Source organism: Pseudomonas sp. NPDC099000 (genome assembly GCF_044759925.1).
GTDB lineage: Bacteria > Pseudomonadota > Gammaproteobacteria > Pseudomonadales > Pseudomonadaceae > Aquipseudomonas.
Genome location: NZ_JBIWAF010000001.1, coordinates 339253 through 396923, shown reverse-complemented (window position 1 = coordinate 396923; position 57671 = coordinate 339253). Strand labels below are relative to the sequence as shown.

The following is a 57671-nucleotide window of genomic DNA, read 5'->3' as shown; positions in this document are numbered from 1 at the left end:
GGTCACGGTTATTCGACTAGACAGTGAATCACCCACCCTCCAGCGGAGATAAAACCATGCGATTCATGATCATTGTAAAAGCCAGCCCGGACTCCGAGGCCGGTGTCCTGCCCACCGAGGAGCTGATGACCGCGATGGGCAATTACAACGAGGAACTGACCAAGGCCGGCATCCTCATCGACTGCGACGGCTTGCAACCGAGCAGCAAAGGCGCCCGGGTGCGATTCTCGGGCGAAAAACGCACGGTCATCGACGGCCCGTTCGCCGAAACCAAGGAGCTGATCGCCGGTTATTGGATTTGGGAGGTGAAGTCGAAAGAGGAAGCGATCGAGTGGGTCAAACGCTGCCCAAATCCGATGCCGGGCACAGAAGCGGAGATTGAGATTCGTCCGATCTATGGGGCGGAAGATTTCGGCGAGGAGTTCACCCCGCAACTGCGCGAGCAGGAAGAACGGATACGCGAGCAGATGAAAAAGCGCTGAACATTTCAGGGCAGTAAACGGCACCACAACCGCATCATCGTTCTTCGCGGGCAAGCCACGCTCCTACCGACGCGAGCTTGTCCGCGCCCCCCCCCCGCCCCGAGAACTTGTACAAAAATCCAATATCCCGCGTACCAACTGGCTAACCCGAAGTTAGCTGCTAACTTCAACAGACGTGTCCTACAGGCTTGAAAGGAAAGAGATTCGCCGTAACGCTGAAGAACGACACCCATTGCATCCCGCTCGGTTTGGGTGGCGGAAAAGTCTGGAAATCCCGGTCCAATATTCTCAACGCCTTCAACGAACAGCAGAGTAATGTGGAGCGCAAAGGCGATGGCCTGCCGCAGTAAACGCGGCTCGCCGGGCTCAATGTCACGTTCGGTAAATGAGGACATTTCTATGCACGGTGCAATTCGCTTGGCCGGCTACAGCCTGATGACCATGTTCGTCAGTTGCGGCGTCGGTGCCCAGGACCTCGATACCCGAATCGGCAAGATTGCGTTGGAAAACAGTCTGCCAACCCATGAAACGATCCCTTTGCTCTACGCCCCGTGGGTGATCGATCTGCCATCTCGTCCGGCACTCGACGACATCACGGCCGTGGAATGACGCCCAAGGGTTCAATCAGGAAGCTCTATGAAAAACCGCCTGCTGCTCATCGCGCTGTCGCTCGCCCTGAGCACCAGCGCCTGGGCCGACTTCACCGCCACCCCCGAAGAAGCCCGCGGCATCGCCAAGGAAGCCTATCTGTACGGCTTCCCGGTGGTGGAGATGTACAAAACCCTCTACACCCAGGCCATGGACAAAAACAGCGCGAGCTTCAAGGCGCCGTTCAACCGGATCGGCAACACCGCGAAGGCGTTCACCGCCAAGGACACTGCGTTCGTCACACCCAACGCGGACACGCCCTACTCGTTCGTGTGGATGGACCTGCGCGCCGAACCGGTGGTGCTGACCTTGCCGCCCATCGACGAGCACCGTTACTACTCCGTGCAATTGATCGACGCCTACACGCAGAACTTTGCGTACCTGGGCACCCGCAGCACCGGCAACAACGGCGGGCACTTCATGGTCGCAGGCCCAAACTGGCAAGGTCAGCAACCGGTAAAAATGGATCGACTGCTGCGCAGTGAAACCACCATCGCCTACGCCCTGTATCGCACGCAGCTGTTCGATGAAAAGGACCTGGCCAAGGTCAAGAAAATCCAGAAAGGCTACAAGGTCGAAACGCTGAGCCACTACGTCAAGAAGAAGGCCCCACCCGCCGCACCGAAGATTGCCTGGCCGAAACCCACGCCGACCATGAGCGACACCCCGGACCTGTTCCGCTACCTGAATTTCATGCTGGCCTTCGCCCCGGCGCAAGACGCGGAAAAGGACCTGCTCGCGCGCTTCAACACCATCGGTATCGAGGCTGGCAAGCCGTTCCAGTTGCACGACTTCACACCCGAACAACGCCAGGCCCTGGAAGACGGCATCAGCGACGCCAAGGCCGAATTCGCCCGGTTCAAGAAAGACAAAGTCGATACTCACCAGATCACCAGCGGCGATTTCTACGGCACCCGCGATCACCTCAAGGGCAATTACCTGTACCGCTACGCCGGCGCGGATATGGGGATTTTCGGCAACTCGGCCGAAGAGGCGAATTACATCGGTTATTTCGTCGACAAGGACGGCCAGCCTGTCGATGCCTCGAAACACGATTACACCCTGCATTTCGACAAGGGCACCCTGCCCCCGACCGATGCGTTCTGGTCGCTGACGATGTACGACAGCAAGAACAAACTGCTGGTGGCCAACCCGCTCGATCACTACCTGATCAACTCGCTGATGTTGCCCGAACTCAAGCTCGATGCCGACGGTGGCCTGACCCTTTATCTGCAAAACGAGGCACCGTCCAAGGAGTTGCAAAGCAACTGGCTGCCAGCGCCAGAAGGCCCGTTCTTCGCGGTGCTGCGCCTGTACCTGCCGAAACCGGAAGTCACCAGTGGGCAGTGGGAAATGCCCCTGTTGACCCCCGTGATCGGCGACTGAAGGCAAGACCCGAGGACTTTTCGACGCGAAACAGGTAGGGTGCGCAAAATCAAACTGCCATCATCCCCCGGTTTCAGGGAAGCTGTCGCGTCGCGGGTTTTCATGGAGTTGCACACGCAATGAGTTGCTGGACCCTCCTCGGCCTCCCGGCCGATGCCGATACACGCCGTATCAAACGCCAATACGCAATGCTGCTCAAACAGACGCGCCCGGATGAAGACCCCGAAGGGTTTCAGCGGCTGCGTGAGGCGTATGAACACGCGCTAAGCATCAAGGAATGGGAGCAATTGCGTGAGGATGACTCCGGCGACGATGCCCCGTGGGACCTGACCGGGCTGTCGGCGGTTGAAGTCGACACGCTACAACGGATCACCCGTTCACTCGACGGTGTCAGCCGCGTCGAGCTCGAACGACGTCATGCCATCGCCGTCGAGCATGGCGCGGTCGATGTCATGGAAGATGCGGTGCTCAGGCATTGCGTCGACCACTTCGAGACATCCGAAACACTGCTCGACTGGGCGATGGAAACCTTTCACTGGTTCAGTCTCTGGCAGCGGCTGGAGCTGAACGAAGAGCTAATCGTAGAGTTGTCGCAACAGCGCAAGCGCTTGGCGGAGCGTCGTGAAGCGCCGATATTTCTGGCCCGGCAACAACGCCTCGCCGCAGAACCCGCCGCCACGCCGGAGCATCGCGCCGCCCACTTGCTGCTGGCGCCGCGCACGTTCAGTCAACGCCGCGCCCTGGCCCGACGTTTGCGCGAAGACGATTGGGTGCACTGTCGCAAGCTGAGCTCTGCGTTGTACGCCAACCACCCGGACATCTGCGCCGACCTGCCCGGTGGCACGCCGTTCTTCTGGCGTGACTGGGAATACAGCTACGACAGTTGGCCGATGTACCTCGGTATTGTCCTCGCCTGTCTGGTCGGCTCCTTTGTTCAATTCGCGCCATTGGGCACGCGCCTGGGCGGATTGATCGGCGTCGCGGTGTTCTGGTCGGTGATATTCGCGGTCGCCGGTTGGGTACTCAACTGGCTGACGGCGCACGTTGCCCATCGCTTTTGGTTACTGGACGATCGATTGAGTGTGCGCCTTTCGCCCTCGCTCATGCCCCTGCCGTTTGGAGTGCTGCGCGACTTGATTCCCTGCATTGCGATGGCGGCGGGCATTGGCAAAGTGTATGGCGTGGTCGGCAGCATCGTTTACGTCACTACACTGACAGGGGTCGGACTTATACGCCGGCGGGAGGTCAACCCGCACGTTTCCTGGCAACACGCCAGCCCCTTGCTCAAACGAAGCCTGATGGGCGCGGGCATTTTGGTGCTGGTTTTAATACTCGGTGTGTTCAAAGTGATCTCAAGCCAAAGTACGGTCAACCGCAACCAGGGCCTGCAACAGTGGACCGAACGCTTGTGCAGCCGGATGCCGGTCACCGCCAGTGAATGCAACGCACCGGCCACCGTTGAGCAGTGGTACGGCCAGGAGATACAACCATGAACCCGAAATGGCTGTTCCCGGTGGCGACCATTGTGATGCTGATCCTGATGGGGCTGGCCGGCTCTTCGAAATTCGTCGCCCGCATCGATTTGTGGCTGGATCAACACGACGCTCCGCTCACCGCGCAGGCCAATGCCCTGAGCCCGGTGATCGATTGCATCAACCGGGTCGACGTGCATTGGCGGGTCGCCTACGAACTGTACAAATCGCCGAAGCAACCTGCGGAACCGGTGCGAGACTGGATCGCCAACCAGCATGATTTCGACGACAACGGTGCCAGTGATGCGCCCGGCATTCAAAGGGATATCTGTTCGCCGAAAATCAGCGAAAAGCTCAAGCTGCTGAAATACGACTCACTGCTGGCGTTGAAAGCCGATGCCTACGCGCAGGCATTACAGCAAGTAATGCCCCTTACGCAGCAAATCACCTTTTACCGACAGGCGCGTTTTTCGACCGTCATCAGTGAGGTGCAGCCCGCCTTTGCCGATCAATTCAGGCCCTGGGCCGAGGACTACCTCACGGCGTCAACGGTACTGAGACAACACGTTGAAAACCTGGACCTTGAACAACGGCGCGAGCAACTCAATCTGATCGAAGCACGTTTTGGCAAGGACATTCACTGGTATTTGCTGGCTTACATGATCCAGGCCAGAGACACGCTGAACCTTGTCACCGAGGGCGTGAACAATCGGACCCTGACGCCGCAGGCACTGGCTAAAACCATCGCTGAACTGCAATTGGCCTGGGATTACCGGCAGCAGTTCAGCCAACGCCACTTGCCGGAAACGCAAAAACGTAACGAAGTACCCGGTTATCTCTGGTCGCACATTGCCAGGCCGACACAGAAGTATCTGGATGCCTTGAATGCTCTGCACAAGGACTGGAAGAACAAGGCTGAACCACAGCGATTGAGCGATGATTTTTATGCGGTGACGCGCGGGTATGATTCGCTGATCAGCCATTACAACCGGTTGGCTCGTGCTGAGTATTGAAAGATGCGGTGTTTGTCAGGCCGCCATCGCGGGCAAGCCTCGCTCCCACAGGGGGATGCGTAAACCTGTGGGAGCCTGGCTTGCCCCGGGCGGCGTTCCGACGCAGAGGCCATCAATGAATACCGCTTCAGTGGCCGGTGCCGTCTCCTGGTGATGAATGCCGCCGGCCTTGTTGACCGTCGCGTCCACCCGTGCAATCGGGATCACTTCATAGGGTTAACCGCCGCGCCATTTGACAGACGTAGAGCATCCGGCAAAGCTGCATCGAGATTGAACGCGCGCCTGACGGCAAACGCACCTGGACTACGGAAGTCGCAATGCCGAACCCTAAAAATAAGGCAGCACAGCCAAGCCCTGATTCGCCACCGACCCTGATTAACCGTTACCTGTTTCCCGTCACTATCGGCGTCTTGCTGGTGGCTGTGGCGGCGATCGGCTGGTTTCTGCTGAGCAGCACGCCAGCGCCAATCAAAACCGTGCCCGTCAGCACCCCGCCCGTTCAGCCGGCCAAACTGCAACCCGTTGTCGTGACACCGGCGAAGATGGTCGATGAGCAACAATGCCAGGGCTGCCACAGCGAACAGATGAAGGATTGGCAAGGCTCCCATCACCAGTTGGCGATGCAGGAGGCCAATGCCCAGACGATGCTGGGCGACTTCAATAACGTCACGTTCAAAGCGCAAAACGAAACCACTCGTTTCTCGCGCAAGGACAACGGGTTCTGGGTCAACACGCCCGGCATTGACGGCAAGAATGCCGACTTCAAAGTGGCCTACACCTTCGGCATCGCGCCGTTGCAGCAATACCTGATCGAGGTCGGCGAAGGTCGCTTGCAAGCGCTGGGCGTGGCCTGGGATACCGAGAAAAACCGCTGGTTCCACCTCTATCCGGGCCAGGGCGTGAACTTCAAGAACCCGCTGCACTGGAGCAAACCGAGCCAGAACGCCAACTTCATGTGCGTCGAGTGCCATACCACTGGCTACAAGCGCAATTTCGACGCGGACAAAAACATCTTCGACAGTCAGTGGAACAGCCTCGGTGTCGGTTGTCAGGCGTGCCACGGACCCGCGTCCAACCACCTGGAATGGACGGCGAAAAAAGGCGATCTGATCCACGCCGGCTTTGCGGTCGACCTCAAGGACAAGGACGCCACGGTCGAAATCGAAGCGTGTGCCCGCTGCCATTCGCGCCGTGCACCGCTGGGCGATGGCTACACCGTTGGCAAGCGCTTGATGGACGACTACCTGCCGAGTCCCCTGACCCGCGAGCTGTACGCGCTGGACGGCAAGATCAAGGATGAAGTGTTCGAGCACGGCTCCTTCGCCCAAAGCAAAATGCTCGACAAGGGCGTGCGTTGCAGCAACTGCCACAACCCCCACAGCACTGAACTCAAGGCGACGGGCAACGGTGTTTGCCTGCAATGCCACAACACCGCCGGCAAGACTTCGGTGTCGGGCGTCGACGGCAAGGGTTTGCAAGCCAAGCACTACGACTCCATCGAACACACCCGCCACACCCCGGGCCAGCCAGGTTCTCAGTGCGTGGATTGCCACATGCCAGGCAAGTTCTACATGGGCAACGACTTCCGGCACGACCACAGCTTCAGCATTCCCAACCCGGAGCGGGCGAAAAAACTCGGCACGCCGGACGCCTGCCTGACCTGTCACCAGGGCAAGGCCGGGGACAAGGTCACCGAGCAATTCAAGCTCTGGAACACCACCACCACGGCGCAGGCACCACGTTACGACGAAAGCCTGTGGCTGATTCGCAACGGTCAACCCGGCGCCGCGCAAGCCTTGTACGAGCAGTTGCAGCGCAGCAACCTTCCGGCGATTCAGCGTGCGACCTTGCTCGCAGAACTGCCGCTGTACCCGAGTGAACAGGCGTTGAAACTCGCGACCAAGGACTTGAGTCACCCCGCACCGCAAGTGCGTGACAGCGCAGTGCGGGCGATCAGCGCGTTCCTGCCGCCACCAGAGCGTGCGTCGCTGCTGACGCCGTTGCTGGGCGATCCAGTGAAGGCGGTGCGGATCGTCGCGGCCCGGGACCTGCTGAGCGTCGCGCGCAACGGATTGGGCAGCGCCCAGGCCAACTGGAACGCGGCCATTGCCGAATACGAAGCGGTGCAAAAAAGCCTGGCTGAACGCGCCGAGGCCAACCTCAACCTCGCGATGCTCTACCAGGCCAGCGGTCGCAACGGCGAAGTCGAATCGCTGCTGCGTACGGCGCTCAAGCGTGATCCGGACTTCTACCCGGCCCTGGTCACGCTGGTGCAATGGCTGGAGGCCAATGGACGCGGTCAAGAGGCGCAGACGCTGTTGGCGCAAAGCCTGAAGGAACACCCGAACGCCGCCCTGCTGCAACACACCCAGGGCTTGGCGCTGGTGCGTGCGGGCCAATCAGCCCAGGCCATGCCAGCCTTGCGCAAAGCCGCGCAACTGGAACCGCAGAACGCTCAATACGGCTACGTGCTGGCCGTGGCGTTGCACGACAGCGGCAAGATTGATGAAGCTTGCGAAGAGCTGGAGCGGTTGTTGAAAGTGCAGCCGGCCAATCGCAATGCGCGGTTGTCGCTGATCCAGTACTACCTGGATAACGGACAGGAACCGAAGGCGCAGGTGCTGTTGCAAGGCTGGAAGAAAATGAACATGGGGGATCCGGCGTTGAAATGACCCTTTGTAGCAGCTGCCTTGTGGCGAGGGGATTTATCCCCGTTCGGCGACGAAGTCGTCGTGAAATCAGACAACTCGGTGCGCCAGATAGACCGCGTTCAGGTTTTACGACTGCTTCGCAGCCGAACGGGGATAAATCCCCTCGCCACAAGGCAGCTGCTACATGGATCGAGGAATTACCACGAAGACCCACTCTTCAACGCCAACTCACGCCGGCTGTTCGCTCGCATCGCCTTGATCAGCGACACCGTGCCCACCAGGATAATCACCCCGGCGAACAGGAAGTCGATGCTATACAACTGGAAGTCTTTCATCGGCCCCACCAGCAACACCCGAATCGCGCCGATACTCACCAGCGTGGCGAGAAAATCGATCCCCGGTTCATCGCGGTAGAACACGTGCAGCAGCGGCAGGCACAGCACCAGCAACAAGAGCAGCACGATCACCTTGAACGAGCCTTTGCGCTCGACGCTGAACGCGCACTCGTGGGCGCCGTAGGCCTTGTAGTCTTCATCGCGGATCATTGAGTTGCGTTCGTTGATGTAGTCGACGCGGTTGTACTTCTGGACCGGCGTGAAGGTGTTCGACATCTCCATCTGCGTGGTGATGTTTTTGAACCTCAGGTCGATGCGTTCGTTGCCCTTGAGGTAATACAGCACCGGTTTGTAGCCATAACGGTAGGTATCGAAGGGAAAATCCGTGGCCCGGCCCTGCACCCCGATGGGCCTTGGTTCTAGTTCGGCGTAGGCGCTTTTGTTGGCCGAAGCGAGGTTGCGGCTCAGCGGCTGGACCTTGACCTGTTCAAGGAAAATCGGCGTGACGCCGAACGACCACTGCAAGGGTTCCAGACGCAGGCGCAGTTCGTTGCGGCCCAGGTCGTAGCGGTTGAAGGTGCGTTCGGACACCACCACGGCACCACTGAGCATGAACTCGCCGCGCAGCGTGTTGGTGATGCGCAGCGTCAGTTGATCCTTGCCAAGCGCCGCAGCATCGCTGGCCGGAGGCGTTCCGCACCAGGCCGTACTGTCGAAGGCTGTGCCCAACTGGCCGTCACGGTTTTCCTTGAACACATAAAAATAACTGGCCCAGAGCGCCAACATCAGCAACAGCGCAATCAGCCCCAAAATCTTTTTGCCCACACTCAAACCAGACTCCTTTCTTTGCCAACTCCCTGATAAGGCGCGGACTCTACCAAAATGCCATCAGCGCCCCAAGCAAAAAAACAAGGGCGCGCCTGTAGCAGCTGTCGAGCTTGCGAGGCTGCGTTCGGCTGCGCAGCAGTCGTAAAACCTGCCGATGCGGTCTGACTGATGCAATTGAGGCGAATGGTTTTGGGGCCGCTTCGCAGCCCGACGGGGGCAAACCCCCTCGCCACAGGTCGACAGCTGCTACAGGGGTGGCGGTGCTTGTGGCAGTGACTATGAACCTGCGGCGCAGGTCGTTACAGATTCACCTGAATGCTAAAAAACCGTATCAGACTGCGTCAGATCACCGCAGGCAGGCCTCGTATCTGATCCGCATAAACTCGGTTTTTCTGAGTCTGTTTTGTTTACTGCAGGGTTTCTACAGTTGACGGCATGCCAGTCCGGGTGGCCTGGCAAGACTTTGCAACCGTGGAAGCATTGACCATGAGCACAGCAACAATCGGACAGGCCTACAACTACAAGGTCGTCCGCCAATTCGTCGTGGCAACCATCGTCTGGGGCGTCGTGGGGATGGCGATGGGGGTGTGGATCGCCTCGCAACTGGTGTGGCCCGAGATGAACCTCGACCTGCCATGGACCACCTTCGGCCGCTTGCGCCCGCTGCACACCAGCCTGGTGATTTTCGGCTTTGCCGGCAGCGCGCAATTTGCCGCGAGCTACTACGCGGTACAGCGCACGTGTCAGGTGCGGCTGTACTGCGACAAACTGGCCGCGTTCACTTTCTGGGGCTGGCAATCGGTGATTGTGGTGATGCTGATCACCTTGCCGCTGGGCTACACCACCACCAAGGAATACGCCGAGATCGAATTCTCCGGCGCGGTGTGGATGACCGTGGTGTGGGTGGCTTACGCCATTGTCTTCTTCACCACCGTGGTGCAACGCAAGACCAGACACATCTACGTCGGCAATTGGTTCTTCGGCGCGTTCATCGTCGTGATCGCGATGCTGCACGTGGTCAATCACCTGTCGATTCCGGTGGACTGGTTCAAATCCTATCCGGTGTATTCCGGGGCCACCGACGCCATGGTGCAGTGGTGGTACGGGCACAACGCGGTGGGGTTCTTCCTGACCACCGGGTTCCTCGGGATGATGTACTACTTCGTGCCGAAACAGGTCGGGCGGCCGGTGTATTCGTATCGGTTGTCGATCGTGCATTTCTGGGCGCTGATCACCCTGTACATCTGGGCCGGTCCGCACCACTTGCACTACACCGCGTTGCCGGACTGGGCGCAGTCACTGGGCATGGCGATGTCGCTGATCCTGCTGGCACCGAGCTGGGGCGGGATGATCAACGGCATGATGACGCTCTCGGGCGCCTGGCACAAATTGCGCACCGACCCGATCCTGCGCTTTTTGGTGCTGTCGCTGGCCTTCTACGGGATGTCGACGTTCGAAGGGCCGATGATGGCGATCAAGACAGTGAATGCCCTCTCCCACTACACCGACTGGACCATCGGCCACGTCCACGCCGGTGCCCTCGGTTGGGTGGCAATGATCACGTTTGGCGCCATCTACCACATGGTCCCGAAAGTCTTCGGCCGCGATCAGATGTTCAGCACGCCGCTGATCAACCTGCACTTCTGGCTCGCGACCATCGGCACGGTGTTGTACATCGCCTCGATGTGGGTCAACGGCATCACCCAAGGGTTGATGTGGCGTGCGATCAACGACGACGGCACGTTGACCTATTCGTTCGTGGAGGCGTTACAGGCCAGCCATCCAGGGTTCGTGGTGCGCTTTGCCGGCGGGATTTTCTTCCTCAGCGGCATGTTGCTGATGGCCTACAACACGTGGCGCACCGTGCGGGTGGCGGACGTGGCGATGGCCGAACGTGATGCGCAGTTTGCGTGAGGTTTGAGATGACCGAGATTGTGCTGAATCTGTTCGGGGTCGTGGGGTTTTGGCTGGCTGTCGAGTACTGCCTGAAACATCAAACGACCGAGAGTCTTGAGGACGCCAGCCTGATGCCATTTGCCGATGATCCGGAGGTGGCGCGACGGGTGGAGTTGGCGACGGGGAAGACTGTTAAAGCAGTGGCCCCGGAAGAAGCTAAACCAGGCTGGGGCAACCTGGAAATCTGACACCCCACCTGACTAATGTTGGAGGCAGCCTTTGTGGCGAGGGGATTTATCCCCGTTGGGTCGCGAAGCGGCCCCAAAAAGGGGACTGCTGCGCAGTCCAACGGGGATAAATCCCCTCACCACAAAAGCCCGGCACCACAATGGATTGGTGGATTCAACCGCGTTCGCGGGGAATAAGGCTCTGCAACTGCTGCGCCAAAAAGTTCGCATCGAACGCAAACGTATCCGGGTCCTTCAGCCCATTGGTCTTGCGCCATTGCCAGTTGGTCGACGGCGGCAGGCACACCAGCGAAATGCTGCCATACCGCGCGGCCGTCAATCCCATCACCGCCAACGAAATCTGACCACCCAAACCCATCACATCCGGCACGAACTCCACCGGTTTACCAGCAATGACAATGCTCAGTTTCTCGGTCTTGAACGTCGACGACTCGACCGGAACGCTCGGCCCTGAGGCGACATACACCTCGCGACTCACCTCCAGCAGATTCGGCACCTGGACCGGCTCCAGCCACAGCTGGATCTGGTCGAACAGTTCACCGATGCGCGTCGCCCACACGGCCGATTGCGACTCAAACACTTGCTTCTTGTGCGCTTCGCTTTCTGCGTAGTGGCGAAGCATCTCGCCCAGTTGCTGTACGTCGTCCATTGCGGTGTTCCTTTGGTTGAAGCGGTGCTGCGGACTCTGAGCATGGCAGATGCGCGGGGCCGGCGTACGACTAAAAGCGTGAACGGTATTGGCTGGGCGTCATGGCCAGGTATTTGCGAAAAGCGCTGCCCATGTGCGACTGATGGGCGAACCCCGCGTCCAGGGCGATGCTGGCCAAGCTCAGGTCCGTGTGTTCGATCATCCGTCGTGCCGCCTGAAGCCGCACTTCCACCAGATAAGCGTGGGGCGTCAGGCCCACAGCCCGGGTAAAATCGCGCAGAAAACGCAGCGGGTTCTGCCCGAAGGTTTCGGCCAGTTGCGAAAGCGTCAGAGGCTGGTGGAACTGCTCGGCAATTTGTTCCAGTACCCGGACGAAGGACGTGGGCGTGATCCGCTGTGTGGTGTCGATTTTCTGCTGGGTCAAGTCAATGAGCCCCAGCGCACACTGCTCAAACGCCAGTAGATCGGGCGGCGGCGCGAGCAACAGACGCCGCAGCGCTCGTGCCAGGGTCAGCGCACGTCGATTGCCTGAAGACTGCACACGGTGCGTGACGTTGGGTAACTGTTCACCGGCAAACTGCTCGTCCAGACGCATCAGCAGGTATTCACCACCGGTGGCGGACTCGGAGAACACCTCGACGCCGATCGGTGTATAAGCCAAAACACCCGGCAAGGTATCGAAATCCACCCGGCGGTCGGAATCGATGGCGTGAACGCCCTGCTGACGCTCCAGCGTCACCCCAAGCGTTTGCGACTGCGCCGCATCACGCGCGCTGTAGGCCGCACGGGGAAAGAGTTGCAGGCAGACTTTGCCGTCGAACAAACGCTGGCTCATGACGTCAGGCATGTGAAATTTCCTGATAGATCGAAAGCGGGATCCACTGGACACTCTCTCGCAAAGGGTTGCCAACAACAGGAGTACGCCATGCGCACCATCGGCCTTATCGGCGGCATGAGCTGGGAGTCCAGCGCCGAGTATTACCGCCTCATCAACCAACAGGTTCGCGATCGGCTCGGGCCGTTGCGTTCGGCGAAATTGCTAATGTACAGCGTCGACTTCGGCCCTGTCGAACAGGCCCAGCATGCCGGGCGCTGGGACGACGCGGCGGCGATTCTGGTTGATGCGGCGCGGCGACTGGAAGCTGGCGGTGCCGAGTGCGTGGTGCTGTGTACCAACACCATGCACAAGGTGGCCGGGCAGATTCAGGCGGCGATCAGTATTCCGTTTTTGCACATCGCCGACCCGACTGGCCAGGCCGCTGTGGAGGCGGATGCGCTGAAGGTCGGATTGCTCGGAACTGCGTTCACCATGGAACAGGACTTTCTCAAGGATCGCCTGAGCGCGATGGGGTTGACGGTGCTGGTGCCGGACGCCGAGGAGCGCAACGCCGTGCACCGGATCATCTATGACGAGTTGTGCGTCGGGGTGATCAGCGAGGCGTCGCGCAAGGTGTATCAGCAGGTCATCGAGTCGCTGACCCGGCGTGGCGCCCAGGCGATCATTCTCGGCTGCACCGAAATCGGCCTGCTGATCAAACCCGAGCACAGCGCCCTGCCCTTGCTCGACACCACCGAACTGCATGCGCAGGCGGCGGTGGCGTTCGCGCTGGGCGACTGAGTCAGTCGAATCTGGGCGTGCGGCGCAGGCGCGCCATGCTCAAGGTGTCGACCAGCCGGCCGTCCCGCACGGCATAGTCGCGGAACAGGCCTTCGGTCTCGAAACCGAACTTGCGGTAGAGGCCGATGGCCGCTTCGTTGTCGGCGTACACCGAAAGCTCGACCCGTTGCAGGTTCATCCAGTTGTCGGCGACGTCCAGCGCCGCCGCCAGCAGTTTTGATCCCACGCCTTTGCCCTGCCAATCCACCGCGACCGCCATGCCGAAATTGCCGGCATGGCTGCGGCGGATCCGCGAGAACTGCTCCAGGCCAATGTTGCCGATGACCGCGCCCTGGTGCAGCGCCACCAGTTTCACCAGCCGCTCGTTATCCGATGCCAGGCGTTGGCGCCAGATCTCGGTGGATTGAAACGGCATTTGCAGCACCTGCCGGGTGATCGCCGGGTCGTTGTAGAGCGCGGTGACGCCCTCGATGTGGGATTCGCTGAAACGCTCGAGGGTGATGACAGAATCGGTGGCGGGCATGGGTGACTCATCCTTGATGCAGACATGGCCGCCCACTCTACAATGCCTTCTTGCGGCATGGCCAGAACCCTATCGCGGGACAAACCCTGTGGGAGCGAGCTTGCTCCCACAGGGTAATGCGATCAGGCTTCGAACCACTCGCGCCGCTCGTTGAAGGTGTTGTGGATCAGTTCGACGATCATTTGCACTTCTGCCCGCCCCGTGGACTCGGCGTTAACCGCCATCCACACCTGGCGCTGCATCGGCTGGTCGAACAACCCCGATAACGCGACCAGGCCCCGGTCAAACCGGCTCATGTAATGGGGCAGCAAACCGATGCAGGCGCTGCAACGGATCATCTCCAGCATCAGCTCATAAGAATGCAACTGCACCACGCCGGCCAGGCGCTGGTCGACCACGCCGTTCCATGGCCGAAAACTCTCGACCTGCCGATCCGGCTGCCATTGCACCAGCATGAAATCGGCCAGGTCATCGAGGCTGTCGGGCCGGGCCGCAACCCGTGAATAACGTTTGGCGATGTGCGGCAGATAGTCCAGTCGCGCCAGACGTTGAGGCTCGCTGATGGGAAAACTCGGGGCCGGCAGCGGGGAATCGGTACCGGCCAGCCACAGCACCACATCGGCACTGATCGCTTGCAGGGACAATTCGCTGTCCAGCGTGATGATGTCGAGGCGCACGCTGGCGTTGCGTCGCAACAGCGCCACCAGATCGCGGCCCAGGATGTCGTGCAGGATCGACTCGGCCACAGCCAGCCGAATCAGCGGCTGTTCGATCACCGGCACGTCGTGCTCATGGGCCAGGGCGATCAATTGCGCCTGAAGCTGCAAGCCCTCGCGACTCAACGCCAGGCCATTGTCCTGATGATTGAACAGGGAACACTGCAGTTGCGTTTCAAGCTGCGCCAGGTGTTTGCGCAACTGGGTTGATTTGATATTGAGGCTGCGGGCCGCCTGCATGAAACAACCGCAACGGGCGCTGACCCGGAAAGACTGCGCCAGCACCGGATCGATTCCGGCGGCGCAGGTTGATTCCATGAATGACATCAATGACTCCTGTCGATCTATCCTTGAAGACCTCATCCTGCGCAGCGTTTATGAACCTGATGTGACACCCGGAGCGGAAAATCGATTTCAGCCGCCAGGGGTTTGCCGAAAACTGACCGCCAGGCGATTCCAGCTGTTGATGGTGGTGACCGCGATGGTCAAGTCGACCAGTTCGCTTTCGTTGAACTGCTCCCGGGCCAAGGCGTAGACGTCGTCCGGCACATGGTTTTCAGAGAGCAACGTCACCGCTTCGGTCCAGGCCAGCGCGGCGCGTTCGCGAGGGTTGAAGAAGCCGCTGTCGCGCCACACCACAATCGAATACAAACGCCGATCGGTCTCGCCGAGGCGCCTGGCGTCCACCGAATGCATGTCGGTGCAAAAGGCGCAGCCATTGAGTTGCGAGGCGCGGATCTTGATCAGATGCAGCAACGCCGGCTCGATGCTGAGATTGCTGGTCAACGCCTCCATGGCAATCATCGCTTTCTACCGACCTGCACACGTCCACCTTACCCCAATGGGCGCTGGCCAAATTCATCGCCGAAGGTTGCCTGCTCAAGCACATCCGGCGCGGCCATACGATCTATGCCGGGCGCCGCGAGCGAATTCTGTCGCGCATGGCGGGCGACCTTTCACCCTGGCTGGAACCTGTGCCTACTACCGCCGGGTTCCACATGGTGGTTATGTGCAAAGTGCCTATCGATATTCCATTGGTGATCGAATTGGCGAAAAAGGTCGAAGTCGGGCTCTACGCCACCGACAGCTTTTTCTACCAGCAAACGCCTCGGGCCGGGCTCTTCCTGGGCTTTGGCGCCATCGAAACCCTGGACATCGACATTGCCCTGGACCGTTTGCGCGACATTTTGCAGCAGGTGGCCTGATCGATTGGTCTGCGGCTTTATCCGGCGATTGGCTATTGGCGGTCCACAGGTGCAGGCCTATCCTGCATAAGCGTTATCCCTCAATGAGCAGGATTCGTCCGGCCTGATTCAGGAGTGTGAGCAATGTCCAAAGAAGTGATCAATACCGTAAAGGTGCAGGCCGCCGCCGGCCGCTCGGAAGAACTGGGTAAGCAACTGCAAAAGATTGTCGATACCCTGCGTCAACAACCGGGCTGTGAATCCTATATGGTCGACCGCTGCCCAGAGGACAGCAACCGCTGGACCGTCAGCGCCCACTGGCAATCGGAAGCGGCCATGCAATCGCATTTCAACTGCCCTGAAGTACAAGGCTTTATCGGCCTGATCGACAACCAATTGGCGAATGCCGTCGACTTCAATAGCTTCCCGATTCGCTAACGCCCTGTAGCTGCCCTGTGGTGAGGGGATTTATCCCCGTTCGGCTGCGAAGCAGTCGTCAATCCTGCAAACTCTGTGTGTCTGGAGGAATGCAGGGGGTCGCTTCGCGGCCCAATGGGATAAATCCCCTCGCCACAGGGCAGGTACAGATTGGTCCCCTCACCTTCACGAATATTGGCTGTTTGATTGGCCCAACCTGCGGACTATTGTTGTTTCTGACAACTCACTAACCGCAGGTAAAGAACCATGAAAGCTTTGCGTTTCCTTGCGGCTCCCCTGGCCGCCCTTGCCCTGACCATTTCTGCGACTGCCATTGCTCACGAAAGCCCTTCGGAGAAGGTCACGGTTTTGCAGGATGAAGCGCTGAAAAACGTGCCCGGCAAAAAAGCCATGATGATCGAGGTCGACTACAAACCCGGCCAATCGTCGATTGCCCACAAGCATGAAGGCACTGCCATGGCATATGTGCTTTCAGGCTCGATCATTTCTCAAGTGAAGGGTGAGAAAGCAATCACTTACAAGGCCGGGCAGTATTGGTACGAACCGGCCGGTTCGGAACATTTGGTCTCGAAAAATGCCAGTACAACCAAGCCCGCCAAACTGTTGGTATTCATGGTTTTGTCCCCCGACGAGAAAGTGTTGATCCCCTTGGAAAACTGATGGCTGAAGGGATAGCCATAAATAAAGAGGCCCAAATTAACGTTTCGGTCCTTTTTATTTCCAGGCGCAATTACCGGGCATCACTTAAATCCAATTAAACTATTGGCCTCCCAAGAAGTGCAGTGATTGGCTATTTCATTGTCCGGTGACAGGTTTAGTCTGAACACATGCCGGACTCTCCGACTACAACTTTCCGACTCAAGTTGTTTTACTGGAGTAACACCATGAAACTTGCACTTGTCAGTACATTAACAGTGACCGTTCTCTTGGCGGGCTGCTCGGTTCCCACCGCACCCAAAGCCGTGTCTTCGCTGGAGGGCCTCTTCACTGAACCGGTTGGCCGCAGCAATGCCACGCACGTTCCCAATGGCAGCCAGGTTTCGTTGGGCATCGTCTACAGCCGCAACACCCAGACCAACCGCGCCTACCTGCAACACTACCAGGCCAACGCCGGCACCGGTTTCGGCCAGAGCCTGCTGGTGCAGCCGATCCACGACGCCTACGTGGCCAGCTCCAAACCCGAGCATGCGGTGGACTGGGTCAAGGCATCGTTGCAACGTCATTTCGGTTCGGTGACGGTGTACCCGGACATGCAAAGCCTCAGGGCTGCGAAGCCCGATGTGGTCGCCATCATCGACACGCGCAGTCAATTGATGACATCGCACAGTTCGGATATCCAAGCGGATGTGAGTGCGCAGTTTTATGACAAGAATTTCAATTACATCGGCACTGCGCAAGGGCATGACGCCAAAGCGCTGAGTCCGTTATGGGCAGACTACAAACGTAGCGAAGATATCGTGGCGGGTATTAACGAACAACAGAATGTGCAAGTTCGGGCATTGCAAAAGTTTGACCAGTCGCTCAGTAATTTATTGACCAGGCCGACAGATAAGTTCTCCCTTTCGAGCAAGCCCACCTCAAATATCCAATAGATCATCGGAACGACCAAACACCCAAATCTCAACTTTCTCAGCCTGTCTACTGTCAACGTTGACAGTAGACAGCACACTTACTTCCCCCTCAAATATTCTCAATGCGTTGTACAGCCCCTGATGCGTTTTAGGGGACGTCGCCTTACGCAGGTACCGTAAATTCGTTCAGGGAGCATCAATATGTCGAGTAAACAAGCAGCTACAAGAAACGAGCACCTGGACCCTGCTTTCGGGCCGGATGGCAAGGGAATTACCTGGATTGACAATGGCGACGCACCCAGCGGCTATGCCAAGGGAGTCACCGTTGCTCCGAGTAATAAGGAAAATAAACTGCTGATTGCTGGAAATTCCGGATCGGATTTTTCAGTGGTGCGACTGAACGCCAATGGTACACAAGACAAAGACTTTGGCAATAACGGCATCGTTACCGGGAAGTTCGCACCAGGCAATGGTGGCTCACAAGGAGAGAGTATCACGGTGCTGCAGAGTGGTGAATTCCTGCTCAAAGGTTTTTTCTTTAAAGAACAGGATTCGCCGCCGCAACTCGGGCTGGCTCTGTTTGACTCTAAGGGGAGCCCCATCAAGGAATTTGGTAATGACGGGGTAACCGTTGTTCACCCGCTCAGCCCATCATCGTTTAAATTACCCGCCGTAAAGCAAGAGCCAAAGAGCACCCCCACGACGAGTCAAAACGGTTTTTCACTTGAGCTTCCGGACGGAAAGCTTATGGTCATGAGCAACCATCTGTACAGCTACGATGATGGCGTTGGCCTACTGATACGCCTTGAGAGAAACGGCGCACTAGATCTAACGTTTGGCGATGGGACAGGTTACGTGATCATCCAATGCATCGATCACTTCACTACGGCCAACTCATTGATCCGCCTCACTGATGGAACATTTGCGGTCGCTGGATTGGTTTACAAAGACGAGACAAACATTGGGATGATCGCCCTTTATAGCGCGGAGGGCAAACCAGTAGCGAGTTTCGGCGACGAAGGTTTTGTTCTGCTTGAGTCGATCGGCGATACAAGCGAGATTTTTACAATCACCCAGATGGACAACGGCAATATTCTGGGTATCGGCAGCGTGCGTGTTGGTGTTCAGAAAGGGTTGTTGGTATGCCTCGACACTAACGGTGTCCCGGTAAGGGACTTCAATAAAGGCGAACCGGTTCTGACGCCCAACGATTTTGTACGGCTGAGTACTCAATGGGTATCCGGTACCGTACGAGCAGACAGGATCGTTACGATCGGCACCACGCTGGGTTTGGCGAACACACAAATAATCATCGCTAAATTCCACCTGAATGGAGAACTGGACCATAAGTTCGGTAACGAGCAAGGGCTGTTACGCATTGACCTGACTGACAAGATCGATATAGGTCAATCCATCGACATCCAAGAAAATCAGATCGTCGCTGTCGGCTTCTCACTACCCACTGAAAACGGGGTGAGTAGCTTCGCTCTTCGTTGCCTGGGCTGACCATCAAAGGCGTCCAGCATAAAAAAAGCCCCGCCTCTCTCGAGACGGGGCTTTTTCATTCAACGCCTGATCAGGCAGCCGGTTCCAGCTCGGCAGCTGCTGTGACAGGTGCAGGCACTACCGCTTGCCCGCTCAACGCCAGGTCCAGCAGTTCACGGTTGGCCACCGCGTACATGGCGTAGTCAGTGCCGCTGGCGGCACGGATTTCCACCAGCATGGCGCGCCAGCGTTCGATCATGCCTTCGTGCTGTTCCATCCACAGCTCCAGACGGGTTTCCACGTCCTGAGTGCCGTCGCCCTGTTGCAGGACGGAGATGGTGATCGCACGTTGCTGCCAGTCGACGTCATCACGGAACGCTTCACGGGCCAGGGCCTGCCAGTTGTTTTCAACCGGCAGAGCGCTGATCTGTTGCAGGTACCAGGTGATGTCCAGCGCACTGCCCACGGCGAAGTAAGCCTTGGCCACGTCCGCAGGGTTCTGGCCGGTCACGTCGGAGGCCTCGATGATCGGCAGCAGGGTGTACAGGTGCGTGGTGCCAGCCACCATGCGCGCCAGTAACTCCGGCACACCGGCTTCGACGTACGCTTGATAACGCGCCTGCCAGGTTTCGCGGATCTCGCCGCTGAGCAGATCGTCGAGCTTGAGGCCCAACTCCTTCAGGTGCGGACCGAAGTGCGCGACGTCACGGGCAGCATTCTGCTCGTTGCGACGGGCACGCAGGAACCAGCGCGTAGCGCGACGGCCCAGGCGCATCAGCTCGTCCATCAGCTCCAGTTGCACGTCGGCGGAGACCTGGTAATCCAGGGCTTCGATCTGACGGAACCAGTGCGGGAGGTGGAAGATGTCACGCACGATCACATAAGCACCGGCCACGTTCGCCGGGCTCATGCCGGTCGACTCTTTGAGTCGCTGAACGAAGGTGATGCCCATGTGGTTCACCAGATCGTTGGCGATCTGGGTGCTGACGATTTCGCGCTTCAGACGGTGACGACGCATGGCTTCGGAGAACTTGCTCACCAGGCTTGGCGGGAAAGCGGTTTCCATGTCGCGGGTCAGGTAGTCGTCGTCCGGCACCTGGGAGTTGAGCAGCGCTTCCTTGAGGTCGATCTTGCTGTAGGAGATCAGCACCGACAGCTCGGCACGGGTCAGGCCGTGGCCTTCCGCGAGGCGCTCATTGATTGCTTCTTCAGCCGGCAGGAACTCGATGGCGCGATCCAGCTTGCCGCGGCCTTCCAGATCGTTCATCAGGCGCTTGTATTCGGCAATCCGCACGAAAGCACGGCGGGCCGCCAGGGACAGGGCCTGAGTCTGCTTGTAGTTGTTGCCCAGCACCAGGTTGCCGACTTCGTCGGTCATGCTCGCCAGCAACTGGTTACGTTGCTTGTCGGTCATGTCACCGGCCTGAACCACTTCGTTCAGCAGGATCTTGATGTTCACTTCGTGGTCGGAGCAGTCCACACCACCGGCGTTGTCGATGAAGTCGGTGTTGGAACCGCCGCCATTGAGGCCGAATTCGACACGACCCAGCTGGGTCATACCGAGGTTACCGCCCTCGCCCACGACTTTGCAGCGCAGTTCGTTGCCGTTCACGCGCAGTGCATCGTTGGCCTTGTCGCCGACATCGGCGTGGCTTTCGCTGCTGGCTTTGACGTAGGTGCCGATACCGCCGTTCCACAACAGATCTACCGGGGCCTTGAGCAAGGCATTGAGCAGTTCGGTCGGGGTCAGCTTGTCAGCCTGGATGTCGAAACGCTCTTTCATCTGCGGGGAAATCGCGATGCTTTTCGCGCTACGGGAGAAGATCCCGCCGCCTTCGGACATGATGCTGGTGTCGTAATCCGACCACGCCGAACGCGGCAGGTCGAACAGGCGCTGACGCTCGGCGAAGCTGTTGGCCGGCTCAGGGTTCGGGTCGATGAAGATGTGCAGGTGGTTGAACGCTGCGACCAGTTGCAGCTTGTCAGACATCAACAAGCCGTTACCGAACACGTCGCCGGCCATGTCGCCGACGCCCACCACGGTGATGCTGTCTTCCTGGACATTGATGCCGCGCTCGCGGAAGTGACGTTGAACGCCGACCCACGCGCCTTTGGCAGTGATGCCCATCTTCTTGTGGTCGTAACCGGCCGAGCCGCCCGATGCGAAGGCATCGCCGAGCCAGAAGCCGTAGTCGATGGCAATACCGTTGGCGATGTCGGAGAAGGTCGCAGTGCCCTTGTCCGCAGCGACCACCAGGTACGGGTCATCGTCGTCATGACGCACGACGTTGGCCGGCGGAACCAGCGCGCCGTCCTTCAGGTTGTCGGTGATGTCCAACAGGCCCGAGATGAAGATGCGGTAGCAGGCGATGCCCTCGGCCGCGATCTCGTCACGGCTGCCGCCCAGCGGCAAGCGACGCGGCAGGAAGCCGCCCTTGGCGCCCACCGGCACGATGACCGAGTTCTTCACTTGCTGGGCTTTTACCAGGCCCAGGACTTCGGTACGGAAGTCTTCTTCACGGTCAGACCAGCGCAGACCACCGCGCGCCACATTGCCGAAGCGCAGGTGCACGCCTTCGACGCGAGGCGAGTAAACGAAGATTTCGAACTTCGGTACTGGCTTCGGCAGCTCGGGAATCTGGTGCGGGTTGAACTTGAAGCTGAAGTAGGACTTGTTCTTGCCGTTCGCATCGGTCTGGTAGAAGTTGGTCCGCAGCGTGGCCTTGATCAGGTCCAGGTAGCGACGCAGGATGCGGTCTTCGTTGAGCACCTGGACTTCGTCCAGTGCGGCAATGATCGCGTGTTCCAGGCGTTGCTGCTTGTCTTCCAGATCGTCGCTGGTCAGCTTGCGCGCCAGGTAGAAACGGGTCTTGAACAACCGGGTCAACTCGCGAGCGATGTCGGTGTGGTTGTTCAGGGTGCTGGCGATGTAACCCAGGTCGAAGCCCAGACGGATCTGCTTCATGTAACGGGCGTAAGCGCGCAGCAGCGCCACATCACGCCAAGGCAGGCCAGCGGTCAGCACCAGGCGGTTGAACGCATCGTTCTCGGCATCGCCACGGACGATGTGGACGAAGGCGTCCTGCAAGGTGTCGTTGAGTTGCTGGATATCGAGTTCCAGGCCTTCAGCAGCGGTGAACGCGAAGTCGTGAATCCAGAACTCGCGGCCACTGTTGTGACGCAGACGGTACGGGAATTCACCCAGCACGCGCAGACCGAGGTTTTCCAGGATCGGCAACACGTCGGACAGCGCCAGCGGCGTGTCGGCGTGATACAGCTTGCAGTGCAGCTCGCGCTGACCGGAGACCTGACCCAGTGGCTGATAGAAGCTCATCACCAGCGGATTTTTTTCGTTCAGGCTCAGCAGGTGCTGCATGTCGACCACGGCCGAGTGGGCAGCGAAACGCTCGCGGTAACCGGCCGGGAAGCCTTTCGGGAAGTCGGCCAGCACGTTGGTGCCGCTCGCTTCGCCGAAGCTTTCAACCGTCAGGCTGGCGTAGTCGTCCTGCCAACTGCGGCAGGCTTGAACCACTTCTTTTTCCAGCAGGACCGGGTCGATGTCGAGACGGTTCTTCGGATCGACGCGCAGGATCAGTTGTACGCGAGCCAGCACGGATTCGGAGAAGAAGGTCCAGAACTCGCAGTCCGAGGCTTTCAGGCGATCCATCAGCACTTGCTGGATCTTCTGGCGCACTTCGGTGGAGTAGATGTCACGCGGCACGTAGGCCAGGCAGTAGCAGAAACGGCCGTATGGGTCTTTGCGCAGGAACACGCGGATCTTGTTGCGTTCCTGGATCTGCACGATCGACATCACGGTGCTGAACAGTTCGTCCACCGGGGTCTGGAACAGATCATCGCGCGGCAGCACTTCGACCACCTGCGCCAGTTCCTTGCCCAGGTGAGCCTTGGCCTGGAAGCCGGAACGGCGTTCGATTTCCTCGACCTTGCGGCGGATGTACGGAATGACCCGCACGCTCTCGCCATACACCGAAGAGGTGTACAGGCCCATGAAACGGTATTCCTTGATGACTTTGCCGTCGGCGTCGATTTCACGAATCGACACATAATCCGGGTAAGCCGGACGGTGTACACGGCTTGGGTGTGCAGCCTTGGCGAACGACAACAGGGTCGGTTCGCGCAGGTAGTTCACGGCATAGTCTTCGATGCGCAGGTCATCGTAGGTCAGGCCGGTGCGCAGCAGCTTGGTCAGACCCAGGAAGGAATCCTGGTCGTAGACGATGTGGCCGCCGTCGACTTCATCGCGAACCACGAATTCTTCATAGCCCAGGAACGTGAAGTGGTTGCCCACCAGCCATTCCAGAAAGCTTTTGATTTCGGCTTTTTCTTCAGGATCGACAGCGAACTGGCTGTTGTCCAGACCGGTGAGGATTTCCTGGACTTTGGCTTTCATCGGTTCGAAATCGGCGACTGCGACGCGGACTTCACCGAGAACCTGTTCCAGTTCCTTGCTCAGGACATTCAGTTCGGCCGAATTGGCGCAACGGTCGATTTCCAGGTACATCAGCGATTCTTGCAGGATCCCTTCGCCCTGGGTGCCTTTAGGCAGGATTTCCAGCAGCTCGCCCTTGCTGCCGCGACGCACGCTCAGCACAGTGGTTTGCAGGGTATGAATGCTGTAGCCGCGACGGTTCAGCTCGGTACGCACCGAGTCCACCAGGAATGGCAGGTCGTGGTGCAGCACTTCGACCGCGGTGTGGGTCGACTGCCAGCCGTGGCGTTCGTAATCCGGGTTGTAGACGCGCACTTGCGGTTGCGCGTGATCGAAGCGCTCAAGCAGGCGCCACGCAGAAAGGGTGCAGCCGGCGAGGTCGGACAACCGACGCTGGGTCAGCTCGTCCAGGGAAATGATGCCGAAGAATTGTTCAGCGAACAGCGCCACTTGTGGCAGTGCCTGTTCACTGATGTGCTGGGCCAGTGCCGCTTGCAGTTGGTGCTGGAAGTCGGCTTTGCTGGCTGCGGTGAAGAACGCCATCTGTGGTACTCCGCTTGGGCTTGTTATTGATGGAAGCGTCGCGTGCAAAACCCCTTTCGGGGCGATCCGTCACCCTGTTCCTGATTCTCGGGCAGAGGAAACAGGATGACAGGTGGGTGAAGCTGGACGAGACACTCAGGTCACATTCACCTTCCATGAGGGTTATCGGCAAAAACGCCTGTGCGATGAATTGCACAATGTCTTTACGGATATCCATTCGATGCGCAGCTTAACGAGTGCGGCAAGGCCTGTGCTTGCGGCGCTGCGACATATTCGGTCATCGGTACGCAGCTCGCGGCATACGCCTCGAACAACACTAGCAGTCACACAGGAAAACGGGCGGTTTATCCCCGGTTTTACGGCACATCAGTACCAGAAATGACCAGCAACACTCCAAGTGTTCACGACATATCCTCTGACACTCAGGCGAGCAGAAATTCCCGAGGGCTGGCAGAATCGCCTTTTATTGCGCTCTCAACGCTCGCCGAGCCAGGATTTCCCCATGCAAATGACCACCCAACTCTTGATCGTCAACCCGTGCGATGACGAAGAAGACAACATGGCGATGCTCTGCTGCCACAGCGATCAGGGCGACATGTTCCTGATGACCCGCTACCCGGACGAAGACGAGCTGGAAATCACCCTCGACGGTGAGCCTTCGACGCTGGACGGTGTGAAAGTCACTCTCAGCCCTACCCGATTGCTGATCGAAATCGCGGCGGCGGATGCGGATGCGTTGAATGGGGATGATTCGCTGGAGATCATTCACAGCACGGATGCGAGCGATCTGGCGGAGGTTGAAGAAACGTTGCAGAACATCCTCAAGGGGACTGGCACCTATATAAGCGAGCTCTGATTTTCGGCGCCTGTGCCGGCCCCTTCGCGGGCAAGCCTCGCTCCTACAGGTCCAGCACGGGTCCTGGTGTAGGAGCGGGGCTTGCCCGCGAAGGCGTCCGAAAGAACAACACCATTGCCCCGCCCTACAATTTTCAAACAATTTCCCCAACCATTTCCCACACTTTGCACAAAATGCCGTTAGTCGCCGCCCCCCGCGATGGATTAAAGTAACGCCCCCAGCCCTGGCGTTATTCGAACGTCTTCGGTCACCCTTTCCAGGAACAGTCATCGATGGAACATCGTGAAGCGCTGCTAGCGCTGCGAACCTTTCTTTCAACGCAGATTCTCGGCCAGGAAAAACTCATCGAGCGCTTGCTCATCGCCTTGCTCGCCGACGGCCACATGCTGGTCGAGGGCGCCCCCGGGCTGGCCAAGACCAAGGCCATCAAAGAACTCGCCGAAGGCATCGAAGCCCAGTTCCATCGCATCCAGTTCACCCCCGACCTGCTGCCGGCCGACATCACCGGCACGGAAATCTATCGCCCGGAAACCGGCAGCTTCGTGTTCCAGCAAGGCCCGATCTTCCACAACCTGGTGCTGGCAGATGAAATCAACCGCGCCCCGGCCAAGGTTCAATCAGCCCTTCTGGAAGCCATGGGCGAGCGCCAGGTCAGCGTCGGGCGCAGCACGTATGAGCTGTCGCCGCTGTTTTTGGTGATGGCCACGCAAAACCCGATCGAACAGGAAGGCACCTACCCGTTGCCCGAAGCGCAGCTTGACCGGTTCCTGATGCACGTGAAAATCGGCTTCCCGGACGCCGCCGTCGAACGTCGGATCCTGCAACAGGCCCGTGGCGAAGCGCTGAACGGCGAAACCAAGCCCGAGCGCCGGGTCAGCCAGCAGGCGATTTTTGCCGCGCGCAAGGAAATCCTTGGTTTGTACATGGCCGACGCCGTGGAGGAATACCTGGTGCAACTAGTCATGGCCACACGCACCCCGGCCAAGTTCGACCCGGAGATGGCCGAGTGGATCGCCTATGGCGCCAGCCCGCGCGGCTCGATCGCCCTCGACCGTTGCGCCCGGGCCCACGCCTGGCTGGCCGGTCGCGACTTCGTCAGCCCGGAAGACATTCAAGCCGTGCTGTTCGATGTGCTGCGTCATCGCATCATTCTTTCCTTTGAAGCCGAAGCCGCGGGCATCGACCAGGACCGGGTGGTCCAGCGGATTCTCGACGTCGTAGCCGTCGCTTGACCCCGATGAACGCCCTCCTGCCGCCCGAGCCGGGCATCCGTGTCAGCCTCGCAGAGCTGATCGAGATGCGCCATCGCGTGCGTGAAGTGCAACTGTTTTCCACACCGAGCCAGCGCAGCCCGCTGATCGGCTTGCACCACTCCAAACTGCGCGGGCGCGGGGTGGACTTCGATCAGGTGCGGGTCTATCAGGCTGGCGATGACGTGCGAAGCATCGACTGGCGCGTCACCGCCCGCACCCAGGAACCCCACACCAAGCTGTTCCATGAAGAGCGCGAGCGGCCGATTTTCATCATGGTCGAGCAAAGTCGCCGGCTGTTTTTCGGTTCGGGGCTGATGTTCAAATCGGTGCTCGCCGCCCAGGCCGCGAGCCTGATCGGCTGGGCAGCCCTCGGCCATAACGACCGGGTCGGTGGGCTGGTGTTCGGCGACAACGAGCACTACGAGATCAAACCCCGGCGCAGCAAACAAAGCCTGCTGCAACTGCTTAATCGTCTGGTGCGGGTCAATCAGTCACTGCACACCGAAAGCGAGCAGAACCGCGATTCCCTGAACCTGGCGCTGCGCCGTGCGCGGGAAGTGCTGCGTCCTGGCAGTCTGGTGATCGTGATCTGTGATGAACGTGCCTTGACTGAAGGTTCTGAACAGCAGCTGAGCCTGTTATCGCGCCATTGCGACCTGCTGCTGTTGCCGCTGTCCGACCCGCTGGATCACGCCCTGCCCGCCGCCGGGCTGCTGCGCTTCGCCGAACGTGGCGCGCAACTGGAACTCGACACGTTGAATTTCGACCTGCGCCAGACCTACCGCGCCCAGGCCGAAACGCGCATTGCCCGCTGGGAACTGCTCGCGCAAAAGCTGCGCGTATTGCTGATGCCGTTGAGCACCCAGAGCGAGATGGTCGAGCAACTGCGCGAATACCTGAACCCACAAAAACCGGGGAAAGGCCGATGAGCAGCCTCGATCAACTGCAACCGCTGATCTCCCCGCCACCCATCGAGTTCTGGCCGCCTGCGCCCGGCTGGTGGCTGTTGCTGTTATTGCTGCCGCTGATCGGTTTTGGCCTGTGGAAGGCACGGCGCTTCATTCCGGACAAACGCCCGATCGTGCGCGCCGAACAACCGCTGGACCCGGTTCGTATCGCCGCACTGGCGGAACTGGCGCTGATGCCGAAACCTTACGACGGCGCCCCGGCCGGTGCCTGGTTGCAGCAACTCAACGGTTTGCTCAAACGCCTGTGCCGCAACCATTACCCCTACAGCCAGAGCCACACCCTCAACGGGCGAAAGTGGCTGGCGTTCCTCGACAACCGTTGCCCGGCCGCCGGCCTGACCCGCTGGATGGTGCTGGTCGAAGGCGCCTACAAACCCGAATGCAAACTCGACGACAAGGCCATCGCCGGCCTGACTCAAGCCGTCGATACGTGGATTCGCAAACATGTTTGAGTTCGCCTGGCCGTGGATCTTTGCCCTGTTGCCGCTGCCCTGGTTGATGCGCGTCCTGCTGCCGGTGGCCGACAGTGGCGAACCGGCGCTCAAAGTCAGCTTCCTCAATGACCTCGAAGGCCTGGCCCGCCGCCGTGCCCGGGCCAACCTGCCGGCCTGGCGCCAGCAAGCACCGTTCATTCTGTTGTGGCTGTTGTTGCTGATAGCGGCGGCGCGCCCTCAATGGCTGGGCGAACCGCTGCCGATCGCCGCCAGTGGTCGCGATCTGCTGGTGGCCGTGGACGTGTCCGGCTCCATGGATTTCCCCGACATGCAATGGCAGGACGAAGACGTCAGCCGACTGTCGCTGGTTCAGCATTTGCTCGGTGACTTCCTTGAAAGTCGCAACGGCGATCGCGTCGGCCTGATCTTGTTCGGCAGCCAGGCGTACTTGCAAGCGCCTTTGACGTTCGACCGGCACACCGTGCGCGTGTGGCTCGACGAAGCGCGCATCGGCATCGCCGGCAAGAACACCGCCATCGGTGATGCCATCGGCCTGGCCCTTAAACGCCTGCGCATGCGCCCGGCCCAGAGCCGCGTGCTGATCCTGGTCACGGACGGCGCCAACAACGGCGGCGAGATCGACCCGCTCACGGCGGCGCGACTGGCGGCCAAAGAAGGCGTGAAAATCTACCCGATCGGTATCGGCGCCGACCCGGAGCAAAGCGGCACCTTGGGTTTTCTTGGGATCAATCCGAGCCTGGACCTCGACGAGCCGGCGTTGAAAGCCATCGCTCAAGCCACCGGCGGTCAGTACTTCCGCGCCCACGATGGCAAAGAACTGCAGGTAATCAAGGACACCCTCGACACACTCGAGCCCGTGACTCAACAACCGACCCAGGCCCGCCCGGCGCAGGCGTTGTATCACTGGCCTTTGGCGCTGGCGTTGTTGTTGAGCATGTTGCTGGTGGTGCGCGAGCGCTGGCCGGACAACCCGCTGCAACGGCTGTTTACCAAGGATCTGTTTTTGCAAACGCAACTGCCTGACTGGCGCCAGCGGCTCAAACGCCTGCGTCTGCGGAGGCGCCGATGAGTGCGCTGTGGCCGTACTGGTTTCGCCCCTGGTGGTTGCTGTTGTTGCCGCTGTTGGGCTGGCTGCTCTGGCAACTCTGGCATCGGCAAAAACGCGCCGGACGCTGGCAAATGATCCTGCCACCGGCTTTCCACGCTGCTTTGCTGAGCGGTGGAAACGGCCGCGACAGCAAGTTGCCGTGGGTCGTCCTCGGCGTAGCGTGGGTGCTGACCGTTTTGGCCTTGTTGGGGCCGAGTTGGGAGCGCGTCGAACAACTCAGTCAGAAACCCGCCGACCCGCTGGTGGTTGTGCTTGAGCTGACCCCGGAAATGCTCGCCACCGATGTTGCGCCAAACAGACTAGAACAAGCCCGACGCAAACTGTTGGACCTGCTGCAAGTGCGCAGCGATGCTCAGACTGCAATCGTCGTCTTCGCCGGCAGCGCCCACACCTTGGTGCCGCTGTCGGATGACCTGTCGACCAGCCGTAATCTGCTGGACGCGCTCAAGCCTTCGCTGATGCCCGAAGCCGGCCATCGCGCGGACCTCGCAGTGACCAAGGCCCTGGCGTTGCTGAATCAGGGGGATTTGGGTGAAGGCCGGATCCTGTTGATCGGTTCCACCTTGACGGACCTGGAACGTGAAGGCATTCGCCAGGCACTGGACCGAAAATCGACGCAGTTCCTGATGCTCGGCATCGGCACCGCCGAAGGCGCGCCGGTCGCGCAAGAGGATGGCAGTTTCCTCAAGGACGACCAGGGCGCGATCCTTGTGCCGTACCTGGACAGCCCCAGTCTGAAAGCCTTTGCCAACGAGCTCGGCGGACGCTATCGCCCGGCGCGACTGGGCGATACCGACCTGCGCGGGCTCGGCCTGCTCGACGGTCCACGCACCCTGCGCAACGACGGCCAGACCTTGCGCCTCGACACTTGGGCCGATCAGGGCTATTGGCTACTGCTGCCGTTGCTGTTGCTGGCGGCCTGCGCCGGTCGCCGTGGCTGGTTGTTCTGTCTGCCGCTGCTGTTCCTGTTGCCGCAACCGAGCTATGCCTTCGACTTCGAAGACTTGTGGCTGCGCCCCGATCAACGGGGCCTGCATTTGCTCAGGCAAGGCCATCCGGCGAAGGCTTCGCAGCATTTTGAGGATCCGCAGTGGCAAGGCGTGGCGCTCTATGAGGCCGGCGACTACAGCGGCGCCGCCCAGCGGTTCGCACAGGGCAACGATGCCCACGCCCACTACAATCGTGGCAACGCCCTGGCCAAAAGCGGTGAGCTGGAAGCGGCGCTGGATGCCTATGATCAGGCGCTGGAACGCCAGCCGGATCTACGCCCGGCGCAGACCAACAAGGCACTGGTGGAAAGTCTGCTCAAGCAGAAAAACGCACCGCCACCGGTCGAGCCGCAGAAATCCGCCGATGACGAGGCCAAAAACACCGAGCAAGAACCGCCACCGGGTGCAGCCACACAACCCGCGGACAATGACCCTCCAGAATCCGACGCCGGGCAGACCACGCCGGACGCCGGGCAACAGGCCACAACACCGCCGAAACCGGGCGCCAATGAAGTCCCCGGCAGCGAACTGGGGGACGAGCAAAACACCACGCCACCGATGCGTCCGGCCAGCGACAACATCAATGACGAACAGCGGCAGGCGCTGGAGCAATGGCTGCGCAAGATCCCGGATGACCCGGGTGAATTGCTCAGGCGCAAATTCTGGTACGAACAGCAACAACATCAGGATCAGGAAAAAACGCGATGACCCGCTTCACCCTTTTCATGCTCGCCCTGCTGTTCTGCGCCGTTCAGGCCCAGGCGGCGGCGCTGGTCGCCAGTGTCGATCGCAGTCGCCTGAACTCCGGCGAGACGGTCGAACTGACCCTGGAATCCAACGACGTCACCCAGTTCGGCAAGCCTGACCTGGCGCCGCTGGAACCGCTGTTCGAAGTGCGCGGCACCCGCCAGGTCAACCAACTGACCACCCTCAACGGCGACAACCGCGCCACCACGCGCTGGATCATCACCTTGCTGCCCAAGGAAAACGGCAGCGTGACGATTCCATCGCTGCAACTAGGCGAGGTGCAGAGCCAGCCGATCACCGTGCAAGTGGTCGAAAGCGAAACCCAGGACACCAAGAACAAACTGGCGCCGGTGTTTATCGACGCCAGCCTCGACCAGTCCAGCGTTTACGTGCAAGCCCAGGCCATCCTGACCTTGCGCATCTACCATTCGGTGTCGCTGTACGACGACAGCAGCCTGACCCCGTTGCAGATTCCCGATGCGCGCATCGAACAACTGGGCGAGTCGCGCACGTACGAGAAAGTCATCAACACTCTGCGTCATGGCGTGATCGAGATGCGCTATGCGATCTACCCGCAACACAGCGGCGAATTGACCATTCCGGCGCAGATCTTCAGTGCCACGCTCGTCGACGCGCAGCCCGTCCAGGACGCCACCACCCAGGCGCCGAAATCCGGGAAACTGATGCGTGTCAGCTCCACCCCGATTCTGCTGACGGTCAAGGCCAAACCCATTACTTACCCTGCCGACCTGCCTTGGTTGCCGGCCCGCAGCCTGAGCCTGAGCGAAAGCTGGAACCCGGAGCCGGACCATGCGCAGGTGGGTGATTCGCTGACCCGCGGCCTGACCTTGAAGGCCGAAGGCCTGGCCAGTTCCCAACTGCCGCCGCTGCCCGCCACCGACGTTAACGGCCTGCGGCGCTACCCGGATCAACCGGTACTGAGCAACGAAAGTAACGACCGCGGCTTAATTGGCAGTCGCGAGGACCGCGAAGCATTGGTGCCGAACCGCAGTGGCGCTATTGAGCTGCCAGCCGTGGAAGTGGTCTGGTGGAACACCTTCGAAGATCACCTTGAACACAGCAGCCTGCCGGCCCGAAGCCTGCAAGTGGCGAGTAACCCGAACCTGGTGGTCGATACGACGATGAGCACTGCGCAAGTGAATGCCGGCGTCGACAGCGAAACCCTGTGGAAGTGGAAACTCAGCACCTTGATTCTGGCCTGCACCACCCTGCTCGGCTTCGGCCTCTGGTGGCGCGGCCGCTGGCAACCGGCTGTGCTGCGCGCCGCGCAGACCGGCCCGAGCCCACGCACCGTCCTCGACGAACTCAAGCGCGCCTGTCAGGCCAACGAGCCCCACGCCACCCGCCAGGCCCTCGACGCCTGGGCCCGGCAACAACCGGAAACCCTCGCCGACATGGCCGCCCGTTTCGTGCCATTGTCCGACGCGCTGGACGGCTTGAACGGCGCGCTCTACAGCGAAACCGGCCAGCACTGGCAAGGCGAAGAGCTGTGGCGGGCGATCAAGGCGATCCCGATTGCCGAACGGGTGCAGGAACCGGTGGGTGACAGCGGGCTTCCGCCGCTTTACCCGAAATAACGGTCCCTAGCTGTTGAGATGGAACTCGGCATCCAGATGAATGGCCTGTAAAAAAGCGCTGTCGTGAGAGACGACGATCAATGCCCCTTGGTACTGATTAAGCATCTGCTCCAGCGCCATTTTACTGGGCAAGTCCAGATGGTTGTCCGGCTCATCCAGCAACAGTAGCTGCGGTGGCCGCTGTGCATACAACTGCGCCGCCAGGGCTATTTTCAGGCGCTCGCCACCGCTCAACTGACAGGTCTTGAGCGTCGCTCGATCCGCATCAATACCCATCTGCGCCAACCGGGTTCGCGCCTCGGCTTCGGGCAACTCCGGATTGCTCTCGTAGAGCCATTGCACCGCCGTACGTTCGGGGTGCTGTAATCCGGCGTGTTGATCCAGCCAGCCGACATGGCAACTGCGGGTGAGTTCGCCTTCGCGCACCGGCAGTTGGCCGGCGATCACTCGCAACAGAGTCGACTTGCCGCTGCCGTTGGCGCCGAGGATTGCCATGCGCATAGGCCCCGTCAGCGTCAGATTGACCGGCGCCGCGTAACCGAACGGGAGAATGACCTCGTTGAGTTGCACAATCAGCTTGCCATTGGGCACTACGCTTTCCGGAGACAGCATCATGCGTTGAATGTCCGGCGCACACCGCGCACGGGCCTCGGCGATACGTTGTTGTTGTTGCTCCCGGGCCACCTGTTGATTGAGGCGCAATTTTCCCTGACTGTTTTCACTGCGCTCTTTCTGCGCATTGGTGATCAGTTTGGTCTGATTGCCGTCGCGGGCCTGACGGTCGCCGCGCGCATTACGCCGTTGCTGACGCTCCATCTGCACAGCCATCTCACGTTGCTCGCGCTTGGCCTGTGCCCGCTCTCCTTGCAATGCCGACTGGAACGACTGCTGCTCCTGCTCGCGCGCCGCCGCATACTGACTGTAGTTGCCGCCATAAGCCGCCAGCCCCAAAGGTGAAAGCTCGACGATTTCGCTCATGTGTTCCAAGAGGCCGCGGTCGTGACTGATCAAGACCAGACCGTTGGACCAGCGATCGATCTGCTGCGCGAGCTTATGTTGCTGATCAATATCCAGGTGGTTGCTGGGCTCATCCAGAATGAGCCAGTCGGCCCGAGACAACCACGCCCCCAGCAGCGCGACCCGTTGCCGTTCGCCCCCACTGAGGGCGTCGGTGGGCGAGTCGGCATTCAAACGGTCCAGACCGATCTTCTCCAGCTCCGCCTGAAGACGTGTGGCGCAATCCCATTGATCGACCGCCAGCGCATGGTCTTCATCGTCGACGCTGCCCTGAGCAATTCGATCCAGCGCCGCCAGAATAGGGGCGACCCCGGCCAGCGCCGCAACGCTGGGATAGCGCTCGGGTTCCAGTAACTGCGCCACGGCGTAAACCCGACCTTCGCGACGGACGATGCCAGTGGTGGGCAGTTGCTCCCCCGTCAGGAGCCGGCCAAGCAAGGACTTGCCACAGCCATTGGCGCCCACGATGCCGGTGGCCCTGGTGCTGAAGGTGTGGCTCAAGTGATCGAGCAGAACGCGCCCGTCGGGCAGGTTGAACGACACTTGATCAAGTTGAAGTAACCGTTGGGTCATGACGTCTCCTTAACTAATCAAAACTCCCTGTATTGCTTTACAGCGTCCGTCTCGTCACCTCGGGCTGCTGCCTACCATACTGAAACCTCACACAATCGACAGGCAATCTTTCAAAGCTTTCAGCATCCCCGGGCTTTTGCCATTAAACTCTCTCCCCTTTCGCCGCCCTCATTTTCCACGCGGCCATTACCTTATTTCCTACGGAGTTCGCCTTGCGTCTGTTTCACACCTCCGACTGGCACCTTGGGCAGAACCTGCACGGCCAGGACCGTGATTTCGAGCACGGCTGCTTTCTCGAATGGCTGCTGCTTCAGCTGAAGCTGGACCAGCCCGATGTGCTGTTGATCGCCGGCGATATCTTCGACACGGTCAATCCACCGGTCAAAGCCCAGGAACGCCTCTACGAATTCATCGTCAGCGCCCACGAGCAGCAACCGTTGCTGACCATCGTGATCATCGCCGGCAACCACGACTCCGGCTCGCGGATTGAACTGCCCGCGCCGTTGATGCGCCGTTTGCGCACCCATGCGCTCGGCCGAGTGCTGTGGCTCGACGACGGCCAACTGGACGCCGAGCGGCTGTTGCTGCCGTTGCCGGATGCCAGCGGCGAAATTGCCGGCTGGTGCCTGGCGCTACCGTTCCTGCGACCCGCCGAAGTGACCGGCGCGCAGTTGGGTGACAACTACTTGCGCGGCATCGGTCAGGTTCATGAATGGCTAATCGAGGCGGCCAATGCCAAACGCAAGCCGGGCCAGGCACTGATTGCCATCAGCCATGCGCACATGGCCGGTGGTTCCGTGTCGGAAGACTCCGAGCGCAGTTTGATTATCGGCAATGCCGAAGCCCTGCCCGCCAGCCTGTTCGGGCCGAGCATCAGCTACGTCGCCCTGGGGCATTTGCACAAGCCGCAGAAGGTCAACGGTGAAGAACGCATCCGCTACAGCGGCTCACCGATTCCGTTGTCGTTCTCCGAGATCGGTTATCAGCATCAAATTCTCGTCGTTACGCTCGACGGCGAAACCCTGGTCAGCGTCGAACCGAAACTGATCCCCCGCGCGGTCAACCTGCAACGCATCGGCCCGGCGCCCCTGGCTGAAATCCTCTTGCAACTGGCCGACTTGCCGAACATCGATTTGCTGGCCGATATCCAGCGCCAACCGTGGCTGGAAGTTCGCGTGCGTCTCGACGAACCGCAACCCGACTTGCGCCACCAGGTTGAATCCGCCCTGCAAGGCAAAGCCGTGCGCCTGGTGCGCATCGCCGCCGAATATGCCGGCAACGGCAGTCGCGAGGGCGTCGATGACGGCACCACGCTGATCGAACTGGACCAGCTCACGCCTCAGGAATTGTTCAGTCGCGCCTGGCAGGACAGCTACGGCAGCGAGGTTGATGAGCAGACGCTGAAGGACTTTGCCGAGCTGTTGCAAGACGTGCAGATGGAGAGCGAACAACCATGAAGATCCTCGCGATCCGCCTGAAAAACCTCGCCTCGCTGGCCGGGCCCTTTGAAATCGACTTCACCGCTGAACCGCTGGCGAGCGCCGGTCTGTTCGCGATCACCGGGCCGACCGGCGCCGGCAAAAGCACCTTGCTCGACGCCTTGTGCCTCGCCCTGTTTGGCGCCGTGCCGCGCTTGAGTAACGCGCAGGTGTCGGCCAAAGCGCCGGACGCCGATGGCGAAATCGGCACCGGCGACCCGCGCACCTTGCTGCGTCGTGGTACCGGCGAAGGGTATGCCGAAGTGGATTTCGTCGGCATCGACGGCCGTCGTTACCGCGCGCGCTGGGAAGCCAATCGCGCTCGCGAAAAGGCTGGTGGCAAGCTGCAAGCCAGCCGTCAGAGTTTGCGCGACATCGATCAGGATCAGTTGCTGGCCAGCCAGAAAGTCGAGTTCAAAACCCAGCTCGAAGCCGTGCTGGGCCTGAACTTCGAACAGTTCACCCGCGCTGTGCTGCTGGCCCAGAGCGAGTTCAGTGCCTTCCTCAAAGCGAATGACAACGAACGCAGCGAACTGCTGGAAAAGCTCACCGACACGGCGCTGTACACCCGCCTCGGTCGCCGCGCTTTCGACAAAGCCAAAGAGGCCCGCGAAGCACACAAGCTGTTGCAGGACCAGGCCACGGGCGTGACGCCGCTGTCCCTCGAAGCACGGGCCGAACTTGATGAACGTTTCAACGAGGCGCAGCAGCAACTCAAGACCCAGCAAGCGCAGCTCAAACAGCTTGAATTGCAGCACACCTGGCTAAATGATCTGCGTCAGTTGCAGGACGAGCAACAGAGCGCCACCGAGCAGCTGACCAGCGCCCGACAGCACTGGGAAAGCCTGGCCGGCGAACGGTTGAAGCTGACGCGCCTGGAACAACTGGCCCCGCAACGGCACCAGTTTGCCCGCAAGACCGAACTCACCGCCCAGCTCACCCCGCTGGCGGCGCAGATTCAGCAACACACCCAGCAGCAAGCCGAGTTGAACGAGCGTCAGGCGCAACTCGAACAGAGTCTGAGCGCTGCGCAGACCGCGCTGATCGAAGCCCAGAGCCAACACACAGAAAAGGCTCCGCTGCTGCGACAGGCCTTTGAAGCGCAAAGCACCCTCGCCCGGCTAGTCAAAGACGCCAGCGCGAGTGCAGACCTCAAACAACAAGCGGAACTGGCCAATACTCAAGGGCAGAACACAATTCAGGGCTTGCTTGAGCAACAAAAGCAAGTGGCTGCACGTCTGGAGCGGATTGCCGGGGAGCTTGAGCAAAGCACCCATCTGGCGCCGCTGAGCGAGGCGTGGAACGCCTACCGTGATCGCCTGCAACAGCTGATGCTGATCGGTAATCGCTTGAACAAGGGACAGGCGGAACTGGCCGCCCTTGAGCAAAGCGCCGCCCGCGCGGGCGAAGAACTGGCGGCTCAAAAGCAGCATCTGGAAGTGCTCTACAAAGAAGCCGGCGCCGAACCGGAGGCTGTTGCGGAACAGATCCAGCTGCTCGGCAACCTGTTGCAGGACAACCGCAAACAACTGCGAGCGTTCGAAGAACTGACACGGCTGTGGGCCAGCCAGCAGGAGATCGACAAGCGCGGCGCCGATCTACAGCAGCGTCAACTCAGTGCTCAGCAGGAACGTGATCGCCTGACCCAGGACGGCGTGAAAACCAAGAACGACCTGGTCATCGCCGAACAGACCCTGACCGTCACTCGCGAACTGCTGGAGCGTCAGCGTCTGGCCCGCAGCGCCAGCGTCGAAGAACTGCGCGCACAGTTGCAGGACGATCAGCCGTGCCCGGTCTGCGGCAGCCCCGACCATCCTTATCATCAGCCCGAAGCGTTGCTGCAAAGCCTTGGTCGCCACGATGAAAGCGAACAGGCCAACGCGCAAAAAGCCGTTGACCTGCTCAAAGAAAAACTCACTGATTTACGCGGCGAAGTCGGCGGCTTGATCGCTCAGCAAAAAGAGCTGTTGCAGCAACAGGATCAACTCGCCACCCAGCAACAAGGCCTGACGCCGAGCCTTGAAGCGCATCCGTTGTCCACGCAATTGCTGGCGCAGGACGCGAGCAAATGCGACGGTTGGCTGGCGCAGCAAAACAGCCAGCTGAACCAGAGCATCACCCAGGATGAACAACGGCAAACCGCCCTGCTCACCTTGCAACAAGACGCGGCTCGCCTTCAGCAGCAACTGCGCAGCGCCGAAGCGGCGAGCCTGCAAGCGACGCAGCACCTGAGCAATCAGCAGCGTGAGCTGAGCAGTGATCGCCAGCGTCTCGACGAAGAGTTGAGCGCCTTCAGCACCCTGCTCCCGGCCGAAACCCTGGAGGCTTTGCGCAACGAACCGGCTGCGACCTTCATGCAGCTTGACCGGCAGATTGCCCAGCGTCTGGAGCAACTCGACCAGCAACGCGATGAGCTCGGCGAACAGCAGCAACGTCAGCAGACCCTGGAAAAAGAACAGGACCGCCAACTGGCCCGCGTCCAGACACTGGAAGCGGCTCAGCAACAGTTCACCGTCCTCGCCGAGCAGCAACAGGCTTGCCAGCAACAACTGGCGCAATTGCTTGGCGAACACAGCAGCGCCGAACACTGGCAGCAGCAACTGGATCAAGCCGTCGAACAGGCGCGCAATGCCCAGGCAGCGGCCCATCAGGAACTGCAAACCGTGCGCACACGGTTAGTCGAACTGGCGGCCGAACTCAAAGCCAGACAAGAGCGTCTGCTGGCCCTGGAAACCGAGGACCGTGTGCTGAGCGCAAAGATCGCCGACTGGCGTGCCTTGCATCCGGAGCTCGACGATGGCGGACTGGATGCGTTGCTGAGCGTCGACGATCAGCAGGTCAGCGAACTGCGACAGCAATTGCAGCAAAGCGAAAAAGCCATCGAACAGGCCAATGTACGATTGCAGGAACGCGATCAGCGCCTGCTCAATCATCAGGCGCAACACAACGGCAATCTCGACGCCGAACAACTCGTCACGGCCCTGACAGACTTGCAAAATCTGTTCGCCACCAGTGAACATCGTTGCGCCGAACTGCGTGCCGAACAGGCCGAGGATCAGCGCCGGCAGAACGCCAATCAAGCCCTGGCGCAGCAGATCGCCGACGCCTACAGCGAGTATCAACGCTGGGCTCGCCTGAATGCGTTGATCGGCTCGGCCACCGGCGACACCTTCCGCAAGATCGCTCAGGCCTACAACCTCGACTTGCTGGTGCATCACGCCAACGTGCAGTTGCGGCAACTGGTGCGGCGCTATCGCCTGAAACGCGGCGGCAGTATGCTCGGGTTGCTGGTGATGGACACAGAGATGGGCGATGAGCTGCGCTCGGTGCATTCGTTGTCGGGCGGCGAGACGTTCCTGGTGTCGTTGGCCTTGGCGCTCGGCTTGGCGTCGATGGCCTCCAGCACACTGAAAATCGAATCGCTGTTCATCGACGAAGGCTTCGGCAGCCTCGATCCGGAATCCCTGCAACTGGCCATGGATGCGCTGGATGGCTTGCAAGCCCAGGGCCGCAAGGTCGCGGTGATTTCCCACGTGCAGGAAATGCATGAGCGGATTCCGGTGCAGATTCAGGTTCATCGCCAGGGCAATGGCCTGAGCACCCTGGAGGTGAAATGAATACGCTGTACTCATTCCGCCGCTGCCCTTACGCCATGCGTGCGCGCATGGCCCTGCGCTATTCGGGGGTTGCGGTGCAGATTGTCGAGGTCAGCCTGAAGGCCAAGCCTGCCGAGATGCTCGCGCTATCGGCCAAGGGCACGGTGCCGGTGCTGAGTGTCGACGGTCAGGTGATCGATGAAAGCCTGGCGATCATGCACTGGGCCTTGGCGCAGAACGATCCGCAGGATTGGTTGTTCAACGATGATCCAGCAGGACAGGCGCACATCGCCGCCCTGATTGAAGAGAACGATCAAGCGTTCAAGGTGCATCTGAATCGCTACAAGTACGCCGAGCGTTACCCCGAGCAGCCGATGGAAACCTATCGTGCTGCGGGTGAGGTGTTCTTGCGCAAACTGGATGAGTTGCTGGAGGGGCGCGACTACTTGCTGGCTGATCACCCGAGCCTGGCGGATGTGGCGGTGATGCCGTTCATACGGCAATTCGCCCATGTCGATCGCGAGTGGTTCGGGCAGACGCCTTATGTGCGGTTGCAGGCGTGGTTGCAGGGTTTTTTGGAGTCAGATCTGTTCACCGCAATCATGAAAAAGTCACCCCCCCTACGCCCCGTACCTTGTAGGAGCGAGGCTTGCCCGCGAAGCTTTTAGCGGTCTCGCGGGCCCCTTCGCGGGCAAGCCTCGCTCCTACAAAGGGCGCTTTCAGGCGAACACTTCACACATTTCCAACACCGAGCAATCCACCTGGAATGGCCCGAAGAAATCGTCCTGGCGTTTCATCGGTGGATTACCTGCCAGCAGTCCCAAGGACTTCGCCGTTTCAATGTTGCGCGCCAGGTTGTGATTGGCTTCGATGGACCGTGCAACGGAACCTGCCGAGCCCTGCCCGATCCCCAACAGGGATGCGCCATTGGTCATGAATGCCAGAAAGGCAATGACCCAGAGTTTGCCTCCTTTCATGCCCCTGCCACTCCCGCCAGTGCTGCGTGATCGGCCACTGCGTTTTGAGCGCGGTGTTCGAACTGAATGGCGGGATAAGCGACCTGCACGGGTGCTTCGAAAGTGTGTTGCGATTGCGCCGAAACGCTGACGACCAGTACGAGGGCCACGTAAAGACCTATGGCCAGGTAGGCGCCGTATTTGGCAGAAGTGATGATTGAGCTGGCCATGGTGTTCTCCGTGGGCATGTTTCAGAGCCCACAGAATCGATCAAAAAAGCTGTGTAAACCACTCAGGGTTTTCCATAGTCACCATCAGCTTCGTTAATCATTAAGCCAGTCTATTTCAGTCTTCAATAAAACTCATCAAGCGCTCACGGGCCGCATCCGGCGCGTCTGGAACGGGCTGGGCAGCCGAAAGAATGGGGGTGGAATACAGAAACAGAAGAACCACTGCCAGACGCATCGCCATGCTGTCGATCCTTGTTATTGATGAGGAGTCAAAAACTCAGCGTCGAATCTAAACGCATGGCGATGTGATATCAAGCGCTTGATTGATGGCAATGTGATGCTGTCGTAAACGCGTTATGCAGGAGCGACATCACTCAGGTTTCTCGACGCTTTTCAGCCCGATCGACGCAAGTGACTTCGCTCCTGCATAAAAGGTGCAGGGCTTGAATTTCAGGCTTGGGTCTTGTGATCCAGTGCCGCGTAGAAGTTGGCGCTCTGTTGCAGGTACTTCTGTGTGTAGCTCTGGGCGTGGGATTTTTTGTCGCTGATTTCCACGTTGGCGCTGGCTGGCAGCGCAACGGTGGCGGAGATGGCAGAAGCGGCGATGACGGAGAAGAGATTGAAGTTCATGGCGGTATTCCTCGGATTCAGTTGGCTTGCATGCCCGGTGGGGCCGTGGAGCAAACTTAACCTTCGAGGTTGGCGCCTTGAAATCTTTTGTAGCATTAGCAGATATCAGTCTCATTAATACAAGGATGCAGGCCCCATCAACCGGGGCCTGCGGCCTATTGACGCACCAGGAACTTGAGGTCGCTCGGGGCATCCATCGGCAGTTTCTGCACGGTTTTACCCAGCAGACCGCTCTTGGCATCGCGTTCCACCACGACAATCTGGTTGCTCTTCTGGTTGGCAATCAGCAAGAACTGGCCGCTCGGGTCGAGGCTGAACTCTCGCGGGTGATCACCTTCTACCGAACGACGCTGCAGCTCCTGGAGGTGGCCGCTCGCAGGGTCGATGGCAAACACCAGCAGCTGATTGGCAGTGCCACGGTTGCTGACGTAGAGGAACTTGCCATCGGCCGACGCGTGCAGTGCAGCGGCGGCCTTGTCGGAGACAGGCTGACCCGCCGCCAGATCAATCATCTGGGTTTGCTCAAGCTTGCCGTTCTGGTAATCGAACACCGCGACCTGCGCGCTCATTTCCATGCTCAGCCAGGCATGCTTGCCATCGGCGCTGAACAGCAAATGACGCGGCCCGCTGCCGGCTGGCAACTGGACGGACGCCGGGGTGGCAGCAACCAGCGGCAGTTCAGGGTTAGCCTTGGGATCGAAGCGGTAGACAAAGATCTTGTCAGCGCCCAGGTCATTGGAGAACACAAACTTGCCGTCCGGCGACGAAACCGTCGAATGCACATGCGCCGACATCTGCCGCTCGGGATTGACCCGGCTCGACGGGTGACTGCTCATCTGCACCACAGGCTTGAGTTTGCCATCGGCGCCCACCGGCAACACCGCCAACGTGCCACCCGGGTCTTCAACCACCGAATAGTTGCTGACGAACAAATGACTGGCATCACTGCTGAGGCTTGAATGCGTCGGTTCGTTGCCCAGGCTTTGCACCTGATTGATCAGGCTCAGTGCATGGGTCTTGGGATCAATCGCATAACTGCTGACGCGCCCGACCGGGTCTTTCTGGCCGGGGCCGTTTTCGTTGACCACGAACAGGCGCTGCTGATCTTTGGAAACGGTCAGCCAGGACGGGTTTTCACTGGTAACCACTTGCAGCGGCTTGGGGTTGATCTGCCCGGTGGCGCTGTCGAAGTTCAGGCGATATATCCCCTGGCTCTGCCCCGCCGTGTAGGAACCGACCAGCAACTGATAGTCGTCGGCCGACGCCGCCTCAATGCCCATCGCGCCGATGCTGCCGGCCATCAACAGTGGCCAGAGCTTATGCATCCTCATTCCCTTCTTGTTCCTCGTCGTCATCACCGCGAATTGCGGTCATGCACACCAACCGGTGCTCGCCGGAAGTACCGGTGATCAACCAACTTTGCAGGGTTGGATCGAAGGTCGCGGCCTCGACCTCGGCCGGGGTGAACTCCCAGTGTTTTGACACGCGGCCGTCAAGGCATTCGATGTGCAGATTGTCGTCTTCATCGAGGGAGAATTCGAAGGCGTGCAGCCCGTCGATTTCTACCATATCGCAGTGTTCGAGGGTGGCGAGCAAGGTGTCGGTTGCGGCAGTCATGGCAGTCAATCTTTGAATGGGAAAGACGCAATGATAGCTCATCACACCGCAATGATCGTTCCCACGCTCTGCGTGGTAATGCCTCTTCGGACGCTCTGCGTTCGGCTTTTAAGGGACGCGGAGCGTCCCGGGCTGCATTCCCACGCAGAGCGTGGGAACGATCAGTCACAGGATTACAACGCGTCGCGGGAGGGTTTGCCGTCCACCAGGCGCTGGATGCGCAGTGGGTTGGCGTTCTTCAACGGTTCCGGCAGCAAGCTGTCCGGATAGTTCTGGAAGCACACCGGTCGCAGGAAACGGTCAATCGCCAACGTGCCCACCGACGTGCCACGCGCATCGGAAGTGGCCGGATACGGCCCGCCGTGGACCATCGAGTCACAGACTTCAACCCCCGTCGGATAGCCATTGAGCAGGATCCGTCCGACCTTCTGCTCCAGTAGCGCGGTCAGTTCGCCAAACTGTTCGAAGTCCGCCGGTTCGCCAATGATCGTCGCCGTCAGTTGCCCGTGCAGTCCGTTCAACGCGGCGCTGAGTTGCGCCTGATCCGCCACTTCGACGAACACCGTGGTCGGGCCGAACACTTCTTCCTGCAGTACTTCATCGCCATTGATCAGCAGGCTCACGTCAGCTTTGAACAACTGCGGTTGCGCCTGATTGCCTTGCTGCGGGTTGCCAGCCAGATGCTCGATGCCCGGATGAGCCAAGAGTTTTTGCAGGCCTTTGCCGTAGCTGCTCAAGGTGCCCGCATTGAGCATCGTTTGCGCCGGCTGATCGCCGATGAGGCCTGCCACCTGCTGCACGAACGCGGTGAACTGCGGCGAGCGAATACCGATCACCAGGCCGGGGTTGGTGCAGAACTGTCCGCAACCCTGCACCACCGAAGCGGTCAGGTCACGGGCGACGGTGTCTGCCCGAGCGTCCAATGCCTGCGGCAACACGATCACCGGGTTGATGCTCGACATCTCGGCGAACACCGGGATCGGTTGTGGCCGTGCGGCCGCCATGTCGCACAACGCACGGCCACCCTTCAGCGAACCGGTAAAACCCACCGCCTGAATCGCCGGGTGCTTGACCAGCGCTTCGCCAACTCCGCCGCCGTAAATCATGTTAAACACGCCGGCCGGCATGCCGGTTTTTTCCGCTGCGCGAATCAATGCATCAGCGACTTGTTCGGCGGTGGCCATGTGGCCGCCGTGAGCCTTGAACACCACCGGGCAACCGGCGGCCAGCGCCGATGCGGTGTCGCCGCCCGCGGTGGAGAATGCCAGCGGAAAGTTGCTCGCACCAAACACTGCGACAGGCCCGAGACCGATGCGGTATTGGCGCAGGTCCGGACGGGGAAGCGGTTGGCGATCCGGCAGGGCCTGATCAATCCGCGCGCCGTAGAAATCACCACGACGCAGCACTTTGGCGAACAGGCGCATCTGGCCGCTGGTGCGCCCGCGTTCGCCCTGAATACGTCCGGCAGGCAATGCCGTTTCGCGGCAGACCACCGCGACAAAGTCATCGTCCAAGGCGTCGAGTTCATCGGCAATCGCATCGAGAAATTGCGCACGACGTTCGGCGCTCAGGCTGCGATAAGCCGGGTAAGCCGCCGCAGCGGCCTTGGCTGCGGCATCCACTTCTTCAGGCGTGGCCTGGAAGAAATCATGAGGCAAGGCTTCGCTGGTGCTGGCATCGACGCTCTGCAGTTTGACGGTGCCGGTCGCGCTGCGCTGGCCGCCAATGTAGTTGTGACCAAGAATCCGGGTCATGGGTGTCTCCTTAAAGGGTACCGACGGTGCCGGGCTCGAACGCTGCTTCAACCGGTGCGATCCCGTTGATCAATGGCGCGCCGAACTCGGCCTGACTGATCTCGAACACATCACCCGGTCGGGTGTGAATGCCGTCGGCAAAGGACAGCGTCGCGGTGCCGAAGAAATGAATGTGCACGTCCCCCGGACGCAGGAACTGGCTGTACTTGAAATGGTGGTACTCAAGGTTTTCCAGGCTGTGGCACATGTTGGCCTCGCCGCTGAGGAACTCGTTCTGCCACAGCACTTCACCGTCACGCAGAATGCGGCTGGTGCCAGCCAGATGCTCTGGCAGTTCGCCAACGCGGAGCTCCGGACCGTAACTGCAACTGCGCAGTTTCGAATGCGCGAGGTAGAGGTAATTTTTACGCTCCATCACATGGTCAGAGAACTCATTACCCACCGCGAAACCGAGCCGATACGGTTTGCCGTCGTGGCCGATGACGTAGAGGCCACTGAGTTCGGGTTCTTCACCGGCGTCTTCGGCAAAGGGTGGCAGCGGAAACGGTTGGCCGGGACGCACGACGATGCTGCCGTCGCCCTTGTAGAACCACTCCGGTTGCACACCGGCCTGCCCGGCCGCCGGTTTACCGCCCTCCACGCCCCATTTGAAAATGCGCATGGTGTCGGTCATCGCAACTTCGTCGCCGGCCTGCTGATGCATCTTGTCCCGGGCTGAAGCGCTGCCGAGATGGGTCAGGCCGGTGCCGCTGACCAGCATGTGCGCCGGGTCCGGGTGATCCAGCGGTGGCAGAATTCGCAGTTGGGCCAGCAGCTCCGTGTAGTCATGGCTGATACCCAGGCCCAGGGTTTTCACCTGCTGCTGCAGATTGACGCCCGCCTCGATTGCCGCCAGGGCCAGGTCCCGCACTGTCCGCGCGTCCTGCACTTCGCGGATCAGCCCCTCCTCGACCACGCCAACCCGACGCTCGCCGTTACTTAACTCGAATTGAACCAGATGCATAATTCTTCTCCTGTGTTATTCAGACCACCGCAGACCCCTGTAGGAGTGAGCCTGCTCGCGATAGCGGTGTATCAGCCACCAACAATTTTGAATGTGCCGACGCTATCGTGAGCAGGCTCGCTCCTACAGTTGATCGGTGTAAATCCTCAGGTACGGGTCGCGCCGCGAGCGCTGGCCGCAAACTGATCCGCTGCCAGCACATGCTTGCGCTCCAGCAACCGATACACCACGCCGGTCAACACCAGCCCGAACACCATTACCCCCGACAGGAAGTACAACCCCGAGGCCAGGTTGCCGGTGTATTCCTTCAGCGCACCGATCACGAACGGGCCGATGTAGCCACCCAGGTTGCCCACCGAGTTGATCAATGCGATACCGGCCGCGGCACTGGCGCCGGCGAAGAAACGCCCGGGCAAGGTCCAGAACACCGCAGTGCAGGAAAACAACGCAAACGCCACCAGGCACAACGCCGCGAGTTGCAGCACCGGCACCGTCAGCCAGGCGCTGAGGAACAGGCCGATGGCGCCCAGCACATACAGCACCGCCAAATGGCCGTAACGATCATTCAAACGGTCGGAACTGCGCGGAATGATCAGCAGACCAATGATCCCGAAAATGTACGGCACCGATGACACGAAACCGGTCACCAGATCCGTGCCGCCAAACTGTTTAATCAACGTCGGCAGCCACAGGCCCAGGCCATAAATGCTCAAGGTCACCGGCAGATAAAACAGCGCCAGCAGCAACACTCGCTTGTCTTTCAAAGCGTGCAGGGGATTGCCGTGTCGGGTCTGGCCGTATGCCTCGAGGTCCTTTTTCAGCTCGCCGGTCAGCCAGTCTTTCTCGGCCTGGTCCATCCATTTCACTTGCTGGGGGCCGTCCGGCAGGTAACGCAGCACCGGCCAGGTCAGCAGGATCGCCGGGGCGCCGATGACGATGAACAGCCACTGCCAGCCGTGCAGACCAAGGATGCCATCCATGCCGAGCAAGCCGCCGGACACCGGGCCGGTGATCATCATCGCGATGGGTTGGGAAAGGATGAACAGCCCAAGGATCTTGCCGCGATGGCGAACCGGGAACCATTGGGTAATGTAGTAGAGAACGCCAGGGAAGAACCCGGCTTCGGCCGCGCCGAGCAGAAAGCGCATGACATAGAAGCTGTTTGGCCCCTGGACGAAGGCCATGCCGATGGTGATGGCGCCCCAGGTGACCATGATCCGCGCGAACCAGCGCCGGGCGCCGAAGCGGTCGAGCATCAGGTTGCTGGGGATTTCCAGCAGGAAGTAACCAATGAAGAACAACCCTGCGCCGAGGCCATAGGCTGCGTCACCGAGGCCGATGTCGGCGCCCATGTGCAGCTTGGCGAAACCTACTGCGGAGCGATCCACATAGGCGATCAGGTACAGCAGGATCAGGAAGGGAATCAGTTTCAGCGTGATGCGACGAATAAGCCGCAGTTCCTGGCTCATGAGATCGGTCTCCGATTGTTGTTGTTATAGAACCTCGGGGGACGCCTCTCGCTAAAAACCGTCAGGGCCATCCCTCCGTTGAAAGCGACTATATAGTAATACTAATTATCCAACAACACTTCCAAACAGGCGAAATTTGGCTTATGTTACGCCAGAATCAGAACAATATAGTCATACAATAAGAGAATCGATCATGTCTGATAAGAAACCCAACCTGCGCTCCGCCCAATGGTTTGGCACCGCCGACAAGAACGGCTTCATGTACCGCAGCTGGATGAAGAATCAGGGCATCGCCGACCACCAGTTCCACGGCAAGCCGATCATCGGCATCTGCAATACCTGGTCGGAACTGACCCCGTGCAACGCGCATTTCCGCCAGATCGCGGAGCACGTCAAACGCGGGGTGATCGAGGCCGGTGGTTTTCCGGTGGAATTCCCGGTGTTCTCCAACGGCGAATCGAACCTGCGCCCCACCGCCATGCTCACGCGTAACCTGGCGAGCATGGACGTTGAAGAAGCGATTCGTGGCAACCCGATTGATGGCGTGGTCCTGCTGACCGGCTGCGACAAAACCACCCCGGCGCTGTTGATGGGCGCGGCCAGTTGCGACGTGCCGGCGATCGTCGTCACCGGAGGGCCGATGCTCAACGGCAAGCACAAGGGCCAGGATATTGGCTCGGGCACCGTGGTCTGGCAGCTCAGCGAACAAGTGAAAGCCGGCACCATCACCATCGACGATTTCCTCGCGGCCGAGGGCGGCATGTCCCGTTCGGCCGGCACCTGCAACACCATGGGCACGGCGTCGACCATGGCCTGCATGGCTGAAGCACTGGGCACGTCCCTGCCCCACAACGCGGCGATTCCCGCGGTGGATGCGCGGCGTTATGTGTTGGCGCATATGTCCGGCATGCGCGCAGTGGAGATGGTCCGTGAAGATTTGCGGCTGTCGAAGATCCTTACCAAGGAAGCCTTCGAAAACGCCATCCGTGTGAACGCCGCCATCGGCGGTTCGACCAACGCAGTGATCCACTTGAAAGCCATCGCCGGTCGTATCGGCGTCGAACTGGACCTCGATGACTGGACCCGCATCGGTCGCGGCATGCCGACCATCGTCGACCTGCAACCGTCCGGCCGCTTTCTGATGGAAGAGTTCTACTACGCCGGCGGCCTGCCAGCCGTGCTGCGCCGCCTCGGCGAAGCCAATCTGATTCCGAACCCGAACGCCTTGACCGTCAACGGCAAGACCCTCGGCGAGAACACCAAGGACGCGCCGATCTACGGCCAGGACGAAGTGATCCGCACCCTCGACAACCCGATCCGCGCCGACGGCGGCATCTGCGTATTGCGCGGTAACCTCGCCCCCCTCGGCGCAGTGCTCAAGCCGTCCGCGGCCAGCGCCGAACTGATGCAGCATCGCGGGCGTGCAGTGGTGTTCGAGAACTTCGACATGTACAAGGCGCGGATCAACGACCCGGAACTGGACGTCGATGCCAACTCGATTCTGGTGATGAAGAACTGCGGGCCGAAGGGTTACCCGGGCATGGCCGAAGTCGGCAACATGGGCTTGCCGGCCAAACTGCTTGCCCAAGGCGTGACGGACATGGTGCGTATTTCAGACGCACGCATGAGCGGCACGGCGTATGGCACGGTGGTTTTGCACGTGGCCCCGGAAGCGGCAGCCGGCGGGCCTCTGGCGACGGTGAAGGAAGGCGACTGGATCGAGCTGGACTGCGCCAACGGGCGTTTGCACCTGGACATCCCGGACGCTGAACTGGCGGCGCGCATGGCGGATCTGCAACCGCCGCAGCAATTGATCGTGGGCGGTTATCGCCAGCTGTACATCGACCATGTGCTGCAAGCGGATCAGGGCTGCGATTTCGACTTCCTGGTCGGCTGCCGCGGCTCCGAAGTGCCCCGCCACTCCCACTAGCCCCACCATCCCTCTGTAGGAGTGAGCCTGCTCGCGATGGCGGTCGAACATTCAACATTGATGTTGACTGAACGACCGCCATCGCGAGCAGGCTCACTCCTACATTGGCTCTTCATCTGATTCAGGACCGGGTCCGCGCCTGTTATCATGCGCGACACCCCATCGCACAGGATCGCGCCGTTCCCCATGGATTACCGCAAACCCTCCGACCGCAAAAGCATGCACTCGCGCATCGTCCAGGAATTGGGCATGCAGATCGTTTCCGGGCGCTTCAAACCGTGTGACAAACTGCCCGCCGAAGCGCTGCTGTGCGAGGAGTACGCGGTCAGCCGCCCGGTGCTGCGCGAAGCCACCCGCGTGCTGGTTGCCAAAGGCCTGGTGTATTCCCGTCCGCGAGTCGGCACCGTGGTCAAGCAGCGCAAGGAATGGCACATGCTCGATCCGGATGTGCTGCACTGGCTGATGCAAAGCAGCCCGCAAAATGAATTCTTCGATTTGCTGACCAGTGTGCGCAGCATCATCGAACCCGCTGCCGCCGCCCTCGCCGCGCAGTTCGCGACCGACGCGGACATCGCCTCCATCGGTGAAGCCTATCAACGCATGGAAGCCGCGCCGACACCTGAAGCGCTGTTGCAGCCGGACCTGGACTTTCACAGCCGCATCGCCGATGCGACCCACAACGATCTGCTGGCCAACCTGTGCAACATGCTGTCGGTGGCGATTGCTGAAGCGCTGAAGCATTCCAACCAGCGGCCGAACCTGCATGAACTGGCGCTGCCTCGGCACAAGGCGATTCTCACGGCGATCGAGAACCGTGATGCGCTGGGTGCGCGTCATGCCACTCTCGTGCAGCTGGATGATGCGCGCAGTGCGCTGAACGTCGTGCTCGGCACCGATCCCTCATAACCGCCATCGAACATTGTGGGAGCGGGCTTGCCCGCGATGGCGGCGGCACATTCAACATATGTATCGACTGACACTCCGTAATCGCGGGCAAGCCCGCTCCCACAGGGGTTTGGTGTGAAACTCGGGACGTAAAAAAGCCGCAACCTGGGTTGCGGCTTTTTTGTTTCAGCCAGGGATCAGTGAGCGAACAACGAGTTGCCCTTCTGCCCCGCCAGTTTCTCCGGCTTGATCAGGAACCGCGCCAGTGCTGGCAGCAGCCACAGCGCGCCGAACATGTTCCAGAGCAACATGAAGGTCAGCATCAGGCCCATGTCGGCCTGGAACTTGATGGCCGAGAAGATCCAGGTGCACACGCCGATCGCCAGGCACAGGCCGGTGAACAGCACGGCTTTACCGGTGGATTTCAGCGTCTGGTAGTAGGCCTCTTGCAATGGCAGGCCTGCACGCAGGAAGCTTTCCAGACGGCTATAGATGTAGATGCCGTAGTCCACGCCAATCCCCACACCCAGCGCCACCACCGGCAGGGTCGCGACTTTCACGCCGATGCCCATGAAGGCCATCAGGGCGTTACCGAGTACCGAGGTCAGCACCAGCGGCAGCACGATGCACAAGGTCGCCGCCCACGAACGGAAGGTGATCATGCACATGGTCGCGACGCAGATGTAGACGAGGATCAGGATGGTCAGCTCGGACTCCTTGATCACCTCGTTGGTGGCCGCCTCGATGCCGGCGTTACCCGCCGCGAGGATGAATTCCAGGCCGTCCTTGTTGTTCTCCTTGGCGAAGTCCTGCACCGCATGCACCGCGCGATCCAGCGTTGCAGCCTTGTGGTCATTGAGGAACACCAGCACCGGCGCCAGGGAGCAACTGTTGTTGTACAAGCCATCGGCACGGGCAATGGAGTTGTTCAGGACGTCAGGGTTGCGCGACAGGGTTTCCCATTTCAGGTTGCCTTCGTTCATGCCCTTGATCATCTGCTTGGACACGGTCACCAGGGAAATCGCCGACTGCACGCCCTCGGTGTTCTGCATCTTCCACATCAGCTCGTCGATCGGCGCCATGGCTTCGTAGCGCGAGCAGCCTTCGGACTTGGTCTTGACCATCACCACCAACACGTCGGAACTGGTGGAGTAGTTGCTGATGATGAAGTTGTTGTCCTTGTTGTAGCGCGAGTCCGGACGAAGCTCCGGAGCACCCTGGTCAAGGTCGCCGATCTTCAGGTTTTGGCTGTACCAGAGGCCGCCACCGAAGGCCAGCAACGCCAGGACGATCGACACCGGGGCGACTTTCGGGCTGGCGAAGCCCGACAGCAGGCGCCAGAACGGGTGTTCGCGGTGTGCGTCCTTCTTGCTGCGTTCGACGGCGCGCTTGCTGATGCCGACGTAGGAGATTGCGACCGGCAGCAGGATCAGGTTGGTGAACACGATCACCGCCACGCCAATGGAGGCGCCGATGGCCAGTTCGCGAATCACACCGATGTCGATGATCAACAGCGTGATAAAGCCCACCGCGTCCGCGAGGATCGCGATCATCCCCGGCAGGAACAGCTGACGGAACGTGCGCCGCGCGGCGGTCAAGGCGTTGTCGGCTTCGCTGGACTGCAAGGCGATCCCGTTGATCTTCTGCACGCCGTGGGAAATACCGATCGCGAAGATCAGGAACGGCACCAGCATGGAATACGGATCAAGCCCGAAGCCAAAGAAGTGCATCAACCCCAGCTGCCAGACCACCGCCACCAGCGTCGTACTCAACACCGCCACGGTGCTGCGCATGCAGTTGGTGAACCAGTACAGCAGGATCAGGGTGATGATGAAGGCGACGCCGAAGAACATCACCACCATGACCAGGCCATCGATCAGGTCGCCGACTTTCTTGGCGAAACCGACGATGTGGATCTGCACGTTAGGGTTCTGCGCTTCAAACTTGTCGCGGATCTTATCTTCCAGCTCGTGGGAGAACTTGCGGTAGTCCAGCGCCAGCAACTTGCCCTGGTCCTGCGGGTCCGGGTAGGACTCCAGCAGCGGGATGTCGACGATGCTCGACTTGAAGTCGTTGGCCACCAGACGCCCGACCTGGCCGGACTTGAGTACGTTGTTGCGCAGCAGGTCGAGGCTTTGCTGGGAGCCGTTATAGCTCTGCGGGATCACTTCGCCACCGGCGAAGCCTTCCTCCGTCACCTCGGTCCAGCGCACGCTCGGGCTCCAAAGCGACTTGAGGCCGGAACGGTCGACGCCGGAAATGTAGAACACTTCGTCGTTGATCTGACGCAGGGTCTCCATGTATTCCTTGGAGAAGATGTCGCCGTCGGTGGCTTCAACGGAAATGCGCACGGTGTTGCCCAGATTCGCCAGATCGTTGCGGTGCTCCATCATCTTTTGAATGAATGGATGCTCGAGCGGGATCATTTTTTCGAAGCTGGTGGACGGCCGGATCAGCGTGGCCTGCCAGAACAGGAAGATGCTGACCAGCAGGCAGATGACGATCACTGCCGGGCGGTTGTTGAAAATCAGGCGCTCAAGAAACGTCGCCTTGTCTTGATGATGACTGCTCAAGGATGTCATAGACCCGCCTTCTTATTATTTGCCCGGCTCATTTGGACGACCCGTTTTTGCCATTCTCTGCGCTGGCGCCGGTTAGCGAGGTGACGCGAACGCCGCCCTGTCCTGCCAGGATCAGATTGCCGTTACCTGCCGCAGTGACCGCCGAGACGGAAATACGATCCGGGCGGTTGAACACGCTGAAGGTTTCGCCATTGTCATTGCTGCGGATCACCGAGCCGCCGTTGCCGACGATCACGATGGAGCCGTCGTCGAGCAACGTTGCGCCGGACAACCCGAACTCCAGCGCACCGCGGGCAGCCTTGAGCTCGACCGGCTCCCAGGTGGTGCCGAAATCGGTGGAGCGAAACAGATTGCCGCGCAGCCCGTAGGCCAGCAGCGTGTTGGCCTGAGCCGTGCCGATCACACCGAACAGCGAACCTTCGTATGGGCCTTCAAGCTTTTCCCAGGTCTGGCCCCAGTCGGCGGAGCGGAACATGCTGCCCTGTTCACCGACGATGAACAGCCCTGCATCCTTGACCGCCGCAATGCCGTTGAGGTGGTACTGGTCTTCATTGTCCAGCCGATCGCTGACATCTTCCCAGTGCTTGCCGCCGTCGGTGGTGGCCATCAACGCACCGTAAGCGCCCACGGCAAAGCCGCTGTTGACGTCCTGGAACCAGACGTCGAGCAGCGGCGATTCGCGTTTCAATTCTTCGAATTGCTTGGTCCAGGTGGCGCCACCGTCCTCGCTGGCGAGGATTTGTGCGTCATGGCCGACGGCCCAGCCGTGTTTGTCATCAACAAAGAATACCGATGTCAGCAGTTGCCGGGTTGGCACCTTGGCCTGGGTCCAGGTTGCGCCCTGGTCATCGGAATACAGAATGTGCCCGCGATCACCAACCGCCACCAGGCGCTTGCCGGCGTGCGCGACGTCGAGCATCAGGCTCTTGCTGGCTTTGGCAGATTCAACGGCATACACAATGTCGGACGCTGGCGCCGCAGCGGCCAACGCAGGTGCCGACAGCACGGCACAACCCAACAGCGAGAGCGCTGTGGCCAGCAACGCGAACTTGCGTAATGCCGGCGGGCGGCAAATACCCACACCCATGACAGGCTCACTCATAAACCTTCCCCCATTATTATTGTTAGGTCATTCAACCTTTCAGGGCGCCGTAAGGGGTGCTCATCGGGATTGCCTGTTCTGGAGCATAGTCCTGAAATGCGCAATCTAGAGCCCCTTCGGAAGCTGGCTTATCCTATCGGGGTTTGGAAAGGTCTGACAATCGACGCCACGTTATGTTTTGTTAACTGGAGGGGTATGGGGTTTGGGTGAATGATTGGGTATCCGGTGGGGTGATCCGGGTTTGTCTGGTGTTCGGTGTACATATCCGTTTCTTCGGTAACGGCTACTTATGGTTTCGCTCTTACAGCGACTCACTTTTCCAGACGCCGAAAAGTAAGCAAAAGGCTTCGCCCCGGCGTACGGCGCCTCGCTGAGGCTCCGCGTTCCCTCGCTACGGTGTCCATCAGGGGGCATCGCCTACGGTCTGCTTCGCGACGACCTCCTCTCGATGTGTGCGGCTTCGCCGCACGGCGCTACGCGCCTAACCCCCTGATGAACACCTACGCTCGGCCTGCCGAAGGGGCGAAAGATCAAGATCAAGATCAAGATCAACGTCAAAAGCCAAAGCCAAAGCCAAAGCCAAAGCCAAAGCCAAAGCCAAAGCCAAAGCCAAAGCCAAAGCCAAAGCCACAGCCACAGCCACAGCCACAGCCACAGCCACAGCCACAGCCACAGCCACAGCCACAGCCACAGCCACAGCCACCTACCACTTGTAGGGGTGAGCCTGCTCGCGATGGCGGTGTGTCAGACGAAGCAATTTTGATTAAACCACCCCCATCGCGAGCAGGCTCACTCCCACAAAAAGAAGATCAGCGTACACCTGCTTCTCACCACTCATCAGGTCGAGCGTTAGCTCGCCTACAGCTCTTGATCTTGATCCACCCGCCCCTTTCGGGAGGCTGAGTGGAGGTGTTCATCCGGGGAGTGGCGCGTAGCGCCGTTCGACGCAGTCGAACACGCTGCATGTAGGTCGTCGCGAAGCAGACCGGAGGGCAGTGTCCCCGGATGGATACCGGAGCGAAGGAACGCCGAGCCTTAGCGAGGGGCCGGACGCTTGGGGCGAGACCTTTTGGTTCCTTTTGGGGCGTTTGCCAAAAGGGACTCGCCGTAAGGGCGAAACCATAAGCAGCCGTTACCGCAGAAATGGATATGTACACCTGAAAGAGACTAGTCGGCTGTCAGGCCGCTATCGCAGGCAAGCCAGCTCCCACAGGGCCCCAACGAACCCTGAGGGAGCATCGCCAGACTCAAGCCAGGCTCTTGCTGACCACCTCAAACACATCGCTGGACAACTGACCCGAAGCACGAATCCGCTCCAGCTCGCCTTTCATCAACGCCTGACGCGCGTCGTCGTATTTGCGCCAGCGAGTCAGCGGCGCCAGTTGGCGAGAGGCGATCTGCGGGTTAAACCCGTTCAACTCGATCACCAGATCCGCCAGGAAACGATACCCCGAACCGTCCGCCGCATGGAAGTTGATCAGGTTCTGCCCGGCAAACGCACCGACCAGCGCCCGCACCTTGTTCGGGTTCTTGATGTTGAACGCCGGATGCTCCATCAACTGACGAACACGTTCCAGACCACCCGGCAACGTGCTGCCCGCCTGGACACTGAACCATTGATCCATGACCAGCGGATTGTCCTTGAAGTGCTCGGCAAAACTCGCCAGCGCCAAGGCCTTCTGCTCTTCAAACGGCGAATTGACCAACACCGCCAGCGCCGTCAGGCGTTCGGTCATATTGTCGCTGGTCTCGAACTGTTCAAGCGTCGCCACCAACACTTCCGGCTTGCCGCTGAGCATCAGGTACGACAACGCGATGTTCTGCAAGGCGCGACGGGCGAAATGCTCCGCCTCGGCCACATACGGGGTTTTCTTCGACAGATCGCGATTGGCCTGATAACGCAGCCACAACGCCTCGAACAAACCTTCAGCCAATTGCTTGCGGGCAAACTCGCGAGCGATATGGATGGCATCGACGTCAGCCACTTCGCTGATTTCAGTCAGGTAAGCCTCGCCCGGCAGCGAAAGCATTTCCGCAACCATCGCCTGGTCCAGCGTCTCGTCGGACAGCACGGTGCGCAAGGCAGAAAGCAGACGCTGATCCAGCACCAATTTCTCGCCCTTCTGCTGCTGAGTGATCAGCTCCTGCAACACCTGAACCGACAGTTGCTGACCGGCATCCCAGCGATTGAAACCGTCGCTGTCGTGCTGCATCAGGAACATCAGTTGATCGCGGTTGTACGGGAAGCTCAGTTTCACCGGCGCCGAGAAGCCGCGCAGCAACGACGGCAGCGGCTGTTCAGCGATGTCGACGAAGGTGAAAGTCTGCTCGGCTTCGGTCACCGAAATGACCCGCGAAGTGCCCTGAGCGCGGTCTTCACCGGACAGACGCAACGCAATGGCCGCCCCTTTCGAGTCCAGTAAGCCCAACTCCACAGGAATCACGAACGGCAGTTTTTCCCCCTTGTCCGGGGTCGCCGGGCAGCTCTGGCGGAAGGTCAGGCTGTACGTTTTCGCGGCGGAATCGTAAGACTCGCTTACCGCCAGACGCGGCGTGCCGGCCTGGCTATACCAGCGTTTGAACTGGGTCAGGTCGACACCGTTGGCATCTTCCATGGCTTTGATGAAGTCATCGCAGGTCACGGCCTGGCCGTCATGGCGCTCGAAGTACAGGTCGCTGCCTTTGCGGAAGCCTTCGGCGCCGAGCAAGGTGTGGATCATGCCGACCACTTCCGAACCCTTTTCGTACACGGTCAGGGTGTAGAAGTTGGAAATTTCGATGAAGCTGTCCGGGCGCACGGCGTGAGCCATGGGACCTGCGTCTTCAGCGAACTGGTGAGTACGCAGGTAAGCCACGTCCTGGATGCGTTTCACGGTGGCCGAGTTCATGTCGGCGGAGAAACCCGAGTCGCGGAACACGGTGAAGCCTTCTTTCAGCGACAACTGGAACCAGTCGCGACAGGTCACGCGGTTGCCCGACCAGTTGTGGAAGTATTCGTGAGCGACGATCGCTTCGACACGCTGGTGCGCAGCGTCGGTGGCGGTTTCGGCGCGAGCCAGCACGGCGCTGGAGTTGAAGATGTTGAGGCCCTTGTTCTCCATGGCGCCCATGTTGAAGTCGTTGACCGCGACAATCATGAAGATGTCCAGATCGTACTCGCGACCGTAGACCTCTTCGTCCCAGCGCATCGATTTCTTCAGGCTGTTCATCGCGTGCTGGCACTTGTCGATGTTTTCCGGCTCGACGTAAATGCGCAGCGCCACGGAGCGTTCGCTCATGGTGGTGAAGGTATCTTCGACACACCACAAGTCACCGGCCACCAGCGCGAACAGGTACGCCGGTTTCTTGAACGGGTCTTCCCAGGTCGCCCAGTGCCGGCCGTCTTCGCCAGGACCTGAGGCAATCGGGTTGCCGTTGGACAGCAACACCGGGTAGCTGTGCTGCTCGGCGACGACCGTGGTGGTGAACGTGCTCATCACGTCCGGGCGGTCGAGGTAATAGGTGATCTTGCGGAAGCCTTCGGCCTCGCACTGGGTGCAGAACATCGTGCCGGATTTGTACAGGCCTTCCAGGGCGGTGTTGGTTTCCGGGTGGATCTTGACGCTGGTATCGACCGTAAAGGTGGTGCTGGTCGGGTGCAGGGTCAGGTGATTTTCCGTCAGTTGATAATCAGCATCGCTCAGCTCGCGGTCAGCCAGGGTGACCGACAGCAGCTCAAGTTGCTGGCCATCCAGCACCAGCGGCGGCAGGCCCGGGCCACGCTCGGGATTGCGGCGCATCACCAGTTGCGCATGGACCAGGCTGTGGTCCTCGAACAACTCGAAGGTCAGGTGCGTCTCGTCGATCAGGTACTCGGGCGCCTGATAGTCCTTCAGGTAAATCATCTTCGGTTGTTCGGTGCGCATGCTGGAGTCCTTACTGATGCACGGCGAGCTGATAAGCCGTGTATTTACGAATATTGATGACGCCGGTGTCGAAAATCAGGTATTGGCCCTTGATCCCCAACAGCGTGCCTTCGGCAATCGGATTCTTGTCCAGGTTGAAGCTGACGATTTTGGCCGGGTATTGCTCGACCGGATAGCGGATTTCGAGGACATCTACATCGGCAATAGTCTGGATCGCTTGTAGGCCGAATCGTTCCTGCAAGCCTTGCAACCCTTCGGCGCAGCTGTCGAACAACTGATCGCGAACCTCGGCCAGGTTCACCGACACCGCATCGCCCTTGAGTAAAGCACGCCAGTTGGTCTTGTCCGCCACCTGACTGCGGAACAGGTCTTCGACAAACCCCGATTGCTGGCGGGTCGAGACGCGCATGATCGGCAACGCCTGACGGGCGCCCTGGTCGATCCAGCGAGTCGGCAGCTGGGTGGCGCGGGTAATCCCGACCTTCACCCCGGATGAATTCGACAGATACACAATGTGATCGGTCATGCAGAACTTCTCGCCCCACTCCGGCTCCCGGCACGTGCCCGCGTCGTAGTGGCAACGCTCCGGACTCATGATGCAGAGGTCACACTGCGCCAGTTTGGTCATGCACGGGTAGCAATAACCCTGGCTGAAACTGGTTTTGGTCTTGCGCCCGCAATGGGAGCAATGGATCGCCCCCAGATACTCCAGACGCACCGTGGTGCCGATCAATGGATTGACCGGCACCTCGACGTCATCCAGACGAAACGCGTACTGCACGTCCGGCCCGTCAAGGCGCGCCGACATTTTGCTGATTGCACCGCGGCCAATCT

At 60.0% G+C, this 57671-nt stretch carries 47 protein-coding genes and 1 pseudogene (1 of these 48 running past the window's edge); 27 read left to right on the top strand and 21 right to left on the bottom strand.

The features are described 5' to 3' along the window. Positions 1-56 precede the first annotated feature (56 nt). The 7 genes from ACIQV9_RS01940 to ACIQV9_RS01910 all read left to right on the top strand — a co-directional run bounded on the left by ACIQV9_RS01940 (position 57) and on the right by ACIQV9_RS01910 (position 7673). Positions 57-482 (top strand): YciI family protein, encoded by a 426-nt coding sequence (locus ACIQV9_RS01940; RefSeq protein WP_010459909.1) that lies wholly within the window; start codon positions 57-59, stop codon positions 480-482. Between the two features lie 188 nt (positions 483-670). Continuing rightward, on the top strand, positions 671-832 hold the full coding sequence (locus ACIQV9_RS01935; RefSeq protein ID WP_403097654.1) for a hypothetical protein: 162 nt from the start codon (positions 671-673) through the stop codon (positions 830-832). A 49-nt stretch (positions 833-881) separates the two neighbouring features. Then, entirely contained in the window at positions 882-1091 is a 210-nt protein-coding gene (locus ACIQV9_RS01930) for a hypothetical protein (protein WP_403097412.1), read from the top strand. Positions 1092-1118: 27 nt separating this feature from the next. Beyond that, positions 1119-2516, top strand: coding sequence for a DUF1254 domain-containing protein (locus tag ACIQV9_RS01925; protein ID WP_403097410.1), 1398 nt, complete (start codon positions 1119-1121; stop codon positions 2514-2516). Between the two features lie 119 nt (positions 2517-2635). Then, the gene (locus ACIQV9_RS01920; RefSeq protein WP_403097408.1) at positions 2636-4009 is read left to right on the top strand and encodes a J domain-containing protein; all 1374 of its coding nucleotides are present in this window, start codon (positions 2636-2638) and stop codon (positions 4007-4009) included. Beyond that, the gene (locus ACIQV9_RS01915) at positions 4006-5001 is read left to right on the top strand and encodes a DUF3829 domain-containing protein (protein WP_403097406.1); all 996 of its coding nucleotides are present in this window, start codon (positions 4006-4008) and stop codon (positions 4999-5001) included. Before ACIQV9_RS01920 ends, ACIQV9_RS01915 begins: the two co-directional genes overlap by 4 nt. Before the next feature lie 317 nt (positions 5002-5318). Beyond that, complete coding sequence (locus ACIQV9_RS01910; protein WP_403097403.1) at positions 5319-7673, top strand: tetratricopeptide repeat protein; 2355 nt, start codon at positions 5319-5321, stop codon at positions 7671-7673. 176 nt (positions 7674-7849) lie between these two features. On the opposite strand, the gene ACIQV9_RS01905 is transcribed toward ACIQV9_RS01910, so the two are convergent. Beyond that, positions 7850-8818, bottom strand: a complete 969-nt coding sequence (locus ACIQV9_RS01905; RefSeq protein WP_403097400.1) for a hypothetical protein — start codon at positions 8816-8818, stop codon at positions 7850-7852. 483 nt (positions 8819-9301) lie between these two features. Here ACIQV9_RS01905 and ccoN point away from each other — a divergent pair, with 483 nt between their 5' ends. Both ccoN and ACIQV9_RS01895 read left to right on the top strand, forming a co-directional pair. Further along, positions 9302-10729, top strand: coding sequence for a cytochrome-c oxidase, cbb3-type subunit I (gene ccoN, locus ACIQV9_RS01900; protein WP_403097398.1), 1428 nt, complete (start codon positions 9302-9304; stop codon positions 10727-10729). A gap of 8 nt (positions 10730-10737) precedes the next feature. After that, positions 10738-10959, top strand: coding sequence for a cbb3-type cytochrome c oxidase subunit 3 (locus ACIQV9_RS01895; protein WP_403097395.1), 222 nt, complete (start codon positions 10738-10740; stop codon positions 10957-10959). Between the two features lie 154 nt (positions 10960-11113). Here the strand turns inward: ACIQV9_RS01895 and ACIQV9_RS01890 are convergent, their stop codons facing one another. After that, a complete protein-coding gene (locus tag ACIQV9_RS01890) occupies positions 11114-11608 on the bottom strand; it encodes a hypothetical protein (RefSeq protein WP_403097392.1) in 495 nt (164 codons plus the stop codon). A 70-nt stretch (positions 11609-11678) separates the two neighbouring features. Further along, entirely contained in the window at positions 11679-12455 is a 777-nt protein-coding gene (locus ACIQV9_RS01885) for a helix-turn-helix domain-containing protein (protein WP_403097390.1), read from the bottom strand. A gap of 78 nt (positions 12456-12533) precedes the next feature. Between ACIQV9_RS01885 and ACIQV9_RS01880 the strand changes: the two genes are divergently transcribed. Then, positions 12534-13226 carry an aspartate/glutamate racemase family protein gene (locus ACIQV9_RS01880; RefSeq protein ID WP_403097388.1) on the top strand — a complete coding sequence of 231 codons (693 nt, stop codon included), beginning with the start codon at positions 12534-12536 and terminating at the stop codon, positions 13224-13226. Between the two features lies 1 nt (position 13227). Here ACIQV9_RS01880 and ACIQV9_RS01875 read toward each other — a convergent pair whose 3' ends face one another. The 3 genes from ACIQV9_RS01875 to ACIQV9_RS01865 form a co-directional block, all read right to left on the bottom strand. Then, positions 13228-13749: a GNAT family N-acetyltransferase gene (locus tag ACIQV9_RS01875; protein ID WP_403097385.1), complete on the bottom strand. Its 522-nt coding sequence runs from the start codon at positions 13747-13749 to the stop codon at positions 13228-13230. Between the two features lie 122 nt (positions 13750-13871). Beyond that, positions 13872-14792 carry a LysR substrate-binding domain-containing protein gene (locus ACIQV9_RS01870; RefSeq protein ID WP_403097382.1) on the bottom strand — a complete coding sequence of 307 codons (921 nt, stop codon included), beginning with the start codon at positions 14790-14792 and terminating at the stop codon, positions 13872-13874. Between the two features lie 87 nt (positions 14793-14879). Next, positions 14880-15269: a carboxymuconolactone decarboxylase family protein gene (locus ACIQV9_RS01865; RefSeq protein ID WP_403097380.1), complete on the bottom strand. Its 390-nt coding sequence runs from the start codon at positions 15267-15269 to the stop codon at positions 14880-14882. An 8-nt stretch (positions 15270-15277) separates the two neighbouring features. Between ACIQV9_RS01865 and ACIQV9_RS01860 the strand changes: the two are divergent. The 5 genes and pseudogenes from ACIQV9_RS01860 to ACIQV9_RS01840 all read left to right on the top strand — a co-directional run. Beyond that, a pseudogene (locus ACIQV9_RS01860) lies at positions 15278-15670 on the top strand (PLP-dependent aminotransferase family protein); the annotation flags it as partial. Between the two features lie 123 nt (positions 15671-15793). Beyond that, a complete protein-coding gene (locus ACIQV9_RS01855; RefSeq protein WP_403097377.1) occupies positions 15794-16087 on the top strand; it encodes a putative quinol monooxygenase in 294 nt (97 codons plus the stop codon). Between the two features lie 246 nt (positions 16088-16333). Further along, positions 16334-16747, top strand: coding sequence for a cupin domain-containing protein (locus tag ACIQV9_RS01850; protein ID WP_403097374.1), 414 nt, complete (start codon positions 16334-16336; stop codon positions 16745-16747). Positions 16748-16971: 224 nt separating this feature from the next. Next, entirely contained in the window at positions 16972-17679 is a 708-nt protein-coding gene (locus ACIQV9_RS01845) for an ATPase (protein ID WP_403097372.1), read from the top strand. A gap of 180 nt (positions 17680-17859) precedes the next feature. Then, entirely contained in the window at positions 17860-19164 is a 1305-nt protein-coding gene (locus ACIQV9_RS01840; protein ID WP_403097370.1) for a hypothetical protein, read from the top strand. 70 nt (positions 19165-19234) lie between these two features. Here the strand turns inward: ACIQV9_RS01840 and ACIQV9_RS01835 are convergent, their stop codons facing one another. Next, on the bottom strand, positions 19235-24136 hold the full coding sequence (locus ACIQV9_RS01835; RefSeq protein ID WP_403097367.1) for an NAD-glutamate dehydrogenase: 4902 nt from the start codon (positions 24134-24136) through the stop codon (positions 19235-19237). Between the two features lie 502 nt (positions 24137-24638). Between ACIQV9_RS01835 and ACIQV9_RS01830 the strand changes: the two genes are divergently transcribed. From ACIQV9_RS01830 to ACIQV9_RS01800, 7 genes are all read left to right on the top strand, one after another. Next, positions 24639-24992, top strand: a complete 354-nt coding sequence (locus tag ACIQV9_RS01830) for a hypothetical protein (protein WP_403097364.1) — start codon at positions 24639-24641, stop codon at positions 24990-24992. Between the two features lie 272 nt (positions 24993-25264). After that, complete coding sequence (locus ACIQV9_RS01825; RefSeq protein WP_008150800.1) at positions 25265-26224, top strand: MoxR family ATPase; 960 nt, start codon at positions 25265-25267, stop codon at positions 26222-26224. Between the two features lie 5 nt (positions 26225-26229). Beyond that, positions 26230-27174: a DUF58 domain-containing protein gene (locus tag ACIQV9_RS01820; RefSeq protein ID WP_403097360.1), complete on the top strand. Its 945-nt coding sequence runs from the start codon at positions 26230-26232 to the stop codon at positions 27172-27174. Then, positions 27171-27665 (top strand): DUF4381 domain-containing protein, encoded by a 495-nt coding sequence (locus tag ACIQV9_RS01815; RefSeq protein WP_109630619.1) that lies wholly within the window; start codon positions 27171-27173, stop codon positions 27663-27665. The genes ACIQV9_RS01820 and ACIQV9_RS01815 overlap by 4 nt, the downstream gene beginning before the upstream one ends. Beyond that, positions 27658-28737, top strand: a complete 1080-nt coding sequence (locus ACIQV9_RS01810) for a vWA domain-containing protein (protein WP_403097358.1) — start codon at positions 27658-27660, stop codon at positions 28735-28737. Before ACIQV9_RS01815 ends, ACIQV9_RS01810 begins: the two co-directional genes overlap by 8 nt. Then, a complete protein-coding gene (locus tag ACIQV9_RS01805) occupies positions 28734-30473 on the top strand; it encodes a tetratricopeptide repeat protein (RefSeq protein WP_403097355.1) in 1740 nt (579 codons plus the stop codon). Before ACIQV9_RS01810 ends, ACIQV9_RS01805 begins: the two co-directional genes overlap by 4 nt. Beyond that, complete coding sequence (locus ACIQV9_RS01800) at positions 30470-32110, top strand: BatD family protein (protein ID WP_403097353.1); 1641 nt, start codon at positions 30470-30472, stop codon at positions 32108-32110. Before ACIQV9_RS01805 ends, ACIQV9_RS01800 begins: the two co-directional genes overlap by 4 nt. 6 nt (positions 32111-32116) lie before the next feature. Here ACIQV9_RS01800 and ACIQV9_RS01795 read toward each other — a convergent pair whose 3' ends face one another. Further along, complete coding sequence (locus ACIQV9_RS01795; protein ID WP_403097350.1) at positions 32117-33700, bottom strand: ABC-F family ATP-binding cassette domain-containing protein; 1584 nt, start codon at positions 33698-33700, stop codon at positions 32117-32119. A 212-nt stretch (positions 33701-33912) separates the two neighbouring features. Between ACIQV9_RS01795 and ACIQV9_RS01790 the strand changes: the two genes are divergently transcribed. The 3 genes from ACIQV9_RS01790 to ACIQV9_RS01780 are packed head-to-tail and all read left to right on the top strand — an operon-like array spanning position 33913 to position 39442. Further along, the gene (locus tag ACIQV9_RS01790; RefSeq protein WP_403097348.1) at positions 33913-35157 is read left to right on the top strand and encodes an exonuclease SbcCD subunit D C-terminal domain-containing protein; all 1245 of its coding nucleotides are present in this window, start codon (positions 33913-33915) and stop codon (positions 35155-35157) included. After that, positions 35154-38795, top strand: coding sequence for an SbcC/MukB-like Walker B domain-containing protein (locus tag ACIQV9_RS01785; RefSeq protein ID WP_403097345.1), 3642 nt, complete (start codon positions 35154-35156; stop codon positions 38793-38795). The genes ACIQV9_RS01790 and ACIQV9_RS01785 overlap by 4 nt, the downstream gene beginning before the upstream one ends. Further along, positions 38792-39442, top strand: coding sequence for a glutathione S-transferase (locus tag ACIQV9_RS01780; protein WP_403097342.1), 651 nt, complete (start codon positions 38792-38794; stop codon positions 39440-39442). The genes ACIQV9_RS01785 and ACIQV9_RS01780 overlap by 4 nt, the downstream gene beginning before the upstream one ends. 51 nt (positions 39443-39493) lie before the next feature. Here the strand turns inward: ACIQV9_RS01780 and ACIQV9_RS01775 are convergent, their stop codons facing one another. The 9 genes from ACIQV9_RS01775 to ACIQV9_RS01735 form a co-directional block, all read right to left on the bottom strand. Beyond that, entirely contained in the window at positions 39494-39751 is a 258-nt protein-coding gene (locus ACIQV9_RS01775) for a hypothetical protein (protein WP_403097339.1), read from the bottom strand. Continuing rightward, complete coding sequence (locus ACIQV9_RS01770) at positions 39748-39960, bottom strand: hypothetical protein (RefSeq protein ID WP_403097336.1); 213 nt, start codon at positions 39958-39960, stop codon at positions 39748-39750. Before ACIQV9_RS01770 ends, ACIQV9_RS01775 begins: the two co-directional genes overlap by 4 nt. Positions 39961-40075: 115 nt before the next feature. Continuing rightward, a complete protein-coding gene (locus ACIQV9_RS01765) occupies positions 40076-40201 on the bottom strand; it encodes a hypothetical protein (protein WP_403097334.1) in 126 nt (41 codons plus the stop codon). A 209-nt stretch (positions 40202-40410) separates the two neighbouring features. After that, on the bottom strand, positions 40411-40590 hold the full coding sequence (locus ACIQV9_RS01760; RefSeq protein ID WP_008030101.1) for a hypothetical protein: 180 nt from the start codon (positions 40588-40590) through the stop codon (positions 40411-40413). A 155-nt stretch (positions 40591-40745) separates the two neighbouring features. Next, the gene (locus ACIQV9_RS01755) at positions 40746-41921 is read right to left on the bottom strand and encodes a lactonase family protein (RefSeq protein ID WP_403097332.1); all 1176 of its coding nucleotides are present in this window, start codon (positions 41919-41921) and stop codon (positions 40746-40748) included. Next, entirely contained in the window at positions 41908-42207 is a 300-nt protein-coding gene (locus ACIQV9_RS01750; RefSeq protein ID WP_403097329.1) for a DUF5629 family protein, read from the bottom strand. The genes ACIQV9_RS01755 and ACIQV9_RS01750 overlap by 14 nt, the downstream gene beginning before the upstream one ends. Positions 42208-42380: 173 nt before the next feature. Beyond that, a complete protein-coding gene (locus ACIQV9_RS01745) occupies positions 42381-43961 on the bottom strand; it encodes an aldehyde dehydrogenase (NADP(+)) (RefSeq protein ID WP_403097327.1) in 1581 nt (526 codons plus the stop codon). Positions 43962-43971: 10 nt separating this feature from the next. Further along, positions 43972-44964 (bottom strand): AraD1 family protein, encoded by a 993-nt coding sequence (gene araD1, locus ACIQV9_RS01740; protein ID WP_403097325.1) that lies wholly within the window; start codon positions 44962-44964, stop codon positions 43972-43974. 146 nt (positions 44965-45110) lie between these two features. Continuing rightward, positions 45111-46433 (bottom strand): MFS transporter, encoded by a 1323-nt coding sequence (locus tag ACIQV9_RS01735; RefSeq protein ID WP_403097322.1) that lies wholly within the window; start codon positions 46431-46433, stop codon positions 45111-45113. Positions 46434-46626: 193 nt separating this feature from the next. On the opposite strand from ACIQV9_RS01735, the gene ACIQV9_RS01730 reads away from it, so the two are divergent. Together ACIQV9_RS01730 and ACIQV9_RS01725 are read left to right on the top strand one after the other, a co-directional pair. Then, positions 46627-48363 (top strand): IlvD/Edd family dehydratase, encoded by a 1737-nt coding sequence (locus ACIQV9_RS01730; RefSeq protein ID WP_403097319.1) that lies wholly within the window; start codon positions 46627-46629, stop codon positions 48361-48363. 186 nt (positions 48364-48549) lie between these two features. Continuing rightward, on the top strand, positions 48550-49269 hold the full coding sequence (locus tag ACIQV9_RS01725) for a FadR/GntR family transcriptional regulator (protein WP_094467649.1): 720 nt from the start codon (positions 48550-48552) through the stop codon (positions 49267-49269). A 176-nt stretch (positions 49270-49445) separates the two neighbouring features. Here the strand turns inward: ACIQV9_RS01725 and ACIQV9_RS01720 are convergent, their stop codons facing one another. From ACIQV9_RS01720 to ACIQV9_RS01705, 4 genes are all read right to left on the bottom strand, one after another. Beyond that, entirely contained in the window at positions 49446-51830 is a 2385-nt protein-coding gene (locus ACIQV9_RS01720) for an RND family transporter (protein WP_403097316.1), read from the bottom strand. 28 nt (positions 51831-51858) lie between these two features. Further along, a complete protein-coding gene (locus tag ACIQV9_RS01715; RefSeq protein WP_403097314.1) occupies positions 51859-52932 on the bottom strand; it encodes a WD40/YVTN/BNR-like repeat-containing protein in 1074 nt (357 codons plus the stop codon). Between the two features lie 1247 nt (positions 52933-54179). Then, the gene (gene pepN, locus ACIQV9_RS01710; RefSeq protein ID WP_403097311.1) at positions 54180-56837 is read right to left on the bottom strand and encodes an aminopeptidase N; all 2658 of its coding nucleotides are present in this window, start codon (positions 56835-56837) and stop codon (positions 54180-54182) included. A 10-nt stretch (positions 56838-56847) separates the two neighbouring features. Then, positions 56848-57671 carry the 3' portion of a DUF2797 domain-containing protein gene (locus tag ACIQV9_RS01705; protein ID WP_403097309.1) on the bottom strand. It continues 7 nt past the right edge of the window, so the window shows 824 of its 831 coding nt (coding positions 8-831); the start codon falls outside the window, past its right edge — the gene reads right to left on this strand; the stop codon is at positions 56848-56850.

Excerpts from the sequence above, each read along its gene's own strand:
- ACIQV9_RS01940 (WP_010459909.1), top strand. The coding sequence starts at position 57 with ATGCGATTCATGATCATTGTAAAAGCCAGCCCGGACTCCGAGGCCGGT.
- ACIQV9_RS01930 (WP_403097412.1), top strand. The coding sequence starts at position 882 with ATGCACGGTGCAATTCGCTTGGCCGGCTACAGCCTGATGACCATGTTC.
- ACIQV9_RS01925 (WP_403097410.1), top strand. The coding sequence starts at position 1,119 with ATGAAAAACCGCCTGCTGCTCATCGCGCTGTCGCTCGCCCTGAGCACC.
- ACIQV9_RS01920 (WP_403097408.1), top strand. The coding sequence starts at position 2,636 with ATGAGTTGCTGGACCCTCCTCGGCCTCCCGGCCGATGCCGATACACGC.
- ACIQV9_RS01915 (WP_403097406.1), top strand. The coding sequence starts at position 4,006 with ATGAACCCGAAATGGCTGTTCCCGGTGGCGACCATTGTGATGCTGATC.
- ACIQV9_RS01910 (WP_403097403.1), top strand. The coding sequence starts at position 5,319 with ATGCCGAACCCTAAAAATAAGGCAGCACAGCCAAGCCCTGATTCGCCA.
- ccoN (WP_403097398.1), top strand. The coding sequence starts at position 9,302 with ATGAGCACAGCAACAATCGGACAGGCCTACAACTACAAGGTCGTCCGC.
- ACIQV9_RS01895 (WP_403097395.1), top strand. The coding sequence starts at position 10,738 with ATGACCGAGATTGTGCTGAATCTGTTCGGGGTCGTGGGGTTTTGGCTG.
- ACIQV9_RS01890 (WP_403097392.1), bottom strand. The coding sequence starts at position 11,608 with ATGGACGACGTACAGCAACTGGGCGAGATGCTTCGCCACTACGCAGAA.
- ACIQV9_RS01885 (WP_403097390.1), bottom strand. The coding sequence starts at position 12,455 with ATGCCTGACGTCATGAGCCAGCGTTTGTTCGACGGCAAAGTCTGCCTG.
- ACIQV9_RS01880 (WP_403097388.1), top strand. The coding sequence starts at position 12,534 with ATGCGCACCATCGGCCTTATCGGCGGCATGAGCTGGGAGTCCAGCGCC.
- ACIQV9_RS01875 (WP_403097385.1), bottom strand. The coding sequence starts at position 13,749 with ATGCCCGCCACCGATTCTGTCATCACCCTCGAGCGTTTCAGCGAATCC.
- ACIQV9_RS01870 (WP_403097382.1), bottom strand. The coding sequence starts at position 14,792 with ATGTCATTCATGGAATCAACCTGCGCCGCCGGAATCGATCCGGTGCTG.
- ACIQV9_RS01865 (WP_403097380.1), bottom strand. The coding sequence starts at position 15,269 with ATGATTGCCATGGAGGCGTTGACCAGCAATCTCAGCATCGAGCCGGCG.
- ACIQV9_RS01855 (WP_403097377.1), top strand. The coding sequence starts at position 15,794 with ATGTCCAAAGAAGTGATCAATACCGTAAAGGTGCAGGCCGCCGCCGGC.
- ACIQV9_RS01850 (WP_403097374.1), top strand. The coding sequence starts at position 16,334 with ATGAAAGCTTTGCGTTTCCTTGCGGCTCCCCTGGCCGCCCTTGCCCTG.
- ACIQV9_RS01845 (WP_403097372.1), top strand. The coding sequence starts at position 16,972 with ATGAAACTTGCACTTGTCAGTACATTAACAGTGACCGTTCTCTTGGCG.
- ACIQV9_RS01840 (WP_403097370.1), top strand. The coding sequence starts at position 17,860 with ATGTCGAGTAAACAAGCAGCTACAAGAAACGAGCACCTGGACCCTGCT.
- ACIQV9_RS01835 (WP_403097367.1), bottom strand. The coding sequence starts at position 24,136 with ATGGCGTTCTTCACCGCAGCCAGCAAAGCCGACTTCCAGCACCAACTG.
- ACIQV9_RS01830 (WP_403097364.1), top strand. The coding sequence starts at position 24,639 with ATGCAAATGACCACCCAACTCTTGATCGTCAACCCGTGCGATGACGAA.
- ACIQV9_RS01825 (WP_008150800.1), top strand. The coding sequence starts at position 25,265 with ATGGAACATCGTGAAGCGCTGCTAGCGCTGCGAACCTTTCTTTCAACG.
- ACIQV9_RS01820 (WP_403097360.1), top strand. The coding sequence starts at position 26,230 with ATGAACGCCCTCCTGCCGCCCGAGCCGGGCATCCGTGTCAGCCTCGCA.
- ACIQV9_RS01815 (WP_109630619.1), top strand. The coding sequence starts at position 27,171 with ATGAGCAGCCTCGATCAACTGCAACCGCTGATCTCCCCGCCACCCATC.
- ACIQV9_RS01810 (WP_403097358.1), top strand. The coding sequence starts at position 27,658 with ATGTTTGAGTTCGCCTGGCCGTGGATCTTTGCCCTGTTGCCGCTGCCC.
- ACIQV9_RS01805 (WP_403097355.1), top strand. The coding sequence starts at position 28,734 with ATGAGTGCGCTGTGGCCGTACTGGTTTCGCCCCTGGTGGTTGCTGTTG.
- ACIQV9_RS01800 (WP_403097353.1), top strand. The coding sequence starts at position 30,470 with ATGACCCGCTTCACCCTTTTCATGCTCGCCCTGCTGTTCTGCGCCGTT.
- ACIQV9_RS01795 (WP_403097350.1), bottom strand. The coding sequence starts at position 33,700 with ATGACCCAACGGTTACTTCAACTTGATCAAGTGTCGTTCAACCTGCCC.
- ACIQV9_RS01785 (WP_403097345.1), top strand. The coding sequence starts at position 35,154 with ATGAAGATCCTCGCGATCCGCCTGAAAAACCTCGCCTCGCTGGCCGGG.
- ACIQV9_RS01780 (WP_403097342.1), top strand. The coding sequence starts at position 38,792 with ATGAATACGCTGTACTCATTCCGCCGCTGCCCTTACGCCATGCGTGCG.
- ACIQV9_RS01775 (WP_403097339.1), bottom strand. The coding sequence starts at position 39,751 with ATGAAAGGAGGCAAACTCTGGGTCATTGCCTTTCTGGCATTCATGACC.
- ACIQV9_RS01770 (WP_403097336.1), bottom strand. The coding sequence starts at position 39,960 with ATGGCCAGCTCAATCATCACTTCTGCCAAATACGGCGCCTACCTGGCC.
- ACIQV9_RS01765 (WP_403097334.1), bottom strand. The coding sequence starts at position 40,201 with ATGGCGATGCGTCTGGCAGTGGTTCTTCTGTTTCTGTATTCCACCCCC.
- ACIQV9_RS01760 (WP_008030101.1), bottom strand. The coding sequence starts at position 40,590 with ATGAACTTCAATCTCTTCTCCGTCATCGCCGCTTCTGCCATCTCCGCC.
- ACIQV9_RS01755 (WP_403097332.1), bottom strand. The coding sequence starts at position 41,921 with ATGAGGATGCATAAGCTCTGGCCACTGTTGATGGCCGGCAGCATCGGC.
- ACIQV9_RS01750 (WP_403097329.1), bottom strand. The coding sequence starts at position 42,207 with ATGACTGCCGCAACCGACACCTTGCTCGCCACCCTCGAACACTGCGAT.
- ACIQV9_RS01745 (WP_403097327.1), bottom strand. The coding sequence starts at position 43,961 with ATGACCCGGATTCTTGGTCACAACTACATTGGCGGCCAGCGCAGCGCG.
- araD1 (WP_403097325.1), bottom strand. The coding sequence starts at position 44,964 with ATGCATCTGGTTCAATTCGAGTTAAGTAACGGCGAGCGTCGGGTTGGC.
- ACIQV9_RS01735 (WP_403097322.1), bottom strand. The coding sequence starts at position 46,433 with ATGAGCCAGGAACTGCGGCTTATTCGTCGCATCACGCTGAAACTGATT.
- ACIQV9_RS01730 (WP_403097319.1), top strand. The coding sequence starts at position 46,627 with ATGTCTGATAAGAAACCCAACCTGCGCTCCGCCCAATGGTTTGGCACC.
- ACIQV9_RS01725 (WP_094467649.1), top strand. The coding sequence starts at position 48,550 with ATGGATTACCGCAAACCCTCCGACCGCAAAAGCATGCACTCGCGCATC.
- ACIQV9_RS01720 (WP_403097316.1), bottom strand. The coding sequence starts at position 51,830 with ATGACATCCTTGAGCAGTCATCATCAAGACAAGGCGACGTTTCTTGAG.
- ACIQV9_RS01715 (WP_403097314.1), bottom strand. The coding sequence starts at position 52,932 with ATGAGTGAGCCTGTCATGGGTGTGGGTATTTGCCGCCCGCCGGCATTA.
- pepN (WP_403097311.1), bottom strand. The coding sequence starts at position 56,837 with ATGCGCACCGAACAACCGAAGATGATTTACCTGAAGGACTATCAGGCG.